The organism is Polaromonas sp., from assembly GCF_039932935.1.
In the GTDB taxonomy this organism is placed as follows: domain Bacteria; phylum Pseudomonadota; class Gammaproteobacteria; order Burkholderiales; family Burkholderiaceae_C; genus Polaromonas.
In genome coordinates this window covers 1-42,205 of sequence record NZ_JBDTPB010000094.1, presented here as the reverse complement: position 1 = coordinate 42,205, position 42,205 = coordinate 1, and the positions used below count along the sequence as shown (strand labels likewise).

The following is a 42,205-nucleotide window of genomic DNA, read 5'->3' as shown; positions in this document are numbered from 1 at the left end:
GCGGCCACAACACGCTGTGGGTGCCCGGCACCGACCACGCCGGCATCGCCACGCAGATCGTGGTGGAGCGCAAGCTGCAGGGCGAAGGGAAAAGCCGCCACGATATGGGATCAACCCCGGTCGAGGCCCGCAAGAACTTCGTCGCCAAAGTGTGGGAATGGAAAGAAGAGTCCGGCACCACCATCACGCGCCAGATGCGCCGCATGGGCGACTCGGTGGCCTGGAAGCACGAGTACTTCACCATGGACCCGAAGATGTCGACGGTGGTGACCTCGACCTTTGTGAAGCTCTATGAGCAAGGCCTGATCTACCGCGGCAAGCGCCTGGTGAACTGGGACCCGATTCTCAAGTCCGCCGTGTCCGACCTGGAAGTCGAGAACGAAGAGCGCGACAGCTTCATGTGGCACATCGAATACCCGTTCAGCGACGGCCCGCAAAAGGCCGCTGACGGCTCGCCGCTGCGCGGCATGCACATTGCCACCACGCGGCCCGAAACCATGCTGGCCGACGGCGCGCTGGCCGTGCACCCGGACGACGAACGCTACAAGCACCTGGTTGGCAAGATGGTGGACCTGCCACTGTGCGACCGCAAGATTCCGGTGATCACTGACGAGTATGTCGATCCGGAATTCGGCAGCGGCGTGGTGAAGATCACCGGCGCCCACGACTTCAACGATTATCAGGTCGCCCTGCGCCACAACCTGCCGCTGATCACCATCTTCACGCTGGACGCGAAGATCAATGAGAACGGCCCGGCGCAATACCAGGGCTTGGACCGCTATGACTGCCGCAAGGCGGTGCTGAAAGACCTGGAGGCCCAAGGCTTCCTCGAAAAAGCCGTGCCGCACAAAAACATGGTGCCTGTGTGCGCGCGTACCGGCGCGGTGGTCGAGCCCATGCTGACCGACCAGTGGTTTGTGGCGCTCAGCAAAGTCAGCGACCAGGACCCGACCGGCAAATCGATTTCGCAAAAAGCGCGTGACGCGGTGGCCAATGGCGATGTGAAGTTTGTGCCCGAGCAGTGGGTCAACACCTACAACCAGTGGATGAACAACATCCAGGACTGGTGCATCTCGCGCCAGCTCTGGTGGGGCCACCAGATTCCGGCCTGGTACGACGAAGACGGCAAAGTCTACGTGGCCGAGAGCGAAGCCGACGCGCAAAAGCAGGCACCCGGCAAAAAACTCACGCGTGATGAAGACGTGCTGGACACCTGGTATTCATCGGCGCTCGTTCCTTTCTCGTCGCTTGGCTGGCCCGAGAAGACCAAAGAGCTGGATCTCTTTTTGCCATCAAGCGTGCTCGTCACCGGCTACGACATCATCTTCTTCTGGGTCGCCCGGATGATCATGATGACCACGCATTTCACTGGTCAGGTGCCTTTCAAACACGTGTATATCCACGGCCTGGTGAAGGATGCACAGGGCAAGAAGATGAGCAAATCTGAAGGCAATGTGCTGGACCCGGTCGATCTGATTGACGGCATCGAACTGGCGCCGCTGCTGGAAAAACGCTCGCAAGGCCTGCGCAAGCCCGAGACCGCGCCGCAGGTGCGCAAGAACACCGAGAAAGAATTTCCCGCCGGTATTCCCGGCTACGGCGCCGACGCACTGCGGTTTACCTTTGCCGCACTGGCCAGCCTGGGCCGCAGCATTAACTTCGACAGCAAACGCTGCGAGGGTTATCGCAACTTCTGCAACAAGCTCTGGAACGCCACGCGCTTCACGCTGATGAATTGCGAAGGCCAGGACTGCGGGCTGCAAGAGCACACCAAAGAGCAATGCGCACCCGGCGGCGAGTTTCACAACTACCTGAGTTTTTCGCAAGCCGACCGCTGGATTTCATCAACCATGCAACGCGTGGAGGCCGACGTGGCCAAAGGCTTTGCCGAGTACCGCCTCGACAACGTGGCCGGCAGCATCTACCAGTTTGTGTGGGATGAGTTCTGCGACTGGTACCTCGAAATCGCCAAGGTGCAGATCCAGACCGGCACCGCCGCGCAGCAACGCGCCACGCGCCGCACACTGATCCGCGCGCTTGAAGCCATCCTGCGCCTGGCGCACCCGGTGATTCCGTTCATCACGGAAGAGCTGTGGCAGACCGTAGCACCCATCGCCGGAAAAACCGGCAAGTTCATCGGCATGGCACCGTACCCGCAAAGCCAACCCGAGAAGATTGACGAAAAAGCCGAGGCACATGTCGCCAAACTCAAGACGCTGGTGGACGCCTGCCGCAACCTGCGCGGCGAGATGAAGGTCTCACCCGCCACGCGCATGCCGCTCTTTGTGCTCGGTGATGCAGCGTTCATGAACAGCGTGGCGCCCGTGCTGAAGGCGCTGGCCAAGCTGAGCGAAGTCAAGGTGTTTGAAGACGAAGCCAGCTGGGTCGCCGCCGCGCAGTCAGCGCCGGTCGCTATCGTCGGCGAAGCGCGTCTGTGCCTCTACATGGAAGTCGACCTCGCCGCCGAAAAGATTCGCCTGCAAAAGGAAGAAACCCGCCTGACCAGCGAGATCGCCAAGTCCGACACCAAGCTCACCAACGAAGCTTTCGTCAACAAGGTGCCGCCGGCCGTGCTGGAACAGGAACGCAAACGCCTTGCCGACAACCAGGCAGCGTTGATCAAAATCCGCGAACAGCTCGCGCGACTGATGAAATAACCCCAACGACCACCCTTAAGAAAGCCCCGGAGAACGGGGCTTTTTTAATCACCGAGTGCGCGGCGAGATCCCTCTTCACCAGCAGGCGCCGCGGGACTGGCTTCGCCAGACCGCAGGCGCAGCGCCCCCTCGGGGGGCAGAGAGCTACGCGCAGCGAGCGAACGTGGGGGCTTTATCTTTACGCGGGACTGGCTTCGCCAGACCGCAGGCGCAGCGCCCCCTCGGGGGGCAGGGAGCTACACGTCAGTGAGCGACCGTGGGGGCCTTACTCTCCGGCTCAGACCACTGAGACGGCGTGACGGCACCCGGCAGTTCCAGATCCATGGGCGCACTGGTTAATTGGTCCAGGCCACTGTGTGGCGTTCCGAGGGCTTCGTGCATGCGATGAGCCACATACCAGCTCGACCGCAGGCGCGCCTCGCGCGTATGGGAGCCCAGTCGCGGCGTCACAAACAGGTTCTTGAGGCCCTTGAGTGGCGAAGCGTCACCCAGAAAACTGGCTTCTGCGCCATCCAGGATGCAGGCTTCAATGCGGCCATCGCACAGCGCTGCGGCCAGCGCGCCCTCATCGAACAACTCGCTGCGGCTGATGCCGACCCACAGCTGACTGCGCTTGCAGCCTGCGAGCAACTTCTCATTGACGAAGCCGCGAAAGCGTGTGGCATACAGCATTTGCACCGACACGGCATCAGACTGGCTGACCAGCTCCGGCAAGGAGACAGGCTGTATACGCAGACGCTCCCAGATCGGCGCCGTGTGATGAACTGCCGGGTCGTAGCCCACAAGCCGCACGCCAAGGCCACTCAGCATGCCGGCCAGCGTGTGCGCCGTGGGGGCCAGGCCCAGAATGCCGACCGTGCTGCCGTGAAGCTCGCGCCCCATCTGGGTGGTGGGGTGGCGCCGTCCCATCAGGGCCGACACCAGGCCACGGCGGTACAGCAGCAGCAGGCTGCTCAAAAGGTATTCGGCATTGGAGCGCACGTTGGCGCTGCTGGCATGCACGACCTTGATCTCGCGCTCTTTGCAGGCTTCAAGGTCCGTGTTGTCGGTGCCCACGTGCAGGCGTCCGATGGCCTTGAGTTTGGGCAGGAAATCGAGAAATTCGCGCGTGACGACAGTTTGGCGCGGAAAAACAATGCCCTTGGTTTTGTACGCAATCTTGCGCAGCGAGATCAGGTCGTCCGCGAGTTCGGGGTGGTACGCAACGCCATGCCTGGTTTCGAGCCAGGCCATCGCTTCGGGCACCAACGCATCAAGAAGTAAGATGTCCACTCAGTCAATCCTTTTTCCTGCAAACTCGCGATTGCGTGATGTCCTCACGCAAATTCGGGCGTTTGTCCGACCCGCGCGCTGTATCTACAACGCAACACTTTAGGCTTTTATCCGATTAAAGTCGATGCAAAAATTTACATTAAGCAAAGCTGTCTTCCCGGTTGCCGGTCTCGGCACCCGTTTTCTGCCGGCCACCAAGGCTCAACCCAAGGAAATGCTCCCGGTGGTTGACAAGCCATTGATTCAGTACGCGGTGGAAGAAGCCTACGCGGCCGGCATCCGGCACATGATTTTTGTTACTGGACGCAATAAGCGGGCCATCGAAGATCACTTTGATACTGCTTATGAATTAGAGAACGAACTCGAAGTAGCGCAAAAGCATGCCCTGCTGTCGCTGGTGCGTTCAGTTCAACCGGACGACATGAACTTTTCATATGTCCGCCAACCACGCTCGCTGGGCTTGGGCCATGCCGTGTTGTGTGCAGAGCATCTGGTGGGCCAAGAGCCTTTTGCCGTGCTGCTGGCCGACGACTTGATGGTTGGCCCCAAGGGTGGCCAGCCCGTACTGGCCCAGATGGCGGCGCAGTTTGCCGAGGTCCAGCAATCCATCCTGGCGGTGCAGGAGGTTCCCTTGGATCAAACCCGCCGCTACGGAATTGTGGCCACGGAAGGCGCGAGCACCGGCCTCATGAAAGTCAAAAGGATTGTGGAAAAGCCGGCGCCTGAAGTGGCGCCTTCACGCATGGGCGTGGCAGGCCGCTACATCCTGACCCCTGCGGTTTTTGAGCACATTCGCAAGCAGACCTCCGGCGTAGGCGGCGAACTGCAGCTCACGGACGGGATTTCCAGCCTGCTGGGCCAAGAGAGCGTGTATGCCTACCAGTACGAGGGCAAGCGTTATGACTGCGGAAGCAAGGAAGGCTTTCTGGAGGCCACGGTTGAGCTGGCGCTGCAGCACCCCGAGGTGGGCGCTCATTTCCGGAACTACCTGGAAAACCTGCAGATCGGCTGGTCAGGCCGGGAACGCCGAAAACAGGTAGCCTGATAACCGCCTGTTACAGAATCAGCGACGCTTTAAAACGTGAATAAAGTCACTGCCGGCAACCTGCTGTTCGACCAGCTCGTTTCCGGTTTGTTTGGCAAAAGCCTGAAAATCCCGGGTCGATCCCGCGTCGGTTGATACAACCCGCAACAGCTGGCCACTGAGCATTTCCGTCAGCGCTTTTTTTGCTTTCAGGATGGGCAGCGGGCAATTCAGACCGCGGGTGTCGAGTTCTTTGTCGATGTTCATGAGAATCCTTGGGTTGCTGCGATTTTAAGCAAAGCGCAAAAGCCCTTCACCCGGCCTTACCCGCCCCCGGCTCCACTTTGCTCAGCAAGGTGGCCCAATCCATAAACTCAGGCTCATGGCCCCGCGTACGCAGCCAATCGGCCAGTGCGTAACCCGTGCCCGCCGACCAGCATTTGAGCTTGTCCAGGTCATACAGTCGGTAATCCACCAGTTCTGGCGACAGGCTCACCCCCCCCGTGCACACCGCATGGTAGGCAATGATGATCTGGTTCATGCGCTGAAAGTCATAGACGCCGATCAGGTCCAGCGACGTGGTGTCCAGGCAGGTTTCTTCCTTGATTTCGCGCGCTATGCCGTCCTGGGGCGTTTCCCCTGCCTCCATGAAGCCGGTGATCAGCGCATACATCTTGCCGGGCCAGGCGGCATTGCGGGCCAGCAAAACCTGGCCGTTGTATTCAATCACGGCTGCCAGTACCGGCGTCGGGTTGTTCCAGTGGGTGTAACCGCAGGCCGGGCAACGCAGGCGCGCCTTTTCGCCGCCATCCTCCATCTGCGACACCATCGCCAGCGGCGTCGCGCAGTTCGGGCAAAACCTGAATTCGTGGGTCATGGTGAAGAAATTGGAAAGGAAGAGGGTAAGGATGAGGAGCGCAGCTCGCTATCAATTTAGTAGCTGCTTGCGCTTTCCTGGCACGGGCAGAAGCACTTTTTAGCCAAAAATCAGGCCGGAAACACCCCAGTGGACAGGTAGCGGTCGCCCCGGTCGCACACCACAAAGACAATCACGGCGTCTTTCACGGTTTTGGCGATTTCCTGGGCAACCCAGCAGGCGCCTGCGGCCGAGATGCCGGCAAATATGCCTTCCTCGCGCGCCATGCGCCGGCACATGTCTTCGGCGTCGGCTTGGCTCACCGATACCAGCTCATCGACCTGGCGAGGGTCGTAAATCTTGGGCAGGTATTCCTGCGGCCACTTGCGAATGCCGGGAATCCGCGAACCTTCGCTCGGCTGGGCGCCGATAACCTTGATGGCCGGGTTTTTCTCTTTTAGATAGCGCGAAACGCCGGTAATCGTGCCCGTCGTGCCCATAGCACTGACAAAATGTGTCACCTTGCCTGACGTATCTGTCCATATTTCGGGCCCGGTGGTTTCGTAATGAATGCGCGGGTTGTCTGGGTTGGCGAACTGGTCCAGCACCCGGCCCTTGCCTTCTTTTTGCATCTGGTCGGCCAGGTCACGCGAATATTCAATGCCTGCGCTTTTGGGCGTCAGGATCAATTCGGCCCCAAACGCCTTCATGGTCTGCGCGCGTTCAATGCTGAGGTCCTCCGGCATGATCAGGACCATCTTGTAGCCCTTGATGGCAGCGGCCATGGCCAGCGCAATGCCCGTATTGCCGGAGGTGGCTTCAATCAGCGTGTCGCCCGGTTTGATGTCACCGCGCTCCTCAGCGCGTTTGATCATGGACAGCGCCGGGCGGTCTTTCACGGAACCGGCGGGATTATTGCCTTCGAGTTTCCCCAGGATGACGTTACCGCGCGCGGCGTTTTCCGCGGCGTTAATGCGTTGCAGCGCGACCAGAGGCGTTTTGCCAATCGCATCTTCAATGGTTGGATAGTTCATGGCCACACTGTGCCATAATTTGAGGCTTCGCTCCTCGCGGCCCGGGTGGTGAAATTGGTAGACGCAGGGGACTCAAAATCCCCCGCCGAAAGGCGTGCCGGTTCGATTCCGGCCCCGGGCACCATTCTAAATTCTCTAGCGTTTTCAACACGTTAGAGAATTCTGAAGATCGCTCCAGATACTGGGGGATTTTTCAGAATCGTTGGTCAGGTACAGTTTCGGTACAGTGCTGCGGCGCTAGCCCGTACCGGAACACTATGGCAACGATCGTTAAGACCCCCTCAGGCACATGGAAAGCGCTGATCCGCAAGACGGGCTGGCCACCAACCGCCAAAACTTTCCGCACCAAACGAGACGCTGAGGACTGGTCGCGCCGCACCGAAGACGAAATGGTTCGCGGCGTTTACATCCAGCGCGGTCCCGCAGAGCGTATGACCGTCGAGGTAGCCCTGACTCGCTATCTGCGCGAAGTCACTCCCACCAAACGTGAATCCACCCAAGTCGGCGAGCACAAAAAAGCCCTGGCTCTGACCCGGCATCTCGGCAAATACTCTCTCGCCGCACTGAGCGCCGAAATCGTCGCCCAATACCGCGATGCCCGACTGGCTGGCGATGATGACTCCGATGGCAAGCCCGTCCCACGCAGCAACAACACCGTGCGACTGGAACTGGCACTGCTCAGCCACCTTTTCACCATCGCGATCAAGGAATGGGGCATCGGCCTGCCGTTCAACCCGGTTTCCAACATCCGCCGCCCTGCGCCAGGCGCGGGGCGCAATCGCCGGCTGACAGTGGCCGAAAACGAGCGCCTGCTTGCCGCCGTGGATGCCCACTCCAACCCGATGTTCAGTTGGATCGTGCGCGGCGCACTGGAAACGGGGATGCGGCTCTCTGAGATTGCTGGCCTGCGTCTGAGTCAAGTGGATCTGCAGCGCCGCGTTATCCGGCTTGATCACACGAAAAACTCGTCGCCCCGAACGGTTCCCCTGACAGCAGCGGCAACCCAGGTTTTTCAGAACGCCGTGAACAATCCAATACGCCCTGGCGAAACTGACCTTCTGTTCTTTGGCGAGCCTGGCAAGGACGGAGTGCGCCGCCCCTACGTGTTCGACAAAGCTTGGACACAGGCCAAGCTCGATGCCCGCCTGGTGAACTTCAGATTCCACGACCTGCGCCACGAAGCGGTCAGCCGCTTTGTCGAGGCCGGGTTATCAGACCAAGAAGTCGCGGCCATCAGCGGGCACAAGTCTATGCAGATGCTGAAAAGGTATACGCATTTGCGGGCGGAAGACCTGGTGGAGAAGCTGGATAAATTGAGGCAATAGCTGGGAGGTCGACACTCTGTGTCATTTTTCAGACGCCCCAGCACGCAATTCGCAGAATTCTTTGCCCCTTTATGTAAGCCAATGTTTCCTGGCATCGGCAAGTCACTGATTTCTATACAAATTTAGCAAACGAACCCGATTTTCCTATCCACCAAGCGATCTAATCTTGGTTACCAATAATGGTCAAGAGCGGATGCCAAGATATGGAATATTGGCTTTCAAATCAACAACTTACAGAGAGTACCAGCTTGCTCGATTACTTCTGACTACTCAGAATTGCGCCTAGTTAGTCCTGATATAGGTGCATTTATGAAGACGGAAGAGTTTCTGCTGGGCCGCTTTGGCCCGCTAATGAGCATTGCTGACGTGGCAGGAATTTTGGGGCGTTCTGCCGATGGATTTCGGGTTGCACTCTATTCGGACGGTGATGTATCCCGCCGTCTACGGCCAACCATGGTGCGAATCGGCCGACGGGTCTACTTCCGCACACTGCAACTCGTAGACGCCTTGGGCTTGGACAGCCCGGAGGCCAATGGCACACTCCCACTCCCGTCGAAATCCTGATGCCTTGGCTACTGGAGGCTGCCGACTTCACTGATCGGAAACTGCCAGTTGATCCAGATCGTCCGGCAGGCATTCATTCCAAGAAGGCGGTCAAGGCGAGTTCAGCCAAGGTTGCGGGCCTTCTTGATACCGCCATCGCCATTCAGGAAGAGGACGCCACTGCAGCCGGCCAAATCGGCTATATGGCACGCGCCATGATCTGGGCCTCACTTCCACACAAGAAAGTCGATGGGTCGCATTACAAGCGGGACAACGGCCTCGCGTCCATCACCATGCTTGTGGACCCCGACATCGGTCTTCCCTACGGCAAGCTGCCCCGGCTCATTTCTGCATGGTTGACGCGAGAGGCAAAGCTGACAGGCTCACGTGAGCTGACCCTGGGTCGTAGTCTCAATGAGTTTGCCCAAAAACTCGGGCTATCGACGAACGGCGGGCTGCGTGGCGACACGTCCCGACTGAAAATACAGGCCACGAAACTGTTCAGCACTTTCGTTTCGCTCAAAGCACATCAGGGCCAAGACTTCACCTATAAAAACGTCGCACTGTCCGACGAAGGGGTACTACTTTGGAACCCGAAGAAGCCGCATGAATCGTCGCTTTGGGAAAGCACGATCACGTTGTCAGAAGCGTTCTATCGCGAGTGCATGGACTATGCCGTTCCATTCGATCTTCGCGTGTTGCACCGCTTGCGTTCGCCGCTGGCGATAGATCTGTATTTGTGGCTGACGTGGCGCATGTTCATACTGCGTCGACCAGCCTTGATTCCATGGGCCTCGCTGCGGTTTCAATTCGGCGTTGGTTACGCCATTACCCCCCAAGGGATGGCGCATTTTCGCGCGGAGTTCCACCGCTGCCTGCACGATGTACAAGCCCTGTACCCGGCCGCAAGGCTTTCTTTCGAGCGCGGTGGCTTGAAGCTGCTTCCCAGCCCGCCCCATGTCAATGCGCTCCCATAATCATAAGAATCTGACGATGGCGCGGAATACCCCAAACCCGGCAGTTGAGACCAGAACCTCTTTTACCGGCACGCTGGCACCACAAGGGCACAAAGGTCGCGTGTGGACGTTCAAACAGTTCTGCAAGGCCTGCGACACGCCCAGCGCGAATCGCGTACAGGCGGTACTTGTCGCAAGCGATACCACCGGTTTCGCGCTGCACGCACGTCAGAACAGACATCTTCATTGCATTACCCAGGATAACCGTCCTTTAACATTTCGGACCATCGAGCAAGCCCTAAACACCCTAGTTGACGTGCCACATTTGGCTTCCGAAATCATTATCACCACGGAAAACTGGTAGTACCGGCATGCGTAGCCCCTTTGCGATCAAACGATACTGTTCGACGCGACGGCCGAGTTCCCGGGTCTCCGGGCAGTCCATGACACGCCAATGCCTGGTTAAGGCTGACTGCAGTCGGTCGATCTCGCCCGATCAATGTCGGCGCTTGCACAAAGCAGACAGCTGCGTCTTTCGCCGTTGAGCGCCCTCTCTTACCCCGGGCGGACCATGACTTGGTGCAACCGGACATCGAGTTAGTCGGCTTGCGTCTTTCCTTGTACGCCGCGGAGGTCGGATCAGTCAGACTTAAGCGGAGTGATCCTCAGCCGCAGCGCATTGCCGATCACGGACACCGAGCTGAGGCTCATCGCCACCGCGCCCACCATCGGCGACAGCAGCCAGCCCGTGAACGGGAACAGCACTCCCGCGGCGAGCGGAACGCCCACCAGGTTGTAGACGAAAGCGAAACCCAGGTTCTGCTTCATGTTGGCGACCGTGGCGAGCGACAAAGCCCGCGCCGTCGCGATGCCGCGCAGATCGCCCTTCACCAGCGTGAGCTGGGCGCTGTTCATCGCGACGTCGGTGCCCGTGCCCATCGCAATGCCGACATCCGCTTTGGCCAGCGCAGGCGCGTCGTTGATGCCGTCACCTGCCATCGCGACGATGCGACCCTCTTTCTGCAGGCGTTCGACAAGTTGCAGTTTGTCCTGCGGCTTGACTTCGCCATGAACCTCGTCGATCCCCAGGCGCTTGCCGACAGCCTGAGCGGTGGTAAGCCCGTCGCCTGTGGCCATGATGATGCGCAGGCCGGAGTTGCGAAGCATCGTGAGCGCCTCTTGCGTGCTGGCCTTCACCGGATCGGACACAGCGAGCAGCCCGGCCAGCTCGCCGTCCGCGGCCAGGTGCATCACGCTGGCACCTTGCGCGCGCAGAGCTTCGGCCTGGTCCGCCAGCGACGCCACATCGATGCCCAATTGCTCCATCAACGTCGCGTTGCCGATGGCGAGGGTCTTGCCGCCCACGATGCCCTTCACGCCGATGCCCGACGCGGAGTCGAATTGCTCGGCCTTGTCCAACGTCAGCTTGCGATCCCGCGCTGCATGGACGATGGCGGCAGCCAGGGGGTGCTCGCTGCCCTGGTCCAGACTGGCAGCCAGGCGCAACACCTCGTCCTCGCTGAAGCCATTGACTCCCACCGCCTGCTCGAATGCCGGCTTGCCCTCGGTCAGCGTCCCGGTCTTGTCGACGATGAGCGTGTCGACCTTGCAAAGGTTCTCGATCGCTGCGGCATCCCGGAACAGCACGCCCTGCGTCGCACCGCGGCCGGTGGCGACCATGATCGACATCGGCGTGGCCAGCCCCAGTGCGCAGGGGCAGGCAATGATCAGTACCGTCACGGCCGTGATCAGACCGTAGACCCAGCTCGGCTGCGGGCCGAAGACGCCCCATGCAAAAAAGGTCAGCAGTGCGATGCCCACGACCCCGTAGACGAAGTACGCGGCCACCACATCCGCCATGCGCTGCATGGGCGCTTTGGAACGCTGGGCCTGCGCCACCATCTGAACGATCTGGGACAGCACTGTTGCCGAGCCCACGTGTTCCGATCGCATCACCAAGGCACCGCTTGTGTTGAGCGTGGCGCCGATCAGTTTGTCGCCGACCCGCTTGGTCACTGGCACCGGCTCGCCGGTCAGCATCGATTCGTCGAGTGCGCTGGTGCCTTCCAGGACTACACCGTCGACCGGCACTTTCTCGCCAGGACGCACGCGGAGGCTGTCGCCTTCATGGACATTGGCGAGCGGGATGTCCTCTTCGCTGCCGTCCTCCTTGACCCGGCGAGCCGTCTTGGGCGCCAAGCCGAGGAGAGACTTGATCGCCGCAGACGTCTTGGAGCGCGCCTTCAATTCGAGCAGCTGACCGAACAGCGTCAACGAGATGATCACCACGGCCGCCTCGAAGTACACCGCCACGCGGCCCATCGAGATGAAGGAGGCCGGAAAAACTCCAGGTGCCAGCGTCGCCACCACGCTGTAGACAAAGGCGGCACCCGTGCCCAGGCTGATCAGCGTCCACATGTTGGGGCTGCGGTTCATTACCGATTGTGCACCACGTACAAAGAACGGCCAGCCGGCCCAGAGCAAGACGGGCAGGGAAAGAACCAACTCGATCCAGCTCTGCGTGGCCATGTCGAACCAGCCCAAGAAATGGCCGAACATGGAAAGCGACGCGACGATGACGGTCAGCGGCAGCGTCCACCAGAAGCGGTGGGTGAAGGAAACGAGCTCCGGGTTCCCATCGTCGTCGTCGAGCGTCGGCATGACGGGCTCCAGGGTCATGCCGCACTTCGGGCAGTTGCCTGGATGATCCTGCCGGATCTCGGGGTGCATCGGACAGGTGTAGATCGCGGCTGCTTGCTGCGCATTCGACGGCGCACTGGGGCCTGGCGTGGTGGCCGGCACGTCGGATCCAGTCATCTTGGCGATGTAGCGCGAGGGATCGGCTGCGAACTTTGATTGGCAGCCCGCACTGCAGAAGTAATACGGTCTGCCTTCATGCTCGAGATGGTGAGATGCCTCCGCCGTCACGGCCATCCCGCAGACCGGATCCTTCAGCGCTTCAAGTCTTTCAGGGACAGCGTTGGGTTCGCCGGCCTTCCCGGTCTTCACATCGACCGGGTGTTCCAAAAGTGTGCTCATCGATCTGTCTTTCAGAAGGTGCTGGTGAACCCAGCGCTGCGGGAAATCCAGGAAGTTCGGCATGTGAATGTGGTTCCGCTCACAGAGCCCCGCTTCTAGGCCTTGCGATTCCATGCGTCTGTGCGGTGGCAAACTAACGGAAATGCCAACACCGTCGACAGATAGATCAGCCGCAACAACAGCCGCTGCGCCGCGTCCCGGTACCGGCCGTCGCGGGTATGGCGACGGACTGGACTTCGACCGGTGGATACCCAGCCCCTTTGAGCGCAGCCTCAACAGCCGCGCTCTCCTGACTGCTATCGACGCGTACCGTCTTATTCGGAAGGTCCACTTCAACCATCGCGTTGGCGTCCAAGTTGTGGAGCGTCTGCGTAATACGGCTCGCGCAACCACCGCAGGTCATCGAAGGGATAAGGAACTCTTGCATGAGGAACTCCAAAGATAAAAGACAAAGTCTCATCCCTGACATCATGTGAAGGTCAAGCGCTGGCTGAACAAGACCTTTATTGACGCTGGTCATTCAAGCCGTCACCAGAAGGTCGCACGGCCCTCACTTGGAAACGGCCAGGTCGCTCAGGTGCCGCCACCCGATCGGCGCCCCGTCGACAGCCAGTACCCGAGAAGAACCAGAAGGAAAAAGACCGGACGATCGTTCCGGCGATGAACGTCCCGATGGCGACCCTTGCGAAGACCTGCACGCCGCGCAGCACGACTGTTGTCGCCACCCAAAAGGCGACGATACAAAAACCGCCGACGAACCGCTTATCGCCAGGACAGGATCATCGAGAAATAGCCGCCGACGAGCGCCAGAACAGTCGTCAACGCATAGCTCACCGGATAGGGGACGGCGGCAACGGAACTGCCAGATTCCTCCATGATGGCGTTCAGGCCTGGCGTGCTGTTGCGCGCGCCCGTGGTGGCGCCGTCGGATATGATCGAGTTGAGGCCGAAGAGCTTTATGCCGACCCAGAAGGCGACCAGCGGCGGCACGAGCGCTCCCGCGATGCCGATGAGCGCGAGCCACAGAATGGTGTCGCCGCCCAGTGCGGAGATGACCTTCGGGCCGACGTTGGCGGACAGCACCGCCACGAAGGCGTTCAGGCCGAAATCCTGCAGGAAGCTGCGGGCACCTTCGTGCACGGGACCGCCGAACTCAGGATTACGACTGCGGAAATAGCTGACGCAAATGCCCGCCATGATGACGCCGGCTGACGTTCCAAGCGCAAAGGGTATGCCGGATACCGTGACAGTGACGATACCCACGAGATAGCCCACCAGCATCGCAAGCGCGAGGTAGAGAACCTCGGACTTCATCGTAGGCAGGATGACGTGGCCGCCCAAGCCTTTCGCCGTCTGCCGTAGTGCTGCGTCCGGTCCTGTCAGGCGCAAGACGTCGCCGAAGCGGACATCGCTTTTCGGGCCAAGGGGCAGTTCGGTGCCGCCACGGAACAGGGCCTGCACCGTGACGCCGCCCGACATGATCCTTCCGAGCTCTGCGAGGTTCTTTCCAGAATGACGGTGCTCTGAAACATGCACATCGGCGACTTCCAGAACGACATTTCGTGCAAGTGGATCATCGGATTCCGGACCGATCAGATCCCCGTCTTTCAGGATCGCGTCGTGAACATTCCCGCGCACCGTGACGATGTCGGCCTTTTTCAAAGTCGGGTCGTCAGCCATGTCCAGCACTTCACCGCCGCGGACCACCCGAAGGATCGGCGCTTCGGGATAGTCCGAGGCCAGGCGAGACACGGTGCGACCGATGAAGCCGTCATGGGCGACGGTGAAAGCACGCATGACGTACGGAGAAAGGCCCATCGCCAACGCACCCGGCGCGCCGGGAACGGGGTCAGTCGCACCGCCGCTGAACGCTACCTCGGCCAGTTTGGCATCCGCTTTGGCATCGTGGCCGAAAATGCGCGGAAGGTAGCGGATCAGCAGGATGATGCCGACTGTCGAGAGGACATAGCTGATTGCATAGGCGGCGGCCATGTTCGCGCCGACCTCCTCGACGGTCATGCCTGCGGGCGGCTTGTAGGCGCCACTTGCCAGTGCACTCTGGCCTACGCCAAGGACGGCCGTGATCGTATAGCTGCCTGAGATCAGGCCGGTCGCATAGCCCGGCGCGAGACCTGCCAGGGCCGCTCCAAAGTAGCAGATGACCCAGTTCAGGCTCCAGACGATCAGGCCGATCACGACGAAGGCCAGGCCGCCCTTACGCAGGCCCGAGAAGAATTGCGGTCCGACCTTCAGCCCGAGGGCGTACATGAAGAGCAGGAGCATGAACGACGACAGGATGCCTGGTATCGCGTAGGTGATGCCATAGGCGGCCTGGCCGATCATCGAGAGCACGACACCGACAAGAAGCGTGCCCGCCGTGGATCCAAGCGAGATGGTCTTGAAGCTGAAGTTTCCGATCAGCGTGCCGAGCGCCAGCGCGATCAGCACGAACGCGATCGGCTGGTTGCCCAGCATCTGGAAGAAGCCGTGAACGCCGGCTTCGGTGACGGGCCGGACGGTATCGAACACCTGCCCTATCACGCCGTTCGAAGCCGGCGCCGCGCCATTTTGGGCAACTGCTGGTCCGCTCCCCAGCAGGAGCGGCATGCAGGCGACGAGGACGTTTTGCAGCCTCGCCCTCCCGCCAAACGCCGCATCACCCATGATGAAACCCGGGTTTCGCTGTGGAGTTGGGGACCGGATTCTTCATCAGATCCAGAAGCGCACGCTTGATGTCGTCGAGAAGGAGCTGCGCGAGATCCCGACTGACCCCATGACGGATCAAGATGCGCTGGACCACGGTGTCCTTGCGGTTCGATGGAAGGGGATAAGAGGCGATCTGCCAGCCCCGCATCCGTACCCTCTCGGACAGGTCGTAAAGGGTAAAGCCGTGGTCTGCATCGGTCAGCCGATAGGCAACCGCGGGCAATCCGCCGTGGCCGTCGTAGACCATCTCGAACGACTCGAGCTTGGCCAGTTCGGCGCTCAACCACTGCGCCGTGTCGGAACAGGCTTGCTGAACGGCCGTGTAGCCGTCCCACCCAAGGCGCAGGAAGTTGTAATACTGCGCGATGATCTGGCCGCCGGGGCGCGAGAAGTTCAGCGCGAAGGTCGGCATGTTGCCGCCCAGATAGTCCACGTAAAAGATCAGCTCTTCGGCCAGGTCTTCCTTCGACGCCCAGATGACCCAGCCCACGCCGAGCGGCGCAAGGCCGTACTTGTGCCCGGAGGCGTTGATCGACCGAACCCGGTCGATCTGGAAGTCCCAGACGAGGTCGCGCTGGATGAACGGCGCGATGAATCCGCCGGAAGCGGCATCCACATGGATCGGGATGTCGAGACCGAGGTCGCGCTGCATGGCATCCAATTCACGCGCCAAGGCCTCGACCGGCTCGTAAACGCCTGTGAACGTGACGCCCAGCGTCGCGACGACGCCAATGGTGTTTTCGTCGCAGTGGCCACGCAAGTCTTCGGGCCTGAGACCAAGCGCATCACCCTCGAGAGGTACTTCGCGGATCTCGACATCGAAATACCGGGCGAACTTATGCCAACAAATCTGCACCGGGCCGGTCACGATGTTTGGCTTGCTGAAATCTTTGCCCTCGGCTTCCCGACGCTTGCGCCACTTCCATTTGAACGCCAGACCGCCGAGCATGGCCGCCTCGCTGGAACCGGTGGTCGAGCAGCCCACTGTCTCTCGCGATTTCTGGGCATGCCATAAATCGGCCAGGATGTGGACGCATCGGTTTTCAAGTTCGGCCGTCTGCGGATACTCGTCCTTGTCGATCATGTTCTTGTCGATCGCATCCGCCATCAGGTGCTTGACCTCGTCCTCTATCCAGGTCGTACAGAAAGTCGCGAGGTTCTGACGGGCATTGCCGTCGAGCAGCAGTTCGTCGCGAATCAAGGCATAGGCGGCGCGGGGTTCCGTGCGCTCCTTTGGCAATCGGTACTTCGGGAGGCTGTCCTGTGACGCCTTGGTCGCATAGATGTCCCGCAAGCTGGACTGAACGTTGAGGTCGACTTGATGGATGGGCATGATCTTTTTTCGTTAAGGGCTTTTGAGCGGGCTTGAATTCGCAGATGCCACTGGTTCCGACGCGCGGGTTCACCGTGGCCTTGGAACTGCGCATGGGGCCACCGATGCATCAGTGACGTGGCCAAAAAAGCATGCTGCTACTTTGCGCGCAGGCAAACTGTGCGTCTGTGCGGTAACGTACGTTGGGCTGGGCCACCGTTGGTCTTTAACGCGGCGATCAATACCTACCGAAAAAGAACTCAACGAAGAGTTGCTGAAGCTACGTGTACCTGAGTGGCAGATTGCCTAGAAAAAGCCGACATTGGGCACACCCCTTTCAACGACTGCTCCCGCTGCTGAGCGGACGCTCATCTGTGCGTGTCATCGAAAACTGATCGCAAACCTCGCCAATGGTTAGATCCCACACCATCGCTAAAAACTGCAAAACCTGACGATGGCGACACCCGCGAGCTGGCCGGGCCGAAAGGCTGTCACCAAAATTCTGTGGATGAGCCTGTGGACGGGCAAGACTTGTCCACGCTGAAACGCCGATACGAATGCCAACCGGCGCAACCCCTCGCCCACCAACGTATTCCAGTCTTTCAGCCGAATTTACTCATGCTGAAACACCGATATCGCCACGCTGAAACGCCGATACTGGCACGCTGAAACGCCGATATCACGCTTAGTCATTCGAAACTTAACTTGTTGATTTATAATGACATTCTCGTGGCGCAACCACCAAGCAGGTAGTTCTTCAAATAGTTCTGCATGTATAAACAAGTAGTTGATCGCCTTGAAAATGTGGATAAGCCATAGCTTCTGTGATTTTCTGGTGGGAGCGCGCAACTTGTCCACATCCCTGCAATAGGGTGGAGGCATAGATGAAGGGTGAAGTGATGAGTGACCAATACAAGCCCTACAAGCGTCGGCCAGCCGACGATGGCGGGGAATATCTACTGATGCCCCGCGATGATGATTTCCCGGGCCAATCAATGGCTCCCGGCAAGCCAGTTCGCATTGGCATACCTGTTTCGGATCAGCCGCAATGTACGCCCAAGGTAGAAAGCTCGGCAGAAGTCGAAGCAATGGTTGAAGCGTTCTTTGCATCCCTCAACAAAGCGGGTTAACGCACGCAGTCCTGCCTCCAGGTTATGGGAAGGAGGCCACCCAGATCATGACGCCGCAGCCACTCCCCCCCGCCCCTCGCCAGCGAGGGGAGCGAGTCGCCCTCTGTCGTCAGAGGTGCAGGCGGGCGGTGTGCTTCGCTTCCTTCGACTGCCCCCCAGACTGGAGGCTTGGGGCGCTCCTGCCGCGTCAAGGGGCCGAGTCCTCGCCCTACGGGCTGCGGGCCGCACCAACCCCTTGACCCGTCATCCGCTGGCCGGGGTAGGCCGTGCGCCGAGATCGTGGCCATAGCTTCGGTTTAGGCTGGAAGTGGTGTCAAGGGCACGCCCGGAGGCCGCACGCGGAGCGCAGCCGTAGGCGAGCACCGAACGGGTGAGGACGTGGGCGAAGCCGCACCCTTGACGCCACTGGAGGCCATGCAGCCTGTCGGCAAGGGGGAGGTCAAGGGCAACGCCCGCCGCGCCTGCCCCCGCAGCCAGTCGGGCAAGAACCGACGCAGGATGCAACCCGAAGGGGGTTGCCCAAGCGAAGCGCGGAGCGGGGACCGCTAGTAGGAATAGTAGGAGTAAGACTATTACTATTCCTACGGAGTCCAGCTGTTGATTCCCAATGGTGACAGGGCTACGACCTGGTCGAGTTACCGGCGTCACCAAGCCAGGCAGCTGGTGACACCGCCGCGCGATCAAGGAATATCCATTGTTGTCATCAAAAAAAAACTTCGCCGATGCAGGGTTGAGGCTGTTGCTATGGTTCCTGCTCTAATGGGCGAGCGGGTAAACGCGTCCAATGTTTTGCATGTTGTAGGCGTATTCCAGGCGGCCTAACGTCGTAGGCCGGTCGCCATCGCGCTTCACTGCCTTGGCTACCTTCGCCACATCAAGGGCATGGGCAGCCGCCAGACCGGGCACATGCGCTTTGGCTGTGCGCGGGTTTTCGGCCCGCTCCCACTCTTGCAGCCAGTGGGCAATTCGCTGGCTGTCGGCCGTGTGGCCCGTGGCATAGGTCATAAGCCGAATTAAGGCTTCGTGCTCAAGCTGGTTGAACATGGCTTATTTCCCCTTTACGTCGCCGCCCGGTTGCTTTGCCCATGCCGACCCCAAGCGTTCCTTGATGGCCTCCCGATACGCGGGATTGCGTGCCCATACGCTGCGACCCATAGCAAGGTGTTCGGCTCGCCGCGCTGTAGTCTGGTGGCCGGTGCGAGGGTCAAGGCGGGTCGAAGCGGGATTTACCACGTTATGAGCAGCACCCACGGCACGGACCGGCGACATTGCGCCCGACGCAATTTGGCGCAGTGACAGCGCGGAGGTGGAAACGCCGCCGGCCAAGCCAGATGCCATGTTGCCCCCCTGCCTAGCAATCCAGCTCAGAATCAGGGTCAAGCCAAACACTTGAAGGCCGGCAATATAAGGGTTTTGTATGCCTTCACCCGTCAAATCAACGCCGCCGATAAAACCATTAAATGCGACGATGCCAAAAGACATGATGAGGGCAAGAATCACAATCGTGAAAATGTAATTCATCACCTGACTTAGCCATCTGTCGAAAAACTGCGAAGTCAGTGGGAACATTGCGCAAGCAACGAAGAACGGGCCAAGGGCGAACATCACGGCAAGAGAAAATTTCGCCACGATGATATTCACGCCCCCGACGATGGCAAATATCAAGGTTCCGATAGAAACGAAGATGGCAGTAATGAACCACGATGCCGCTGCGCCGATGTTCCATCCTGCATCGCTGGCTTGTTGCAAGGCGATAGAGGCCAATTGAGCGCCCTTGTTCACGACCTCATCAAGCGTTTGATATATGGTGGAGGGCGGCGCACCTGGAGCGGTGATTTTCAGAACGTCTGAGAGGCCAGCTTCAATACCGTTCAGCGTGCCCACGACTTGTTCGTGATACCCGTCCGCCGTGAAGGCGAAATAACCGATTAACAGAATCTTTGCCCATTGCTTCATGACCGTCCAAAACGGCGATTCCATCGAGCCAGTTGCAACCGCATAGCCAGACATCACGATGTATAGCGTGACGCCGGCAAGAACAGCCATTTGCAGCTTGAACATTAGTCCGTCAGCCGCTGGCACCATAAACGCATTGGTGGCGTTCGTGATCGTTTCACCAACGAAGGTGAATAATGTGAGCTCGTCCATAGCGTCACCTACCTCGTGAATTTTGGAGGGGTGGCCTTAATATTGAAATTTTGGCTGCCGAATATTGTTTGATCGTGTGCAGATTTGGCGTTTATGCAATTCGGAGTGCCGGCAATTTCGCCCGGACTGTTCTTGCATTTTTTGACCATTTCGATGCGTTCGGCGTCATGAGCTTTGTACCAATCAACGGTTTGAACGACTTCAACGGGCTGATCTTCTTTGCAGCCAGCCAACGCCATGAGCGCGACTAGGGCGATAGAGGGATTTTTCATTTGCTCACCTCGCGGACGGTTTCGGCGTCAATCAGCCGGCCATTTTTGGCTTCATGTTCGTGGACGTATTGCAGGGCATACGCCAGTTCGGCCGCATCGATGATGCGCAGCATGGCCACGAAACGTAAGGCACCTTCACGCGAGCCGGCCCAAGAGAGGGCGAGGCGTTCACCCGTGTTCTTGAGAAGGAGCAGGCACCCGCCGAGGCATGCTGCAGACATGAATGCCGCAAGGTAGGCATTTATCGGGGCAGTTTGGTGCGGTAGGGTGATGTCCGACCAAGCTCCCGCCGTGATCAATAGCGGCATGATGGCAAGAACGGCGGCCAGCAAATGGCCGTAGAACATCGTGGGAGCCCGGCGCGATACCTCGCGCATGAAGCCGAGCCGATCAATGCAGATCCACAAACGCCATATCGCCAGCAATATGAACGAGCAAAGCGCCACGATGGGCAGATGAATATAAGAAACCATGTTCGCCTCTCCTGAATAGGGAGGGACACCGGGCATTTCAGCCACTCTGCCAACGCGATTGGCAGTCTTGCCCACCTTCCGAGGGCGCACCCTTTACGGGCTATTACAACGTGTCTTCCCACGTCTCCATGCCGTTTTACGGCCATCAGCTCAGGCTTTCACTATGAGCGCCCTACCCCATCAGGGTGGAGGGTGGTGTAGAAGGTCGATGCCCCAGTTTGGGGTTAAAAACCGCGCCAGAACATGATGTTATGGCACTTGTTATTGTGCCACTTTGAAGTCGGTTGGTCGATGGTAGAAGGCATCCAGACCGTACGCAAAAAGCACCGCAGCAGTCCGACGCGCAAAGCGGAAAAGAAGACATCATGGGTTTGAAATTTGGTCATGACCAAATTTTGAGGGCGGCCGGGCATTTCCCGAATATTTGGTCATGACCAAATATTATGCAGTGTGGACTAGTGCAGGATAGGCGAACCGCCAGTGAACTACGCGCGTAAGCGTTTTTTCTAGCGATGGCCAGTCCACGAGGATTTGGTCATGACCAAATATCTGAATCGTGTGAGCTAATGCAGGATAGGCGAACCGCCGGTATGGTGTGCGCACACTACGCACTTTTTTCTTTTTCATTTCCCTTTGAATGATCCTTGGAATCGCTATGGAGAAACCAAGTCTTGCCATGAACGTTCACTTGGAGGCAGACCTGAAAGCCCGCTGGGTGGCTTACTGCGCGGGTTTGGGAAAGACGCCAGGCGCTGCCTTGAAAGAAACGATGGAGCAACAGTTAGAAAAGGCGAACAAAAAACCACCGCCGCCCTTTCGTCAGATCCCACAAGCGCTTGACAACGAACCCAAGGTTCGGTTCGAAATCCTGATGACCAAATCGGAAAAGGCGGTCGTGGAGGCGCGAGCCAACCTGAAGCGTTGTCGCAATGTCGGTGGATCATTGATGCGATCCGCGCCGGGCTAACCCATGAGCCGCATTTCAGCATGGGTGAAATCGAAGCTCTGGGCGACTCAAACTATCGGCTGCTCGCTATCGGCCGCAACCGCAATCAAGTAGCCAGGGCGATGAACCGGTCCGTCGCGATTTCGTTACCGTCGAATCAATCAAACGGCTCCGCGCGATCATCGCCACGCACACTAAGAAAGTCGGCAATGCTATTCGTGCCAGCCTTGATCGGTGGAACCTCGAATGAGCAGCTGACGACAGCTTACTATTTGGCCGATGTACAGCCTTCACCACCGGTGCGCCGCGTTTTGCCTGTTCATGCTCCTTTTTTCGCCTGTCGTAGACGAAGTTATCCACGGTGAAACTGGCTTGTGCGTTGCGCTGAATCTGTCTTGCGAGGTCCAATTTACCCGTTCAGCCCAGCCCTTATGACATTCGGTCGACGGCCGAAATCGAGATGATGAAGCAACGCACCGAAGTCACAAACGCGCTACAGGCGGTGTTCTGTGTCGCGTGCGATCAAGGGCGAGAGAACAAATATGGATGTGGGCGACGACGTGGAAATTAGCCGCGACTAACAGGGCGACTATGAGCCGAAGCAGTTCAGGTATATGGCCGTAGACGGAATGACGAAATGAGCCGATGAGTAAAGACACCGAAACAGCCGCGCCCATCACCGAGGCGGAGCGCCGCAAGCGTTTGGAGGCGGTCAACTTCGCCCGTGCGTCCGTGGGACTTGAAGGATTCAAGCTGTCCGAGGCTGACGAACAGCGGGCCGCCCGGTTTGTTGTCGGTGAAATCGACCTTTCAGAGTTCGTGAACCCAGAACGCTGAAACTGTCTTGCGCAGTGACAGCTTCGCAACTTGACCAGCGCGCAGCCATCACCAACGGTCGCCGAGTTTTGACTGTTTCGTTCGCGCGTTCGTCGTCAGTCGTAGCCCGTAGCCCGTAGCCCGTAGCCCGTAGCCCGTAGCCGAACCATCCTTTGACTGCAGCCTGAGACATAGACCATGGCGTCCATTTAAATTTGCTGAATATGAAGAATGAACATCAATACGCAGCAACGGCGTTGTCAGCGCAGTCTTCAAGGCTGATCCACGCCGATCGGGGCGATTCAGCAGCAGCATAAGCCCGTCGGGAGGCGCGTCAGAACATCTTTGAGATAAGCGTAAGGGTCATGTCTACTGAGCCGAGTATTTTGAATTAGGCTCATAACAGCCGCACCGCGTTGTCCCGCACGAAGTGTACCGGCGAACAGCCAGTTGTTACGCCCGATGGCTAACCCGGATAAGGTCGGAAGAACTGCAAGGCGGCCGATAGCGTGCGGCCTATGGGCGTCCCTTCATCGGTGTGGCCGTCTCATGAAAGGAATCTCGTGCTGGAGCGTCCCGCGCGGCAATGCGTTTTAGTATTAGGCAACTGCACCCAATTACAGGGTCCCTTTCTCTAATGACGTTGAAGCAAATTGAAGCTTTTACTGGGCAGCTTCAGCATCGCCGCGAACCGGCTGCACGTTACGCAATCCTCGCGTTCAAAACGGATCGTCGAGCTTGAGGAATCCGTCGGGGCCCAAACGCCCATGACGTGACGTTATTGGCCTTCGACGAGGAGGGCAAAGCGGTGCCCGCGCCAGGTGTGCCCCGATGGGACTACGTGCGCGTGAAGCGCACCGTAGAGCGCCTGAAACTCACCGAGCACCAAGCCTTGGCCGAGGAACGCAGGAAGGTCTGGCAAAAGACAGCCAAGTTGCTCGACAGGTATCAGAAGGCACTGTCGAAGGCGTCAACTTCTGCGGCAGCGCGCCAAGATGTCAAGACAACGGCCAGTGAGATCGCATCCCTGACGAAGCCGGAATCTGAACTTTCTGCCGTTGCGAAATGGTGCATCCGCTATAGCAACAAGCCGGCCCTGCAGCGGCTGATTGCCTGATCCAGCGAGAGCTTCCTATGCCTATTCATCATGCTATCTGGCGTATCGGCGATCAACCGGCGCCCTTGGTCCCCAGGTTCCGCTAGCGCGGTCGTTCATCTCACCCATCCGTCCGTCAGCAACCAGCCTGGAGCGGCCATCGCAGATCACAGCGCGCCAACCACGTCCGGACCACAAACCAACATTGAAAAGAAGCACGTCCGCAGTACAGTACAGGTACACAGATCAGTTTTCACCGATTTCGCAAAACTTCGCTAACCTACTGATCTGTAATTACTTTTTACTTCTTTAACCTTCGCTCAGCTTCGCACCGCTTACCCAGACAGAGCACTTCACACAGCGACTCAAAATCCCCCGCCGCAAGGCGTGCCGGTTCGATTCCGGCCCCGGGCACCACATCCCGAAAAGCCGGACGGTTTCAGACCGATCCGGCTTTTTTCTTTTTGGCCCGCTCCACCTGCGCGGCCGTCAAAGGCCATTGATTCCGGTTTGGCCATCAAGTCGCCAGAACTTGAACACCAGGACGCGCCTGTCACTGGGGCAAATCTTCGAGACGGACCGGCCTACGTGTTTGGGGTCGCCTTCGGCAATCACCACGCGACCACTTTTGGGCATAACACCCACTGTGATTTCATCGTCCTCGTCAAAGAACAGCGTCTCGCCGGCCCAGGCGATGTCCCATTTCTTGTTGCAATACACCAGTGCCGTCACGTGATCGGGACGGTATTCCTCTTCCACGATGTCCTGATGCACCTGCCCTTCTGTGCCATAGGTATTGGCGGTCAGCATGCACTCATACAGCCTCACCGGATAACCCAATGCATTCTTGATCCGGTTCCAGCATTCAGTGACAACCTGCAGGGTGTCATCCAGCGCCAGTAACCGGGGCTCCACATCCTCGGTAAAGGGTTTTTCCGCGAAAACAATCGGGTAGTACCAATGCAGATCGAGTTCATGCGCCTTGAAGCGCTCCGACCGGTTCAGAAAGTGCACGGGTATCCAAGAAACCGTTTCGATCAACCGCTCTTTGAAATCAACGGGAAGCAGGTCGTCGTGGACCCTGACATTCGATCCTAAAAGCATACATAAGCCCTGGAATAAGCAAAACGGCAAGGCTTGGCGAGAAGCCCATCACGGTAATCGCCAAGCTCGCGTGACTAGCGCTCGATGTTGTCGCCGCCGCCACCGCAGCCCAATGGCAAACCGATCTTATGCGGCAGACGGACGCGCTGCACTGCACTCCATTTGCTGTGTGTACTCAACGTGTTGCCAACAGGATTGATTTCCTGCTCGCGACCGGGAACTCCCTTGGCGTTTTGTGGTTTGGGTGTTTGTGGTTTTTTCATGAAATCTCCTGTGGGTTAAGGGAAGGGATGCGGGAATTTTGATCCAGGATGGAAACGAGGAGCCATTCCCAAAGGCTCTCGTTGGTAACCGAAAGAGATAGGCAGCAAACCCGGGACCAGCACTTTCACAACTGAAAGTGGTGTTCTCCCCTGGTCCATAAAACAATGCTCGGGTGTGATGTCAACCATCAGCGGGCTGATGTTCCGGGCTGCGAAGCGGGCTGTTAACTGGTCTGCTGTCTTGAATCTGAAAGGCGTGATGCGATCCTCTGAAGGAGCACCTTCGGGAAACAACACGCGATCTGCGCGACGAAAGTAACGTTTGAGGCCGTAAAGCTCAAAGTGATGGTCTGTTGTGACAACCTCGGCCGGATGGTTTATTTGAGGTTGATGGCCATGAATCCATGCATAGACCCGCGCTTCGGTCTCATCCAGCGCGCCGCTTAGCGCTGCCTTGAAATCAGGATTGGCCGCAGTCCCCATCGTCGTGAAATGAAGCGCCTCGTGTTGTGCAGCAACCAGGCAAACATGGGCCCACGGGGAATAGAGCCTTTGCACCACAATTTTGCAACCGGCATCCTTCAGGGTTTGAATGCGGCTGCGAATGCTGGCGTCGAGCCTCGTCGGACTTACGACAAGGCCCGGCGCCTGTTTCAGCCAGTGCGCCATAAAGGCATCGCGCTCCACGACCTCCAGGAGTGCCCTGTAAGTGGCATCTTCAAGCGAAGTGCTGGCGGCACAGCCAGATGAAGTGACCTGCGAAATAGGCCGACGTCCACGCGCTTTGACATGCGGGGCCAGGCTCGTGCGAGAGAAAACCAGCTCCGCAAGGACTTGTACGGCCCGCCCCGACCGCAAATCAACTCCCGCTGTCCACAGGTGCGGCACTGCCGGGTTAAACCGTTCATAAGGAAATTCCGGATCCGCGTGTTGCTTGTCGGTGTATTTCACAAACTGCGTCGGGTCAATGGCGTGGGGGAGCGAGTCAAGGCGCGCCCAGCTAAGCTTGCGCGGCTCCCGGAAACCTTCACGCTCCACGGCCTCCGCGGCCGCCTTGCGAAACGCAATCCATGGATCAGCATCCCTGCCCCACGTATAGGGCCGGCTGTCATCAGGTGTAATGACCTTGGCACGCGCCAGATGAAATGGCATGGCAAAGCGTGCCGAGTCGCCATCGACCCACGCGAAGTTCAGATTGGGAGAACGATCAATCAGACCGACCTGCTCAGGTGTGGGCTTGGCACCAAATATGGCCGAACCCAACACCAGTTCGCCTTGCAAACGGCACATGCTGCTGACGATACTCTCGTAGTAGCCGCCAATCGTTGCCAAGCCCAATTCAAGCCGTGCCGCACTCAGGCCTGCGTTGTGTAGGGCGGCACCGGCTTCCATGAAAAGATATTGCAAAGACCGGTTGCGGTACCGCATCGCAGCGACCTGCGGATCCGCAGCCAGGAAGATGGCTCCCGTGGCATAGGTCAGCTCCCAGGGTTTTGAAAAAGCCCGTGGAATCAGCTGGTGGCCTTCTCCCAAAAACTCCAACGCAACGGCGTGTTCATCGGGGTAAGACACGCGATAGACGCCAGGTTTGTATCGCTCCACAGTTTTCTGCAGCACAACAAAAACCTGCACAAGCTGCATCCCGCCAGCCGAGGCTATGGTTCGTTTTGGTGTGACATAGCCCACCCGTTCATGTTTGACACTGACCACGCCGGCTACCGACCAAAGCAAGCCCAGCAGTGCAAGCCCGGAAACTTCCTTCTCGGCAAAGGTATACGTGGACACTCTGTCAGCAAAAAACTCCTGGAGCGGAACCGCTGCGACCTTGCGGGTGCCCGGCGGAAGTGCCGACCGTGCTTTCTCCTTGTTCCAGAGAAATCTTCGGCATATCTGATTGGTGACTGCCGACTCTGCCGACAACCCAAAAGGGCTTCCCTGGAACGCGTAGCGCGCCGCATGGGCGCTTGCGAGATTTGAGTCAATCAACGCCCCTTGCTCCATCAAAAAATCAAGGAACTGGCCGAACTCCACCGCATCAAAACCCGCCGGCAAACGCTTCAGTATTTCGCGCACAGTACGGGTGCCATCGCAAAGCCTGAACACCTGCACAAGCATGGCCTTTGGCGCCTGCACTTCTACGTCTTGCGTGGCACTGCGAACCACAAGCAGTGTTCCCTCCAGGCGGCAAGCCCCAGCCAGCATCGGAGACAAGCGGTCAGGATCCAAAAAACTCGCCTTGACATCCGCCGGAACGGCATCATTCAGAATACTGTTGACCGCCAGCGATACGGGCCTTCGGGAGGGCGATAAGGGTGCCAATTTCGACATGTCAAGATTTCTTGTCCGCCCCAAACAGCGACAAAAAGACGAGCGGATATCCCTCGGGCGGAAGCATAGGGTTTGAGTTGATCTCCAGCCACCACACCTTGCCAGCCTCGTCGACCACACCGTCAATCGCATAAAGCACCGGCGCCTTGAAGCGGCGAAAGCTTTCCTGCGCAGCTTTCACGCCAATCGCGTCAATCTGCTGCCTGACCTGCGCATTGACTCGGCCCAGATCGTTGTCCGATTCCGCGCTGGGTGAGGTGGAGGCGTAGTGGCGGCCGTAGCGAAAGTCGATCCAGACTTCGCGACCCGCATCGGGAACGTCCGTGGGCAGAACTTGTTGAAAGGCAAGTGAAGAAAGTACGTTCCCATTGCCTCCATCCGCGCCAAGCGTTTGCCCCGCGCGCGCCAGGCGCGCCTCAATCAGCGCCAGCGCCGTGTGCACACCATCGCCGATCACGGTTGGATAGGCATGAACATGCGCATAAAAAGCCGTCGGCCCCCAGAACCATACCTTGAGGTTGGTGCCGACTATGAACTGCTCGGCAAAATCAACGCCCCGATTCTGGCTTTCTGGTCCGGCATATTTCACAGCCGGTACTTCAGCGGCATTGCGATACGGTCCCAATATCTGATAGCCGAACGACCCTGTCGATCGCTTCACCAGGAAACCGCCCTCTGCGTCGGCGATGGAAGGCCATGTGGCCGGGAAACCGAGCCCCGCTTTTTTTAGAAACTCCTTGAACACCAGCTTGTCCTGCGCGAAATCCCAGCGCAGGATGTCATAAGGCAACCAGCCGATAAACCCCGTGACGTTTTTAGCCAGTTCCGTCGAATAGGCCATTTGCCCGTTGTTGTTCAGCAGGAATCTGGGTTTAAGTGTGTAGTAGCGATTGCGCAGTTTCACTTCAAGATTAAAGGTTCTGACGTCCAGGTCGACCTGGGCGTCAGAACTGTCGGCCCAGGCTTTGAGAGCCCGGAAATGGTTCAGGGTTACGGGAATGTAGGACATTGATAAACAGGTTAGCTGCGATTACTGCCAGTTGGCGGCAATCACTGGCGCAAGCGCGGTTGAATAGTTGGAAGGCAGCGTGGTTTCCCCGGCCGCTGGCGGAGAGAAAGCCGCCATCGCACTCACCAGGTTCTGCACCTGGCTGGCCAACAACGTCTTGCCTCCGTCAGTGGTCTTGAACTCCTCCACCCTGTATTGCGCGCCCAGGTACCAGTTCGAAATGATGAATTTGTCGCCTGTCCCTACGATACTGGCCTCCAGGTCGTTGTTGACCTGGCGGAACCAGATTTGGTCCACGGCTACTGAAGGCATGAACTTCACCACGTCATTGTTACCCGCAGTGTTGTCGTTCTCCTGGATAGTGTCGGTATTCGCCCCTCTGCCCAGCAGATAGGTATCGCTACCGCCGCCTCCAGCCAACACATTATTGGCGCTGTTACCAGCCAGCACGTTGTTCAAGGCGTTGCCCGTTCCGTTGATGGCCGCACTGCCAGTCAGCGTCAGGTTCTCCTGGTTCACGCCCAGCGTATAGCTGATGGAGGCATTGACCGTGTCCACACCGCCCGAGTCCGACACCACCGTCTGCGCCACCACGTTGGGCACCCAGTAGGTTTGCGGGACCATCACCGATACCCACTCAGGTGTGTACATCGGGTTCCCGTATTCGTCATAGCCCTGAGCTGAGAGGTAAACCACGCTACCTTCGTTGTAGTAGTAGTACCGGTAGTAACCCTGGTCGGTGTAGGTGGTTGTGTAGTGCCCCTGGTCCACATAGGTTGTTGTGCTGGTGGTCTCCACCACGCTGTCGCCAGCGTTATCCACCACATAGATGTCGTCGCCTGCGCCTCCGTTGAGCACATCCGCTCCCGCCCCGCCGTCCAGCAGGTCGTTGCCTATGCCTGCGTTGAGTGTGTCGTTGCCGTCCAGCCCATACATCAGGTCTCGCCCCGTCGTGCCCGTCATTGTTTCGGCAGAAGTTGTACCGTTGATTACGTTGGCGATATCAAGCGAGAAACCCGCCAGCACAGAAGCTCCAGCAGCGTCAGTCGCCTTGATTGCCAGGCTCATGATGCCGGCCGCTGTATCTGGGGGTGTTCCGGACAGCGTGCGCGTTGCTGCGTTGAATGTCAGCCATGACGGCAAGGCGGCTCCACCGGCCAGCGTTGCACTCAGAACCAAACTGTCGCCGACATCCACATCGCTAAACGTACCGACAGGCAATACATAACTGAATGCCTGGGTTTCGTTGGCTTGCTGGTTCTGCAATGGCGTTACGACCGTAGGCGCATCATTGGTATTGGTCACCGTCACGTTGAACACGCTGCTGATCGCTGCCCCTGCCATGTCGGTGACGGTAACCTGGAGCGCCACTGTGCCAACATGGGCATTCAGCGGCGTACCGCTAAATGTGCGGGTCGCCGCATTAAAAATCAGCCACGAAGGCAGCGCGGCACCGTTAGCCAGGCTGGCGCTGTACGTAAGGACGTCACCCACATCGACATCGCCAAACGCACCCGCCGGCACGGCATAGCTGAAAGCCTGGTCCTCATTCACCTGCTGGTTCTGCAAAGCAAGGAGCACCGTCGGCGCGTCGTTGGTGTTGGCCACCGTCACGTTGAAAGTGCTGCTGACCGCCGCTCCTGCCGTGTCAGTAGCGATGACCTTGAGCGCCAGTGTGCCGACATTGGCATTCAGCGGCGCACCGCTGAATGTGCGGGTCGCCGCATTGAAAGTCAGCCACGAAGGCAGCGCGGCACCATTGACCAGGCTGGCGCTATAAGTGAGGACATCACCCGCATCCACATCGCCAAACGTCCCCACCGGCATGACAAAGCTGAAAGCCTGGTCTTCAATCGCTTGCTGGTTCTGCAAGGTGGCCAGGACCGTTGGCGCGTCATTGGTGTTGGTCACCGTCACGTTGACAGTTCCGCTGACAGTCTCTCCCTGCGTGTCGGTCGCTGTCACCTTCAAAGCCAGCAGACCTACATTGGCATTCAGGGGCGTTCCGCTGAAGGTACGGGTCGCGGCATTAAAGCTCAACCAGCCTGGCAGCGCACTGCCGTCCGCCAGACGGGCGCTGTAGCTCAGCACATCGCCTGCGTCCAGGTCTGCAAAGGTGCCCGCGGGCAGCGTGTAGCTCCACACGGCGTCTTCTGCTGCGCTCTGATTGGCCGGGGCCGCAAAGGTCGGTGCTCGGTTGCTCATCAGCAGCAGGTCGTTGGCTGTCCAGACAGTTCCATCGGCAAACTCAACCCGCTCAATCCGTTTGCCGCTGGCCACATCCCAGTCAATCAGCACCTGGTCCGAGGCGCTCAAGCTCAGCACCATCTGGGTGGCTGTGCGGGTCACCGTCACGTCGCCGGCAACAATCCCTGCCTGCATGCTGAGTGTGTCCATGTTGTTGGCGGTGGTGTCAGCGTCGGAGACCGTATCCCGGCCATAGCCGCGGGCATAGATATAACGGTCGTTGCCTTGCCCACCGATCAACAGGTCGTCGCCAGCACCGCCATCGAGCGTGTCGGCACCGGCGCCACTATCGAGCGTGTTATTTGCAACATTGCCGGTCAGCACGTTGTTCAAGGCATTGCCTGTGCCGTTGATGGCCCCACTGCCAGTCAGCGTCAGGTTCTCCTGGTTCACACCCAGCGCATAGTTGACAGAAGCATTGACCGTGTCCACGCCACCCGAGTCCGACACCACTGTCTGTGCCACTACGTTCGGCACCCAGTAGGTATACGGAACCATCACGGACACCCACTGAGGGGTGTACAGCGGATTCCCATACTCGTCATAATTTTGGTTTGAGGTGTAGTAGGGGACTCCACTTTCGTCGACGCCAACGTAGTACCGGTAGTAGCCCTGGTCGGTGTAAGCGGTCGCGTAGTGCCCCTGGTCCACATAGGTCGTCGTGCTGGTGGTTTCCACCACGCTGTCGCCAGCGTTGTCTATGACATAGATGTCGTCGCCTGCGCCTCCGTTGAGCACATCCGCACCCGTCCCGCCGTCCAGCAGGTCGTTGCCAGTGCCAGCATTAAGCGTGTCGTTGCCGTCCAGCCCATACATCAGGTCTCGCCCCGCAGTGCCCGTCAGTGTCTCCGCTGCGGCCGTGCCGGTCATCATGTTGCCGATATCCAGTGAAAACCCGGTCAGTACAAACGCACCCGAACTATCCGTAGCTCTCACTGAAATCTTTACCGTCTCGTCTGCATTCGCTGGCGGCGTTCCAGAAAAAGTACGGGTCGCTGCGTCGAAGGTCAGCCATGAAGGCAGCGGCCCGCCATTTGATCGCGTCGCCTCCAGCGTCAAAGCGTCCCCGACATCGACGTCCGCAAAAGTGTTGCTCGGCAACACATACACAAACGCCTGGTTCTTGCCCACTTGCTCATTAACCAGCGCCGCGGCTGTCGGAGCGTCATTGGTGTTGGTCACCAGGAACTGCACCAGCGTGCTGCTGACCGCTCCGTAGGAATCCTTGACGTATAAGCGAACTTCAAAAGCGGCGACGTCTCCATTCTGCGGAAGGCCGCTGAACTTGCCGGTGATCGGGTCAAGGGTCAACCAGGAAGGCAGCACGCCTCCATTGCCAAGCCTGGCCCAATAAGTCAACGACGGAGAATTGGTCGTAAACCAGGTACCCGGCGAAGTGTCTTCAAACAACAGGTCTTCCGTCGCGATCCGGAAATATCCGGGCGCCGCAGAAAGCGGCGCCGGGTTAGGCACAATTCTGGACATCACCGCGGCCTGGTCCCAATTGGTCCCATCCGCAAAACACACAGACTCCACGCCGATACCACCGCCAGCCACGCGCTGGATGGCCAAGCGGTTGGTGCCATCGACCAGGTTCAGGTAAACATAATTTGCATCTGCGCTGACCCAAACGTCGCTAACGGAGACACCGGCCAGGAACTGAACCCTGTCGGTGCCAGCCCCGGCTTCTGCGTTTTCAACAAGCGTGTCATGGCCGCTGCCAAAGCCAAACAGATAGACATCGTCACCTGCCCCACCCGACAGAATGTTGTCGGCGCTATTGCCGGAAAGCACGTTGGCAAGGCTGTTACCTGTTGCGTTCACGGTCAGGTGGCCGGTCAGCGTCAGGTTTTCGAGGTTGTCACCGAGCGTCCAGTTGCCGGCTGAAAAGACCGTGTCCATCCCTTCATCGGCCTTTTCAACCACAATGTCCAGAGCGTCAACGATGTAGCGGTCATTACCCGAACCGCCAATGAGGCGATCTGCACCGGCCTGCCCATCAAGCAGGTCGTTGCCCGCATCACCCCAGATATATTCGCTATACGCCGAGCCAATGAGCGCATCGTCGGCAGCCGTACCTTGAATCATCGACGCTACCGTCATCAGCGTAGATGTCGAAACACCCGCCAGATCAGTAGCAGTAACGCGAAGTTGCAACGGAGCGGAGATTTGCTCCGCGGTGGGGTTCGCAAAAAGCGTGCGCGTCGCGCTGTCATAAGTGAGCCAGGGAGGCAGGGGGGAGCCATCTGCGACGGACACGCTCAACCGCAAAACATCCCCGAGATCCTGATCTGTAAAGAGGTTTTGCGGCATGACAAAACTATTGGCCACACCAGCGGTCATGCCTATCGTGGGCACAGGTCCGGTCAGGTACGGCGCATCGTTGATGCCCGTGACCACGATCTTGAAACGGGTGTCTGCCGTGGCATTCGCCTCATCTGCGGCCGTGAGCTTGACTTCAACAGTCCCTACATTTCCCCCACCCGGGGTGCCGTAAAAACGCATCGCTTGCGCGTCAAAATGCAGCCAGTCCGGCAGTGGGGAACCATCAGCCAGCGTGGCACTGAAATGAAGCTGGTCGCGCACATCCTTGTCAATAAAGAAGTTGGGCGCAATATCAAGGGCGAACAACTGATCTTCATCGGCGAACTGAATCGGAACCCTCCCATATTCCACCGGCGCCTGATTAAACTGGGCAACGCTCAGCGTCATCACACCCGCGCTTACCGCGTTACCTGCGTCCGTACCCACTACCTTAAGCGTCCACTCGCCGGTCTGCCCCTCCGAAGGGGAACCACTCAAAGTACGTGTTACCGCGTCAAAGTGCAGCCAGGCAGGAAGCGGCTGGCCGCTGGCTAGCATTACCGTGTAATGCGTGCCCGCGCCCAGATTGGAGAACAGCGCCTCCGGCAAGACATAGCGATAAGACTGCCCCGTCAAGACCTTCTGGTCGCGCAAAGCACCGCTGAACTCCGGCGTTCCGGCGCGCATCGCGGCGGCCTGCAGTTGCTGTTCCTGCTGCGCCAACGCTTGCGCGTCCGTCACAGCGATGACCTCAGCGTCCTGTCCCGATACGGGTGGAGTGGTTCCAGATATCTCGTCGGGATCTTCAATGCCCAGTTGCACGTCGCCTGCTTGCAACATGCGCCCGTCTGTCATTTCAGCCCGGGTATAGCCTCTTACCAGCACGTCTTCGCCGTATCTGCGGTTCAAGACATTGGCATTGAGATAAAGCGCTTTCAACCCGGCTTCAGCCAGCGTCTGTAGCTCTCCCGCATCGCTCACGCCGTTGCCGTTCAGGTCGCGCCACAGCTTGAACTCCGCCCATTTGGCGTCCGAGCTGTCAAATTTCCCGTCCTGGTTGGTATCAAATTCAGGCCGGGCCAGGCTTTGCAGATCGGTGCGCGCAGGGTCCTGCGGGTTCACGTGCGACCAGAACTCAACTTCATCAGCCAGATTGATCTGGTTGTCGTGGTTGTGATCCCAAGCCAGAATGCCTTCATTTGCACCTATCCATGCAACATGCTGCGCAACGCCATCACCGTCCCGGTCGACCGTTACCTGGCTCTCATCAATATCCAGAAACTCCAGCCCGTCCCCACCCAGGTCAATCACGACCGGGTCATAGCCCTGGATGAAGAAATTCACGGAGCGAAAGTTAAATCCGCCTTGTGAATCGGTAATCCGGAAGGTTGCAGAATCACTGGCACTCTGCCCAACCCGAAACATCGGAACACTGAAGTAATTCGCCGGAGCGGCCACCTCCCTCCAACCACCCTCCCCCAATTGGTAGACGGTACCGTTTTCATCAATGTAGGTATCAAAAACATACGCAGAAGTTACCCCTTGCTGTACTGAGCCCCACAATGGATTTCTCTCGACCGACACAGTAGAGTTCGCCCCGTCTTCCACATCGTAAGTGTCAAGACGGTAGTAAGCAGATATCCCAACTGGGCCAAAGAAGCCCGGTGAGTTAATCACTACTACATTGGCCGTCGGCAGGTCATTCACCGCAACCACATTGCCATACGCCCTTTGGGAAACCTGTGCGCCATGGCCATCGCTGACGGTGAAGTCGAAGGTAATCGCCCCGTTGTAATTCAGCGGCGCCAAAATACCGACGCGATTGTTGGCCGCGTCGTTCACGATATTGACCACCCGCCCGTCGAGGGTACGCCCGTTGATAGCACCGACGATACTCAGCGCGTCCCCTTCCGCGTCACTGGAGCCCGACAGCAGGCTGCCGTACGAGATATAGCTCCACGCCTGCAGGCCCGGGTCGTTGTAGCCGCCATCTTCCAGCATCTGGAAACCCACCGCATTGACGATGGGCGCGTCGTTCAGCGCCTGGATTCCCACGTCCAGCCGCTCGTAGGCGCTGTACACCCCGTTCGAATCCTGCACCCGTACGTCAAACTGGCGCGTGCCGTTGGCATTCGCCTTGGCCTTGAACACAATTTCCTGCGTCTGCGCATCAAAGCGGATGGTGTCGCCGCTGTTGACAGCCATCAGGTTGGTGGTGTCTACCGTGATGGCGTCGCCATCCACATCCACAAACATCTGCTTGAGCGCTGATAGCGAGATGCGTACTTCCTGGTCTTCCTGGCCGGACTTAGCCAGATGGCTGCCCGCCACAAAAACCGGCGCATCGTTGACGTTGTTAAAGCTCATCGTCACGACCGCGACGGATTCAGCGCCCTGCGCGTCTTGCACCACGTAGTCAAAATGCGCGGCACCGGTAAAGTTGGCACCGGGCGTGAAGGTAAACGTGTCTCCGGTTCTCTCGAGTGTTCCACCCACGGCATTCCGGGCCTCTACCAGACTGATGCCGGCGGTCCCATCTTCCGCATCCAGCACCCCTGCGAGCAGCTGACTGACCGTGATATTGAGTGGGGTTTCTTCCGTGCCCTGGAAAGCGCGGTTGAGCAGGGTTGGGGCGTCGTTGACGGCCGCGATATTGACCTTGGCCACTGCTTGCGACAAACCACCCGCGCCGTCGCTGACGGTGTAGCGGAAACTGGCTTCGCCCGAATAATTGGACGTCGGCGTAAAAACAATGTGTCCGCCTTCGAGCGACACCGTGCCGTTGACGGCCTGATCGACCGCCACCACCATCAGGTGTTGCTGCTCGCCACGCTGAATGTCTGCGTCTTCATCATTGGCCAACAACAAGTCCGCGTCTATGACGAGTTTTTCGTCTTCGTTGCTGGTAATGACTTCGCCAAAGGCCCGTGGTCCGTCGTTGACAGCGCCTACCTCCACCTCGGCCTTGCCAACGGTTGAAAGCCCGGTGTCGTCGGTCACCGTGTATTCGAACGTGGCTGTGCCATTGAAGTTTTCATCGGGCACAAAAATGATCTGACCCGCACTGTCCATAAACGCCTGGCCGTGGGCTGCACTGCCCACCGCCGTGATACGCAGCGGCGCAGCGCCGGCCTGGGCATTGAAATCAGGGTCAAAGTCATTGGCAAGCAGCAAGGCTGCATCAATCAGCAGATTGGTGTCTTCCTTGGCGTTGCGGATCACCTCGCTCACCACCGTAGGCGCGTCGTCTACTGCCGTGAGCTTGATCTTGATGACGGCTACAGCGCTGGCGCCACGCGAGTCTTGCACGATGTATTCGATCGTGTCGGTCACACCATACAAATCTGTCGGCGGCTTGTAGCTGATCTGGCCGTTGGCCAGCAGCTCGGCACGACCCATGCCCACACGGCCTATGCCGATGATGGTGAGCGTATCGCCTTCAAGGTCGGTATCGTTCGCCAGCAAGGTGGCTGCATCAAGAAGCAAGGGCACATCTTCCTGCGCCTGAATGGTTTCGCCCAACAGTGTCGGGGCGTCATTCACTTCCACCAGGTTGAAGTTGATGCGCCGCTCCATCACCTGGCCCTGGCCATCCATGACCGCGTAGCTAAAGCCCGCTTCGGTGCCGGAGTAATTGGCATCGGCAATAAAGCGGATGCGACCGGTGACGTCGTCTACCTCGACATAGCCGTGGCGCACTTCACGCACGCCCAGCAGGCGCACAGTCGTGTAAGGCGTGGCGCCGGCAATCAGTGTGCGGGCTTCCTGCTCAAGCTGCTCATAGCCAAAAGCAAACTGCTCGTCCTCCTTACCAGCCACAGTGACGGCACCCAGGGATGAAGTCGGCGAAGCTGTGGTGTAGACCTGTATGGTTTGTGCGGGAGCACCTGGCGTGGCAGCGTTGCTGGCAATTACCGCCTGCTGCGTGACCAAGCCGCCCAGTTGTGCACCCTTGACCACGTAGTCCAAGGTATACACATCAGAAGACAACACCCACTGCTGCGGGTTGGGCGGAGCCGGTGGACCTGCCGTGGCCGTGTCACTCGTGACCTCGCCGGTCGTCACGTGATGGCTCAGCGCCCACTGGTCGTTAAAGGCAGGTGTGTCGGTGCTCGGGCCCGCCCACACCGGCGGGCTGAAATGAGCCGTACCGAACACGTCGGCGCCGCCCACAGTCGACGCCGCGTGGAAGGTGAAGCGCATCTGCTCGAGCCGATGACGCACATTCTGGTCCACCCAGACATCGCTGTCGCCAATGTAAATTGCCATGCCACTGGCACCGATGTTCTCGCCGCCCGCACGCAGGCTCTTGACCACATCCATAAAACTCGCGGACTGCGTGTTGAGGCCATAGCGCACGGCCATGGCCTCCAGCTCGGTGCGGCGGGCTGCAGTGATATTGGTGTTCTGCAGCTCCAGCAGGGCACTCATGTCTTGCACCAGCGTGATGTAGTTTTCACGCAAGCCGTTTTCATGCAGGATGCTCACATTCTGGGTGGCCTGGTCCACCACCACTGCAATGCCTTCCGTCTGCGCCTGCAGGCCTACATCGCTGGCCTGCGCATCGGTTCCGTCGGCCAGCCGCAGCTTGAAGGTCGTCAAGTCAATCGACTGCACGGCGCTACCGGCCAGTGCATCCATGGCCGCCTGCCCCGCCGCGTCTAGCCGCGCGCGCAACGCCACCATGTCCACGCCCGGGTGGCGCATTTGCAAGTCATAGATTTCCATGCTGCCGGCACTGCCGTCGCCGTTCAGGTCAATCCACAGGCGAAGCAGCTTGTACACCGGGTCGGCCGCATCAATCTTGCCGTCGTTGTTGCTGTCGTAATACTTGAGGCTGGCGAGCCCGCGCTGGTCAAACGGCGTACTGATCCCGTTGAACAATTCGCTGGCCGTGTCGATCAAGCCATTGCCGTCACGGTCAATGCCCAGCATGGCCTCTGTGGGTGCGATCCATTCAGTCGCTTCACGGAAACCATCATTGTCCGCGTCAAACCGGGCCACACCATCATTTAGCAGGCTGTCGTAGTCTTGCTTGACGATGGCGGGCAATGCCGTCTTGGTAACACCGTCCCCGCCCAAGTCAACCGCAATGACTTTGAGCCACTGACGTGAGGCATTTTCAATAGCGGCTGCGCGCAACGCTGGGTCAACAATGTTGGCATCAACAATGTGCGCCGCCAGCTGCGGGTCGCTGGGGTGTTGCGCTTCAAAGGCAACCAATGCGGCAGTGGCGGCAGCCATTTGGGCTTCGGCTGCGCTAACTGCGCCAGCCGCATTGGCCGTGCCTTGCTCCACATTTCCTGTAACCTCGCCCACGGCCACCCAACTGCCAAGCGCAAGGCTGGTTTCTTTTGCACTTTCCAGCGCGGCGTTAGCACTGGAAAGCACTTGCTCCAAGGCATGGCGCTGCTGCTCTACGGGGCTGATAGCCGACAGCCACTGGGCTTCGGTTTTCCAATTAGCTTCGTCGGCGCCAAATTTGGCTGTTAGATGATTGACCTGCCATTGACTAACTATGGCTTCGGGAAAAACCAATGCCTCCGCATAGTGCTTGACGATATCTTGCCTTGCGATGCCGTTATAGATACTTCGGCCAGTCTGAGGATGCGTCTGTTCCAGCAAGAAGAAGAAATTGCTGACGCCGTTGTCCGTCTTGCTGGGCCAGCTCTGGATGCTAACTTTTGGCATGCGACTGGCAACCAGCGCCAAGGCCAAGTCCGGATCAGTGTTGCCGTTGTTAGCTTCAGTCACCTGCTGGTTTAGTTTTTCCAGCAGCGCATCCATCTTGGCAGCAAGAATTTCGGTGCCCCCATTGCCTGCGTTCACAATTTCATACCCCAAGCTGCCATCAGCAAGACGCTTGAAAACGGCCTGCCCAAACGGAGGAGGAGGCGGCGGCTCCTCTTCATCTGCAAATATGCCGTCAATAATGATCACGGCAGCAATCCAGATGATCAGAGTGGTTACATCCATTGGAATGAATGCCCCCGCACCGCCAGCACTTACGGTCGCGCCACCACCAGCGACGGCTCCACCGGTGATCGTGGTTGTCGAACCGGCCAGAAACGCAGCACCATTAATGGCATTGGCGGCCGCAAACGCAGCTGACCCGTAATGACCGCTGTCGATCATGTCGCCCAAGTTCGCCAAATTGGCAATACTTAGAACCGCGCCAATTGAGTTAAGAACGCCAAGAGAAGAAGTGTCAAGAAACCCTTCTGGAGCCCCTGTTACCCTAATGACTAGATCATTGGAATTTCTGAGCAGGCCGACCGCACTGCCGATCTGGGTAAGTGCGTTATCTGATTTCAGACCCTGCAAAGCCCCAAGAATCCCCGCGACCTCCGTTGCCCCACCCAGAAAGCTGTCTAGTTGTCCAGGGGCAGCCAGGGAGTCGCTTCTTGAGAAAGCGAGCGCCATCTTCCCACCGGCAAGCAACATGCCGACCTTGTCTTTGGCACGTGCGGCATTAAGAAAGTCCGCCGCGCCACCGTACATGCTGTCAGTGATTCTTTGTTTTTTAATACTGTCGTCAAGATTGTTCCATCCATCCCCAGCTCTGACGAGAATCGTGTCTCTCGTTTCAGCATTCGGACCTGTACCTACTGTTGAACGCAGGATCACCTCACCAGTCAAGTGGTTCGTGATCTCGTCAAGAAAACTCAAGCCATCGGGATCATGAAAAGTTTGGCGACGCGTAGTGACTAGAGCAAGTCCGCTTGGGCCTCGCTCGACAATCTTTTGACTCCCATCGGGCTGAGTCTCAGACATACGGGTAAAGTTGATGCCGCCTTGGGCGTTGTATCCAACCTCCAATTTATGCAGCTGTTGCCCATCTGCACCAAATACGGTGCTGATGTTGCTGTGGCTAAGAAAAGCGCCCGCGGCGTCATAGAGCCTGGCTTCAGTGGTCGCAGTTTGGGTGTTGTCTGTATTTTGATTCGTAGAGGTGTCAATAACTGAGCCATTAGCAAGAAGCTGAGTTTGCTTTGTGCTAAGAAGCAGGCCCTGCTCATTACGGATGCTGGATAAAAAAGTCCCATTTCCCAGCGTTATGCTGCGCTGCGTAAGGCCGTTTCCGAGGTCGGTAACTACTATCTCTGGAGAAGCCCAGTTATTTGCGGCCACGGCAGCAGGGTTAGCACCTGCCAGAAGCAATTCAACACCGGAACCTATGGGCTTATCAAATACAAAACCAATCGCGCGCAAATCTGTGGAATCCAGATCAGACGTAGCGGCATCCACCAGGGTACCGTTGATACTTTTAATCTCGTTAGCTCTGAATGCTTCCTGCGCCGCGTTATAGGTCGCATCAAAAGCAACAACAGCGCCATTAACAGCAGTAGTCGCGTCGTAGCTGCCTGTATTGTTTAACCTGAACGTGCTGAGATTTCTGATGTCTGCATTGAGTGTCTCCTGAAAACCTAGACTCTCAAAAACAACATCTCCCGCCAAATTGGTAGTCTTCTGGCGCACTACATATCCTGCATCACCATCAGCTTTACGTTCATAGATGGTGAACCCACCGCTCGAATTACTGTTAGGCACTACCATGTAGTACTCGCCACTGGCAGAGTTCTGATTAATACTCGCGCCACCGCCGAAGTGATAGGTGACGGATCCATCAGAAAGCTTTTGCGGGATGTATATAACCTGACCCGCTTTGACATTGTTGATGTTGGTGATATCGGGGTTGTTAGCAATCACATCTTGAAGAGTGATGAGATTGCCACGACTTCTCTCTACTGCAACGATATCAAGTACACCACCGCTCCATTGTTTTCCACTTGCATCAACGATGGGGCCGGTCAAAGCAGCGACGTGCGAGTTGCTCCCTGCCGTGAGTACAAAATTATTCGAACTTGGACGTAGTGGCTCAATAGGAGGCGCAATTGCTGCAGGAACGGTGCTTGCTGCACCCTCAATCGCTTTAGCTATGAGATTTGTGGCGGACAACCCAGCGGCCGCATCCATGATGGCGGCGCCATCGCCCGAGCCCATCGGATCTGAGTACGGTCCGATATCAACACCGGCTAGACGCTGCGCAGCATTTATCACCACCGTTTTTACTTTTGCTACGCCTTCAACGCCCAAGTACGCGCCACCGAGCATTCCCGCAAGGGTAACCACCCCATGCGCGGCAGTGCCCACAACCGGCACAGCCTCCAACCACCAAAAATAAGCGCCAGTAGCTAGTCCACCGGCTGCACCGCCAGCGAGTGCTCCGCCAAAAGTGAAACCCCAGTCCGCGATGATGCCAATCGCCTTGCTGTTATCACCTTCGTTGACGGCGGTTTGCGCGTCGCGAACGGCTAGCAGTCCGCTAATAGCAGCTGCGGCCGCACCCGCATGACCAGCAGCTTTATTTAAGCCCGCTACACCCCACTCCAAGAGAGCGGCTGTTTCGGCGACTGTGCCCACACGAGCAAGTTCGTGAACACTGGCTTCTACGTGTCTCCATCCTTCAGCGATAGGTTTTATGTCGTCGCCAGTTAGCGTGGGAAGTAGTTCAATAACTCTTGGATTAAGCACATCCGCCGGAAAGGCAGTTCCTTTGTAAGACGTACCTTCGAATATAGAGGTGGTGTCGTAAACCAGTTTTCCACCGCTCTCCCCTACTTTCAGCTCCCTCAATATCTCAAGTGACGTAGCAGAAATGGCCTTGTTAACCTCGTCAAGCGAGCCTGTCGCCCTTAAGATTTCAGTGAATACTTCTTTAGGATGCCTATTGATGGTGTTTACGGTTGAATCATTGAGTAGTTCAAACAACTCCCGTTGAGTCAGAATCCGGTCAGGCTTAGCCAATGGGGAAACTGTTATCACGTCGCCTGTAGTCGCGCGTCCAAACCGAGCAGAGGTGTCCCCCCATACACCATCGACTTTCTCTAAGAATATATTTCCTTCAGTTTCCCTGTTCCGCAGAATATCCGATACAGAATCACCAGTAATGGATGAAATTGCTTCTAAAAATTGGGGCGAATTATTAAAGTCTGCACTATATGTATGACGAATAGTTCGAATATTTTCGCCTTGCTTTAGCAATTCATCTACTAAGTAGCCACCACTCAAACTCTCCCCGCCCGTAGGCGAAGGAATGAGGCGCCCGCCAAATAGCACGGTTACTCGCCCGGCGGCTCCACCTCGACTGTCGTCCACTGAGACGCTGTTGGCTAAAGCCCGTAAGTTAACCAGCGTGCGATACCTCTCCGGGTGAAGCCTCAGAAGATCAAGCGCTTCCGTATCCGTAAGACCATTCATAGTCCCGCTCCCAATCAAAATAAACTTCAACTAACGAGGCTGTAAATAAACCCGGTTTGCACGCACAGCCTCTTGGCTGTCGTA

General features: G+C 58.1%; 27 protein-coding genes, 1 tRNA gene and 1 pseudogene. 11 read left to right on the top strand and 18 right to left on the bottom strand.

Going from position 1 to position 42,205, the window contains the following annotated elements; translation table 11 throughout:
- A partial coding sequence (locus ABI546_RS16190) for a valine--tRNA ligase (RefSeq protein WP_348048082.1) occupies window positions 1-2,657 on the top strand: 2,657 nt, incomplete at its 5' end.
- 243 nt (window positions 2,658-2,900) lie between these two features.
- Here ABI546_RS16190 and ABI546_RS16185 read toward each other — a convergent pair.
- Window positions 2,901-3,929: an NAD(P)-dependent oxidoreductase gene (locus tag ABI546_RS16185; RefSeq protein WP_348048080.1), complete on the bottom strand. Its 1,029-nt coding sequence runs from the start codon at window positions 3,927-3,929 to the stop codon at window positions 2,901-2,903.
- 124 nt (window positions 3,930-4,053) lie between these two features.
- Here ABI546_RS16185 and galU point away from each other — a divergent pair, with 124 nt between their 5' ends.
- Window positions 4,054-4,974, top strand: coding sequence for a UTP--glucose-1-phosphate uridylyltransferase GalU (gene galU / locus ABI546_RS16180; protein WP_348048078.1), 921 nt, complete (start codon window positions 4,054-4,056; stop codon window positions 4,972-4,974).
- A gap of 18 nt (window positions 4,975-4,992) precedes the next feature.
- Here galU and ABI546_RS16175 read toward each other — a convergent pair whose 3' ends face one another.
- The 3 genes from ABI546_RS16175 to cysM all read right to left on the bottom strand — a co-directional run bounded on the left by ABI546_RS16175 (window position 4,993) and on the right by cysM (window position 6,843).
- A complete protein-coding gene (locus ABI546_RS16175; RefSeq protein WP_007867181.1) occupies window positions 4,993-5,220 on the bottom strand; it encodes a sulfurtransferase TusA family protein in 228 nt (75 codons plus the stop codon).
- A 46-nt stretch (window positions 5,221-5,266) separates the two neighbouring features.
- Window positions 5,267-5,830 carry an NUDIX hydrolase gene (locus tag ABI546_RS16170; RefSeq protein ID WP_348048076.1) on the bottom strand — a complete coding sequence of 188 codons (564 nt, stop codon included), beginning with the start codon at window positions 5,828-5,830 and terminating at the stop codon, window positions 5,267-5,269.
- 110 nt (window positions 5,831-5,940) lie between these two features.
- Window positions 5,941-6,843, bottom strand: a complete 903-nt coding sequence (cysM, locus tag ABI546_RS16165) for a cysteine synthase CysM (protein WP_348048074.1) — start codon at window positions 6,841-6,843, stop codon at window positions 5,941-5,943.
- A gap of 39 nt (window positions 6,844-6,882) precedes the next feature.
- On the opposite strand from cysM, the gene ABI546_RS16160 reads away from it, so the two are divergent.
- The 4 genes from ABI546_RS16160 (at window position 6,883) to ABI546_RS16145 (ending at window position 10,031) form a co-directional block, all read left to right on the top strand.
- Window positions 6,883-6,967, top strand: a tRNA-Leu gene (locus ABI546_RS16160).
- A 133-nt stretch (window positions 6,968-7,100) separates the two neighbouring features.
- Entirely contained in the window at window positions 7,101-8,168 is a 1,068-nt protein-coding gene (locus ABI546_RS16155) for a site-specific integrase (RefSeq protein ID WP_348048072.1), read from the top strand.
- 563 nt (window positions 8,169-8,731) lie between these two features.
- The gene (locus tag ABI546_RS16150; RefSeq protein ID WP_348048070.1) at window positions 8,732-9,688 is read left to right on the top strand and encodes a replication protein RepA; all 957 of its coding nucleotides are present in this window, start codon (window positions 8,732-8,734) and stop codon (window positions 9,686-9,688) included.
- Window positions 9,689-9,704: 16 nt separating this feature from the next.
- Complete coding sequence (locus ABI546_RS16145) at window positions 9,705-10,031, top strand: hypothetical protein (protein ID WP_348048068.1); 327 nt, start codon at window positions 9,705-9,707, stop codon at window positions 10,029-10,031.
- A gap of 275 nt (window positions 10,032-10,306) precedes the next feature.
- On the opposite strand, the gene ABI546_RS16140 is transcribed toward ABI546_RS16145, so the two are convergent.
- From ABI546_RS16140 to ABI546_RS16125, 4 genes are all read right to left on the bottom strand, one after another.
- Window positions 10,307-12,769: a heavy metal translocating P-type ATPase gene (locus ABI546_RS16140; protein WP_348048066.1), complete on the bottom strand. Its 2,463-nt coding sequence runs from the start codon at window positions 12,767-12,769 to the stop codon at window positions 10,307-10,309.
- A 103-nt stretch (window positions 12,770-12,872) separates the two neighbouring features.
- Window positions 12,873-13,133, bottom strand: a complete 261-nt coding sequence (locus ABI546_RS16135) for a heavy-metal-associated domain-containing protein (RefSeq protein WP_348048064.1) — start codon at window positions 13,131-13,133, stop codon at window positions 12,873-12,875.
- A 335-nt stretch (window positions 13,134-13,468) separates the two neighbouring features.
- Entirely contained in the window at window positions 13,469-15,370 is a 1,902-nt protein-coding gene (locus ABI546_RS16130; protein WP_348048062.1) for a hypothetical protein, read from the bottom strand.
- Entirely contained in the window at window positions 15,363-16,745 is a 1,383-nt protein-coding gene (locus tag ABI546_RS16125; RefSeq protein ID WP_348048060.1) for a glutamate decarboxylase, read from the bottom strand. Before ABI546_RS16125 ends, ABI546_RS16130 begins: the two co-directional genes overlap by 8 nt.
- Window positions 16,746-17,608: 863 nt before the next feature.
- Here ABI546_RS16125 and ABI546_RS16120 point away from each other — a divergent pair.
- A complete protein-coding gene (locus tag ABI546_RS16120; RefSeq protein ID WP_348048058.1) occupies window positions 17,609-17,854 on the top strand; it encodes a hypothetical protein in 246 nt (81 codons plus the stop codon).
- Window positions 17,855-18,610: 756 nt separating this feature from the next.
- Here ABI546_RS16120 and ABI546_RS16115 read toward each other — a convergent pair.
- The 4 genes from ABI546_RS16115 to ABI546_RS16100 are packed head-to-tail and all read right to left on the bottom strand — an operon-like array spanning window position 18,611 to window position 20,747.
- Window positions 18,611-18,898: a hypothetical protein gene (locus ABI546_RS16115; RefSeq protein ID WP_348048056.1), complete on the bottom strand. Its 288-nt coding sequence runs from the start codon at window positions 18,896-18,898 to the stop codon at window positions 18,611-18,613.
- A gap of 3 nt (window positions 18,899-18,901) precedes the next feature.
- Window positions 18,902-20,002 (bottom strand): type IV secretion system protein, encoded by a 1,101-nt coding sequence (locus ABI546_RS16110; protein WP_348048054.1) that lies wholly within the window; start codon window positions 20,000-20,002, stop codon window positions 18,902-18,904.
- Between the two features lie 8 nt (window positions 20,003-20,010).
- Window positions 20,011-20,274, bottom strand: coding sequence for an EexN family lipoprotein (locus ABI546_RS16105; RefSeq protein ID WP_348048052.1), 264 nt, complete (start codon window positions 20,272-20,274; stop codon window positions 20,011-20,013).
- Window positions 20,271-20,747 carry a hypothetical protein gene (locus ABI546_RS16100; RefSeq protein ID WP_348048050.1) on the bottom strand — a complete coding sequence of 159 codons (477 nt, stop codon included), beginning with the start codon at window positions 20,745-20,747 and terminating at the stop codon, window positions 20,271-20,273. Before ABI546_RS16100 ends, ABI546_RS16105 begins: the two co-directional genes overlap by 4 nt.
- A 655-nt stretch (window positions 20,748-21,402) precedes the next feature.
- On the opposite strand from ABI546_RS16100, the gene ABI546_RS16095 reads away from it, so the two are divergent.
- Together ABI546_RS16095 and ABI546_RS16090 are read left to right on the top strand one after the other, a co-directional pair.
- Window positions 21,403-21,714, top strand: a complete 312-nt coding sequence (locus ABI546_RS16095; protein ID WP_348048048.1) for a hypothetical protein — start codon at window positions 21,403-21,405, stop codon at window positions 21,712-21,714.
- Window positions 21,715-22,338: 624 nt separating this feature from the next.
- Window positions 22,339-22,530, top strand: coding sequence for an antitoxin VbhA family protein (locus tag ABI546_RS16090; protein ID WP_348048046.1), 192 nt, complete (start codon window positions 22,339-22,341; stop codon window positions 22,528-22,530).
- Between the two features lie 281 nt (window positions 22,531-22,811).
- On the opposite strand, the pseudogene ABI546_RS16085 reads toward ABI546_RS16090, so the two are convergent.
- Window positions 22,812-22,993: pseudogene (locus tag ABI546_RS16085) on the bottom strand (transposase domain-containing protein); the annotation flags it as partial.
- 169 nt (window positions 22,994-23,162) lie between these two features.
- On the opposite strand from ABI546_RS16085, the gene ABI546_RS16080 reads away from it, so the two are divergent.
- Window positions 23,163-23,285: a LysR family transcriptional regulator gene (locus ABI546_RS16080; protein WP_348048044.1), complete on the top strand. Its 123-nt coding sequence runs from the start codon at window positions 23,163-23,165 to the stop codon at window positions 23,283-23,285.
- Window positions 23,282-23,626, top strand: a complete 345-nt coding sequence (locus ABI546_RS16075) for a hypothetical protein (protein ID WP_348048042.1) — start codon at window positions 23,282-23,284, stop codon at window positions 23,624-23,626. The genes ABI546_RS16080 and ABI546_RS16075 overlap by 4 nt, the downstream gene beginning before the upstream one ends.
- A 468-nt stretch (window positions 23,627-24,094) precedes the next feature.
- On the opposite strand, the gene ABI546_RS16070 is transcribed toward ABI546_RS16075, so the two are convergent.
- From ABI546_RS16070 to ABI546_RS16050, 5 genes are all read right to left on the bottom strand, one after another.
- Window positions 24,095-24,619 (bottom strand): 2OG-Fe(II) oxygenase, encoded by a 525-nt coding sequence (locus ABI546_RS16070; RefSeq protein ID WP_348048040.1) that lies wholly within the window; start codon window positions 24,617-24,619, stop codon window positions 24,095-24,097.
- Between the two features lie 164 nt (window positions 24,620-24,783).
- Entirely contained in the window at window positions 24,784-24,972 is a 189-nt protein-coding gene (locus ABI546_RS16065; protein ID WP_348048038.1) for a hypothetical protein, read from the bottom strand.
- Window positions 24,973-24,987: 15 nt separating this feature from the next.
- On the bottom strand, window positions 24,988-27,300 hold the full coding sequence (locus ABI546_RS16060; protein WP_348048036.1) for a YcaO-like family protein: 2,313 nt from the start codon (window positions 27,298-27,300) through the stop codon (window positions 24,988-24,990).
- Between the two features lies 1 nt (window position 27,301).
- A complete protein-coding gene (locus ABI546_RS16055) occupies window positions 27,302-28,309 on the bottom strand; it encodes a hypothetical protein (protein WP_348048034.1) in 1,008 nt (335 codons plus the stop codon).
- Window positions 28,310-28,330: 21 nt separating this feature from the next.
- Window positions 28,331-41,632: a putative Ig domain-containing protein gene (locus tag ABI546_RS16050; RefSeq protein ID WP_348048032.1), complete on the bottom strand. Its 13,302-nt coding sequence runs from the start codon at window positions 41,630-41,632 to the stop codon at window positions 28,331-28,333.
- Between the last annotated feature and the right edge of the window lie 573 nt (window positions 41,633-42,205).

Bases quoted from the DNA above. Each gene is read 5' to 3' on its own strand.
- ABI546_RS16155 (WP_348048072.1), top strand. From the start codon at position 7,101: ATGGCAACGATCGTTAAGACCCCCTCAGGCACATGGAAAGCGCTGATC.
- ABI546_RS16130 (WP_348048062.1), bottom strand. From the start codon at position 15,370: ATGGGTGATGCGGCGTTTGGCGGGAGGGCGAGGCTGCAAAACGTCCTC.
- ABI546_RS16090 (WP_348048046.1), top strand. From the start codon at position 22,339: ATGAGTAAAGACACCGAAACAGCCGCGCCCATCACCGAGGCGGAGCGC.
- ABI546_RS16095 (WP_348048048.1), top strand. From the start codon at position 21,403: ATGGAGAAACCAAGTCTTGCCATGAACGTTCACTTGGAGGCAGACCTG.
- ABI546_RS16145 (WP_348048068.1), top strand. From the start codon at position 9,705: ATGGCGCGGAATACCCCAAACCCGGCAGTTGAGACCAGAACCTCTTTT.
- galU (WP_348048078.1), top strand. From the start codon at position 4,054: ATGCAAAAATTTACATTAAGCAAAGCTGTCTTCCCGGTTGCCGGTCTC.
- ABI546_RS16150 (WP_348048070.1), top strand. From the start codon at position 8,732: ATGCCTTGGCTACTGGAGGCTGCCGACTTCACTGATCGGAAACTGCCA.
- ABI546_RS16060 (WP_348048036.1), bottom strand. From the start codon at position 27,300: ATGTCGAAATTGGCACCCTTATCGCCCTCCCGAAGGCCCGTATCGCTG.
- ABI546_RS16055 (WP_348048034.1), bottom strand. From the start codon at position 28,309: ATGTCCTACATTCCCGTAACCCTGAACCATTTCCGGGCTCTCAAAGCC.
- ABI546_RS16110 (WP_348048054.1), bottom strand. From the start codon at position 20,002: ATGGACGAGCTCACATTATTCACCTTCGTTGGTGAAACGATCACGAAC.
- ABI546_RS16065 (WP_348048038.1), bottom strand. From the start codon at position 24,972: ATGAAAAAACCACAAACACCCAAACCACAAAACGCCAAGGGAGTTCCC.
- ABI546_RS16170 (WP_348048076.1), bottom strand. From the start codon at position 5,830: ATGACCCACGAATTCAGGTTTTGCCCGAACTGCGCGACGCCGCTGGCG.
- ABI546_RS16175 (WP_007867181.1), bottom strand. From the start codon at position 5,220: ATGAACATCGACAAAGAACTCGACACCCGCGGTCTGAATTGCCCGCTG.
- ABI546_RS16100 (WP_348048050.1), bottom strand. From the start codon at position 20,747: ATGGTTTCTTATATTCATCTGCCCATCGTGGCGCTTTGCTCGTTCATA.
- cysM (WP_348048074.1), bottom strand. From the start codon at position 6,843: ATGAACTATCCAACCATTGAAGATGCGATTGGCAAAACGCCTCTGGTC.
- ABI546_RS16115 (WP_348048056.1), bottom strand. From the start codon at position 18,898: ATGTTCAACCAGCTTGAGCACGAAGCCTTAATTCGGCTTATGACCTAT.
- ABI546_RS16125 (WP_348048060.1), bottom strand. From the start codon at position 16,745: ATGCCCATCCATCAAGTCGACCTCAACGTTCAGTCCAGCTTGCGGGAC.
- ABI546_RS16105 (WP_348048052.1), bottom strand. From the start codon at position 20,274: ATGAAAAATCCCTCTATCGCCCTAGTCGCGCTCATGGCGTTGGCTGGC.
- ABI546_RS16140 (WP_348048066.1), bottom strand. From the start codon at position 12,769: ATGCCGAACTTCCTGGATTTCCCGCAGCGCTGGGTTCACCAGCACCTT.
- ABI546_RS16135 (WP_348048064.1), bottom strand. From the start codon at position 13,133: ATGCAAGAGTTCCTTATCCCTTCGATGACCTGCGGTGGTTGCGCGAGC.
- ABI546_RS16120 (WP_348048058.1), top strand. From the start codon at position 17,609: ATGAAGGGTGAAGTGATGAGTGACCAATACAAGCCCTACAAGCGTCGG.